This is a genomic window from Paenibacillus alvei DSM 29, from assembly GCF_000293805.1.
In the GTDB taxonomy this organism is placed as follows: domain Bacteria; phylum Bacillota; class Bacilli; order Paenibacillales; family Paenibacillaceae; genus Paenibacillus_B; species Paenibacillus_B alvei.
Genome location: NZ_AMBZ01000011.1, coordinates 52,513 through 106,431, shown reverse-complemented (window position 1 = coordinate 106,431; position 53,919 = coordinate 52,513). Strand labels below are relative to the sequence as shown.

Below are 53,919 nucleotides of genomic sequence, written 5' to 3'. Positions count from 1 at the left end.
TGACACCTTGTAATCCAATTGTTCAAATTAATGAATTGTACATTCTTGGGGTATTTGATGAAGAAGGTAACTTGTATACCTTTGCTTCCAGCGGGAGACCTTCGACGATCCGAGTATACAATAGTTTGAAAGAATGTAGAAATGGCCTTAGAGCGCTGAAAAGGAGTTATTCTGGTACATTGAAGCCGATTCGATTGAAAGACGGCACGGTGATTGTGGACGATAATGCATAGCATTTGTGATACAGAGTAACATGGGCACTTCTGTGCCTTGAACACCAAAATTATTGGTCATAGAACCAAAATAATAGGAGGATCACTATGAATACAACTGCGATTATCGAAAAGGTACAGGAGCAATTGAGAATTATGGAACAAACATTTACGGATATGAGAACGGCATGGGCTGAAATGGGCAAGCATTTGGAAGAAGCTGCAACGATTGAATCCGAGCCATTGAAACGTGAACAGGTGATTGAGAAGGCGAAGGAGTTTGTGAAGAGTTTGGGCAAACCGCATCATTGGTATCCAGAAGAGACGGTTTTCACACGTGGAATATTCTTGCATAAAGCAGAATTCAAAATAAATCGAAAGTTGCGAACCGTCGTTTGTCTGCTTCGAGAATTTGGAGACAAGAAAGTTTCGTGTCGAGGAATCGCCAAATGCATGCAAGGAGACGCGTTCAATGTCCACATCGGCATGGCAATTGCGTTGGCAAAGGCGTTGGGCAAGGAGGTTCCAACGGAGTTCGTTAATGCGCCGCAACCGGATGCGCCGCAAGTAAGGGATGTTGTAGAGGTTATAACCGGATGTATCAAAGGTCAGCAAATGACATTGATCGGTAAAGCACCAAAGTATGACACGTACGTGAACGGCACTGCATTTAGACACACATATGACAGTGGTTGGCTTGGATCAAAGCAGATCAAAGTAATTGACGATTCCCGCGACGGACGTTACAACGACGGAATGTATACGGTGGGCGCTTAATGCGCCCCTAGGGAGGGAACGGGATGAGCAAGCAACTTACAGTCGAAGAACGGCAGCACATTCGCAAGAGATTCACGACTTACACGAAGTACAACATGCCTATCTTTGATGCACAGGTTGAACGAGTGCTTGGAGCTGAGTTTTCAGCGTGGAAAGAGGTTGAACGCTTGAAAAAAGTAATCAAAGGCACGATTGATGAACTTGAAGCAATCATTACACACACGGATTCATTCTATATAGAAGATATAGCGCGGGCGGCAATTTTGGACATCGAGAACGCATTGGAGGGGATGGAATGAATGAGCGTCAGGAATGGCTTGATTCATTGCAAGAAGGTGATGAGGTAGTTGTTTCAAGCTCCTACCGAAAGTACATCGCCAAGATAGATCGTATTACCCCAACAAGGCGCTTCAAAATTGGAAATACAACTTTTAAACCAACCGGAACAGAAACAGGCCAAAGTTGGAATTTGAGTTCGATTTGGGAAGCTACACCGGAACGAAGAGACGAAATCAATAGAGGTTGTATGATCGGCAAATTGACCAACGTCAAATGGCATTCATGCACAACGGATCAGTTGAAAGCAATCATCAATATTCTGGGGGGATCAGGGGATGAGTAAACAATTGGACATGAACAATGTTAATCACCAACTTATCATGGCTGCACTCACGGGCATGGTTGATGAAGGATTATCGCCTCATGAAGTATTCGAAGTGCTTGAAGATATAAAGCGGAAGACATTCCATGCATTGTTGGAAATCTCTCAAGGGAGGGCATAGGTGATGAGTAGACCAATCAAGTTCCGTGGGAAGAAAGAAAACGGTGAATGGATTTGCGGTGAATCATATCGGAAGGTCAAAAATTTGTTTGCTGAAGGATATCTCATCTTTATTAATGGATCGATTGTCGATCCTGAAACAGTAGGTCAATACACAGGCCTTCCAGACCGGAATGGCAAAGAGATCTATGATAACGCTGTAGTCTTAATTACTGGAGAACAAGAACTAGATTATGGCTACACATTCCGATGGAACGAAAAAGCAATAGTTAAATGGGACGATGTGGAGTGTGGATTTTATTTAGATGTAATTAACAAGCGTGAAGTTAAATTGTGTGAGGATGGATGCTTTACAGTTGATAGATTCCCATTACGCAAATGGACTGATGAAGAATGGTGGATTGAGTACGAAGTCATACACGAACACCATAACCTTCAGGAAGGAGATAGCAATGATGCCTGATGATTTGAAAGAAAAACGTGCAGCAGTAGAAAAGGTATTCTCGCGCTATCGCCTGTTTAAGCGGTTGGAACGTATGGGGAGCGTTACGCCAGAGACAAAGATCACGCCTTCATATGAACCGCGATTCCACGGGAATACGAACGCTATTAGTAAGCCAGTCGAAGATGCGGTCATTCGTGAGATGGAGATCACGGAGCAACGTAGAATGATGATAGCTACGGTAGAGCAAGCGGTTGAGTTGTTGGACGAGCGTGAAAGTGAAATTATACAGATGCGTTATATGGAAAAGGATTACATTTGCGATTATCATGTACGGGATCAACTGGGGATAGGCCACCCCACATATCGACGGCGCAGAGATGCAGCACTGGAAAAATTGTACGTGCTTCTGGAAGTCGTCATAATGGACGAGCGTTGTCGAGTATGAATGTAGCAGGAGGGGAGGAGATGCGCGAACCTGTCGTATTAGAGGGCGATTATGGTCCTATTATTATCAGTTTCGGCAACGAAGACCCGCAGAAGGTTATGGAAGACCTCCACGCTGCTTGCGCTGCTGCATTATTAGACTCATTTGAGAACAAACAGGATAAGGAACAAGCAAAGGCCGCTGTTTAGCGGCCTATTTTTTATGCTCGTTTAATTGATTGTTTAAGCAGCATTAACCGTTTGAAGCGGTTCGCCTTAGGTTTGGGATTCTTCCCCTTTACCGCACCGATGCTGGCAGTTGAGTATTGATTGGCTTTCTTCATATAATACGCGACGCGCTTTACCGTCTTGTCCATCTGATTCACTCCTTTAAATTATAGGTATGATCGTTGACATCAAGTATGCGAATGACACAAAAGTCTTTTGCAGCAAGGAATTTAATTTGGTAATATCATAGAACAGTAGATGAACTCATTATCGCACACACGAATGAGGCCGAGTATAAAGGTTTTATCGCCAATAAGAAAAATGAGGCGCTGCAATCTCGTATGATTGTCATGCCGATTCCGTATAACTTGAAGGTATCGCAGGAAGAGCGTATCTATTCCAAGCTGATCGGTCAGAGCGACATGGGGCATGTTCATATAGCACCTCATGCCTTGAAGGCAGCCGCCATTTTCTCTATTTTGACCCGTTTGAAGGAAAGCAAGAAGCAGGGTATGGATTTGGTGAAGAAGATGCGAATGTACGACGGTGAAGAGGTGGAAGGCTATAAGGAAAATGATCTGAAGGAAATGCAAAGTGAATTCACCGAAGAAGGAATGTCAGGCGTAGATCCTCGGTATGTCATTAATCGGATATCGAGTGCGCTTATTAAGCAGAACCTTCAATGCATTAACGCATTAGATGTATTGCGTGCCCTAAAGGATGGATTGGATCAGCATGCTTCAATTACCAAGGAAGAGCGGGAACGCTACCTCAACTACATCTCGATTGCTCGCAAAGAATATGACAGTCTTGCGAAGAAGGAAGTGCAGAAGGCATTCGTCTATTCGTTCGAGGAGTCGGCGAAAACACTGTTCGAGAATTATTTGGACAATATTGAGGCGTTCTGCAATTGGAAGAAGTTACGTGATCCGCTTACAGACGAGGAGCTGGATCCGGATGAGCGGCTGATGCGTTCCATCGAGGAGCAGATTGGCGTATCGGAAAATGCAAAAAAAGCGTTCCGTGAGGAAATTCTCATACGGTTGTCCTCATACTCTCGCAAAGGACGCAAGTTCGACTATAACAGTCATGACCGGCTGCGCGAAGCCGTGGAGAAGAAGCTATTCTCTGATCTGAAGGACATTGTCAAAATTACGACGTCCACGAAAACGCCGGATGAAACGCAGCTGAAACGCATTAATGAGGTCTCGGCCAGACTGATGGAGGAGCACGGCTACTGCCCGGTCTGTGCAAATGAATTGCTTCGTTATGTGGGGAGCTTGCTTAATCGCTAATTTAATGAATAACTGTAACTTTAACCTGCAGCTTAATGCTTGCAGGTTTTTTATGAGTTCGACTGAGGCAAGAACTGTAAGGCAATGACGAGTGAGGGATGCCGAATTGCACTGTAAATCGAATCTACGAATTGAATAAAACGGTAAAAGTAGTGTGAAAGGCGAAATTACACTTCTTTCGACATGAATAGACATCTTATTTGTTGTACTTTGTAGAATAATGTTGAAAAATGTTCACAAATATCCTCTTTCATTTCTCTTATTTTCGCGTAAAAAATAAGTAGAAGGAGTGGAGAGATATGGAAGAGAGAGAAACTAGAGCAGCATTGCAATGGAAGAGGCGGAGACACCGCGCACGATTAAGAAAGCCAAGCGATGCCCCATTGCTCAGTGTGTATACGGATTGTTCCGCACCATTTTATGTAACAGAAATTGAGCCGTGGGAGCGGGAAGAACGGTGTCAGATTACACCGGATGAGTGCATTATGGACGATGAATATTACTATATACACAGCTGATTGACCGTCCCGTTCCGCAATGGAAGAGGGCAAGTGAGTTGGGACGTATGGGTTCAAATTGAGCCGGAGCATGCGCAGCATTCTTCGTCCAGCAAGGTGCGCCATGTGAAGGGCCGCTTATCTTCCGCAATTCCTGGTTACCCAGACACGCTGACCTTGCCTGTGCAATTGACATTCCAAGGCTCATCGAACCTGCCAGAGGCGCATCTTGGCGAGACCGAGCATCCGCTCTATGATGAGCAGCGGGATGGTCTATCGTTCCAACGCTGGCTGGAATTGCGTCCGCTGCATAGCCAGTATCATCAACTGTCAGATGCCCGTTAGAGGAGCAGCACAACAAGTAGAATGTCACTTACCTAACTGAAAACCTATACCGTGCATTCATACAACAAGGCACCTGATCTTTTGCTTTTGCAAATAAGATAAGGTGCCTTGCTGTCGTTTATTTATAACAATTTGTTCGAAGCCAGCTTTATTGTTGTGGCTGCTGCTTTCCTAACACGTAAGCTGCAATAAATCCGAGTATCATCGTAATAACGCTCACAGCCAACGTTCCAAGCGAGCCATTAAGCCCAGGATAGACCACGACTAACGAGCCGACCACCATCCCAATAATAATGGCATACATAATAGACGGGAATTTAGCAAGCAAGAACCGGATGAACTTGGTGCTGACAACAAATCCGACTATGACACCCGCACCAATAATGGCAATGAGCGGCAAGTTCAGCGTAGACAAGGCGTGAATAGCCGTCGGATATGCGCCAAGCAGAAGCAATACGAACGATCCGCTTACACCAGGCAGTATCATCGCCATGCTGCCAAGCCATCCAGCGAAAAATAGAAATATACCAGACGATGCAGTAAGCTCGATAATTGTGTTGTGATCGTCTGGTTTGAAAAATGCAGTACCCGCCACGGCCGCAGCTGCAATAAGCAGTAAAATATAGTGGATAGGCTTAAAGTTACGGGATCCATTAGCTTCTCTCCATAAAAACGGCAATATACCAACGATTAGTCCAAGGAAAAAGAAGAAGGTTGGCTGAGGATGTTCCGCCAAAAGCCATTTCATCACTTTGCTAAGCAGCAAAATAGCTGAACCAACACCGATACCAAGCGGGATAAGGAAGCCAAGATGCTTCTTCCATTCCCGGCTGAAGAACCCGCTGATCGAGGCGATCAGTTTCTCATAAAATCCGAGTACAACCGCAATTGTACCACCGCTTACTCCGGGAATTAGGTCACTTGCCCCTATTAGAATCCCGCGAATAATATTTTTCCACTCAAACACGTATCTATCTCCTTTTCTAGTACTTATCACTCCATTGTACATAAAAAGGACGCCGAGTCCAAACGAAGGGTGACTCCTATTAGAAAACTTTACTTGAGTTAATTTAAATACTTAGGTATATTTATTCTATTGCCGGCAAGAAAGGATTGAACTACCCGATGGGGATGACGAATATCCCGCTGAGAGAGCGGAAAAAAGCGAAAATTAAAGTTGCTCTATATGAAGCTTGTTTAGATATGAGCATAGAGCAATCATTTCGCGACATGAAGGTGGAAGAAATTTGCGCTCGAGCAGAAGTGTCGAAGGTTACCTTTTTTAAATGTTTTCCGAAAAAGGAAGATGTGCTTGTTTATTACATGTGTGTCTGGTTGACGAAGCGTTGGCTGGAAATTGATGAGCAAGGTCTTCAAGGATGGGAAGCAGCGAAGCATTTATTCGCCTGCGTAGCAGAAGATGACCGTCAAAGGCCAGGTATTATGCTTCGCTTAGTTGGACTGCTCGCTGAAGAGAAAATGCATCCATCTATGCCCCTTTTGTCGGATGCAGAGATATCTCTGCTTTTTCCGGAAAAAGAACAGCAGGCCCGGGAGATAGATCCGAATTTATATATTCTCATGAAGCGGATTGCGGAGGAGGCGATTTCAAAAGGAGAAGCCACGGAACGTTACAGTATCAAGCAGATGACGGAAATGTTGTTTACGATTTTTTATGGAGGGTATTTAACAGCCCATCTCATGATGAGGAGTCATGAGATTATGGCTTGTTATATGGAGCATTTAGAGGTTCTTGTTAAATAGGGGGGGAGAGAATATGGGGATTCATGTAGGTCGTTTTGCTGCAAGGATGGAAGGATCGTTCGTCGTATTCATTATTGGAATGCGGGTCAACCGCTGGTTTGCCATTCATAAATGGCTTCCGGTCATGCAAGCAATGCCGCGCATGATGAAGGAGCTGTATCAGGATAAGGAGCACGGATTTTTGCATGCTGAATATTTTATAGGTCGAAATGGTCCGATGCTGGTGCAGTACTGGCGATCCTTCGATCACTTGGAGCAGTATGCCAAAAAGGGATTCCATAAGGAAACATGGCGCAAATTCCATCAGACAGGCAAGGGTGGGAAGGTCGGTATTTTTCATGAAACCTATCGCATTGAACCTGGGCAGTACGAAGCGGTATACAATCATATGCCAGCATTTGGGCTAGGAAAGGCAGGCCAGCTTATACCAGCGGATGGGGAATATCATGGAGCTCGCCAGCGTATGAGCCAACCACGCGAAAAGAAATAAGTGCGTAAGAAAGACGCCGTATAAAATTTAGTATGAAATACATAATTGTTCCTCCTGTTCACATACTAACATCGTGCGCCGTGAAGATGAGAACGGCATGCGGATAAGATGAGAACGTATAGGAGGAATAGGCAAATGTCGAACGAATACTACTTGCGTCAGCCAGGTCAACAGCAATTTCGGGATTTGGAGCAGCAAGTGAACGCAAGAACGTCCAACCCGGTATCTTATACAAGCGATAGCAGCAACAGCTATGGTACGGGAACTACTTCGGGTTACGGAATGAGCAACTATGCGGGGACAGGAAACTATGGAACGTTAAGTGGTGGCGTGGCTAGAAATAGCTCACAACAGTCGACTGGATATGTACATAGTTATACTGCGCAAGATTCGCAACAAAGCGTAGTTCCAAATAATTTTCAAACAAGTGGTTATGTTGGCAGCATTACAGCGCAAACGCATGGGGCGCATCAAGATGTAGTGCCGAACAGCTTCCAGCCAACAGGCCAAGTGCAAAGCATTACAGCGCAAACGCATGGAGCGCATCAAAATGTAGTGCCGAACAGCTTCCAGCCAACAGGTCAAGTGCAAAGCATTACAGCGCAAACGCATGGAGCGCATCAAAATGTAGTGCCGAAACAGCTTCCAGCCAACAGGTCAAGTGCAAAGATTACAGCACAAACGCATGGAGCGCATCAAAATGTAGTGCCGAACAGCTTCCAGCCAACAGGTCAAGTACAAAGTATTACAGCACAAACGCATGGAGCGCATCAAAATGTAGTGCCAAACAGCTTCCAGCCAACAGGTCAAGTGCAAAGCATTACAGCGCAAACACATGGAGCGCATCAAAATGTAGTGCCGAATAGCTTCCAGCCAACAGGCCAAGTGCAAAGCATTACAGCGCAAACGCATGGAGCACAACAAAACGTGGTTCCGACTCAATACCAATCCAGAGGCCCAGTAGGCAGCATTACAGCTTCCACTCAGGAAGCTGCGAATGAGTATAGCTCATCGAGCATTGTCCAAAGCGTTTCCGATCAATCGTACACTTCGTAATAAGCAAGAAAGACGGTTCAGAAATGAGCCGTCTTTCTTTATGTAAATGTATGTATATGAAGTTATTTATATATAACTATTTACATTGACTGAGATGTTGTTATAATAGTTGTTATGACAAATTATTAGTTGTTGTAACAACTAATTCAAACGCAAGTGAATGGTTAGGAGGAACATAACATCATGATATTTCATTTGGAACGTAGGGTAGGGTATATGCTCGGTCAAACCCACAGAAGGCTATGTGCAGAGTTAGGGGCACGATTCCGTCCATATGATATGACGATTGAGCAGTGGGGAGTGCTGATCCGACTCATTGAAGAGGAAGGCATTACGCAAAAGAAATTAGCAGAACGATGCGGCAAAGATCAGCCGACTTTAACGCGAATTATACAGTTATTGATGCGCAAAGGCTGGGTAGAACGAGCGATCTGTAAGCAGGATCGACGTGCATATCGATTAGCAGCTACCCCTGCTGGCCGAAGTGTTGTGGAGCAGCTTGTGCCGATCGAGCAGGAATGCATCGCACAAGTAATGGCGGGGTTCACAAGTGAAGAGGAGCAGCGATTGCTGGAGTCTCTGCAGCGAATCCAGAATAACGCAGCATTGGCGGAGAAGGAACGCTTGACCGCTTCCAGTAACGAAAGCGGTGAGGATAGATGAGGGCAAATATTGAAAAATGTAATCCCCAGAGCGAGGAAAGGCAGCCCTTATGGACAAAGTCCTTTATTGTGTTAGCCGGATCGAATTTTCTAGTGTCGTTGAATCTGCTGATGATTACCCCAGCTCTTCCAGCTTATGTGAAGGAAGCTTATCAAGCAGACAGCATGACCGTAAGCTTCGTCGTGAGCTTATTTGCGTTATCGGCTATCGTAACCCGCTTGTTCGCAGGGCGATTTTTGATCGATTCCAAGCAATGAGCATATTGATTGCTGGCCTGCTCATTTATGCGTTGTCGACGGGTGCCTATGCATTTGTTCCGTCCTTAGCCTTGTTCATGTTAGTTCGCATGATTTACGGCGCTGGATTTGGCATTGCGAGCACCGCACTAGGAACGCTGGCCACTCGCATTATTCCGCCACGCCGAATGGGTGAAGGAATGGGTTACTATGGCCTGTCCAATAGCCTATCGATGGCAATTGCTCCAATTATCGGCTTGTGGCTGCTGCAAAGCTTCGGGTATGAGTACTTAATTGGAACGACTTTTGTACTAATCATTATTATTTTTCCAATGCTGCCCTTGTTGAAGAACAGAAAAACAGCAAAGAGCCATGCAACGGTTCGAGCGACAGGTTCATGGATTGACCGAAGGGCATTGCTGCCGTGTATTCTTAACTTTCTAGTCACAATAACATACGGAGGCATATTGTCATTCATCACGATGTTCGGTCAAGAGAAGGGGATTGGCCATGTGAGTCTTTTCTTCTTATTCAATGCTATTTCGATATTGGTTGTTCGTACGTTTGCTGGCAAACTGTATGACAGTAAGGGCCATATTGCAGTGGTACCTGCGGGAGGAATTGTTTTGGCTGTCTCGCTAGTCGTTCTAGCTTACAGTACATCCACTTGGATGCTCTGTGCTGCCGCTATCCTATATGGACTTGGTTATGGAAGCCTTCAGCCGGCATTTCAAGCATGGGCTGTTCAGCGAGTGCCTGCCGATCGACATGCTGCTGCTACAGGGATGTTCTATAACTCCATCGACCTAGGTGTTGCGATTGGCTCATTAGCGCTCGGGGCAATTGCTTCTGTAACGACGTATAGCAACACATATCTGGTGTCTTCCATGTCCGCTGTAATCTTGCTTCTTATTTATATGTCCGTAGTGATACGTGATCGGGCTTCACAGTTTAGTGGAGAGGAAAGCACTGATGGTACCTCCATAAGTGCAGCAAAATAACAATTAAAGATTCTCAAATGGTTCATTGCTTTGGTCGTGAAAATAAATTTAACTCATTTACTTGACAAAAGTAAGTATGGAGTTTATTATACTTACATAAAGTAAGTAAATGTTATTAAATAGGCGGACAATGCTGAGTCAACATCAACAATTTGCCGCATGCTATGAGTTGTCCTATCGGAATGAGCATGTATCCGTAAGTTAACGAAACAAATTCATTTTTGAGGTGAACTGATGAAAAAGGTACTTGTTATTAACTCCAATCCAAAACCAACTGAATTGTCTTTCGGTCTTCGTCTTGGTGAGCACTATTTGGCTGCTCTTCAAGCAGAAGCTAATGTTCAAGTCGAACGCGTAAATTTGTATGAAGAAAACATTCCATTGATCGACGGCACAGTATTGGATGCTTGGGGTAAAGCTGGAGCAGGCGAAGCTTTGTCTGCTGAACAAACAAACACATTGGGCCGCATGAATGAGATTTTGGAGCAATTTATTGCAGCAGATGTTGTTGTATTCATTACTCCAATGTGGAACTTGAGCTATCCGCCGCTTCTTAAAGCATATATCGATAACGTGATTATCGCTGGCCGTACATTCAAGTACACAGCAGAAGGCCCACAAGGCTTGCTCGGAGGGAAGAAAGTGGTACACATCGAAGCGCGCGGCGGCGTATACTCCGAAGGTCCTACAGCTGGTCTTCGCTTCGCAGACACTTATCTGCAAGCGATTATGGGCTTCATCGGCATTAGCGATTACGAAAATATCGTTGTAGAAGGCATGGCTGCGACACCTGATCGTGCAGAAGAAATTCTTGCTTCCGCGAAGCAACGTGCTGAGCAAAGCGCTAAAAGCTTGGCAGCATCTATGAAATAAATAAATTGTAACAAATGATGAAAGTTCGCACTTCACTATAAGTCGGCTCCAATTGGAGCCGGCTTATTTTTCGTTGTCACCAAATGGGCTCTTGCACATATGATGGTATCGAGTGACAGGAGGAAGGAGGTTGCAGATGGCGGTCATTAAGGTGAATTCAGAAGATGTCAGGCTCCTTGCACGCTTATGCGGGCTGAAGCAGAAGATGAGGGGGAGCCTGGCATGCTCACGGTAGGCAATGTCGGGTAAACCGAATCCGTGGGGACTGCTTAGATTTCCAGGATATTCGCTCAATGAGGGATATGGTATCAAAATCCAGGGGATTGAGGCGGCGCAGAAGGGTTATTCCGATCAGCGTGCCCGTGATGCCGATATTCGGTTGGCGCAGCGAGCGATTAATGGAAACGCACCTGGCCTGCTTCATAATGCACTATGTTCTTCAGACCAGTTGGAGATTGCCCGGATACGTGGTTCAATCAACAAAATTCAGGTCGCTATAGGGCACATAGTTTCTTTTCTCCATCTGGAGACGACTGTCCAGAAGTATACAGTGGGTAATGGTTAGTCATTATAAAATCAGTCCATGTAGAGACTGTAAAGGAGAGAGTGTTGCATGAATTACATGAGTTATGGTAATCCAACTCCAAACCAATCCGATTTTCATTCGATTTCTCCAATGAGCATGTCAAAAGGCGGGTCTTGCTGCGGCTCAACAGCTCCGACTAGCCCAACACCGACACCATATCCTGCTCCGTGGACGCAAGGTGTAACGATGCAGCATATGGCAATGCACCACCCTACTGCAAATCAGCCTATGGCGATGCAGCCGATGGGAATGCAGCCCATGTCAATGCAGCCTATGGCCATGCAACAGCCTATGTCAATGCAGCAGCCTATGTCAATGCAGCAGCCTATGGCGATGCAACAGCCTACGACAATGCAACAACCAATTGCTATGCAGCAAGCTACACCGCCTATGGTTTCCAGCGGAGATTTGATGACACCTTCCGGCACAATTACGGGGCTTCCTCAAGAGCAATCTTTCATCGAAAATATTTTACGTTTGAACATTGGCAAGGTCGGGACGTTCTATATGACATATGAGAACAACTCGGAATGGAACGCTAAGATATTCCGTGGAAAAATTGAGGCTGCTGGCCGTGACCATCTCATTATTAGCGATCCAAGAACAGGTCAGCGCATTATGCTGTTGATGGTTAACTTCGATTATGCCACATTTGATGAGCCTCTTAACTATCAGTATCCTTTCCGTGAGACTGAATCCACAGAAGAGCAATAATCAATGAATAGAAGGTAAATCCGCCAGCAAGCCGCCGCCTCTCAGAGGGACTGGGCGGCTCTTTGCTTTCTATTCACAAAACATCCAACTTCCGTTAAATCTCTGATGAGGATGAAGCGTTATAATCCGAAGGAAAGGAGAGAAAAATAAAATATCCGAAGGAAAGGAGGAAAAATAAAGAATGCAGAATGCTGCTTACAAGATCATGATCTTAACGTCCCGATTCGGGGAGGGGCATTGGATGGTTACACACGCACTCAAAGGTCAGTTGGAAAGGCTGGGGGCGCAGGTTATCGTTGTAGATTTAATGGCAGAGGCGCATCCGATGATGGATGCGATGTTTCGTTTTTTATTTGTGCAAAGTCAGACGTTGTCGCAATACGGCATTCATTATTATGGATGGAGCTACTATTCAACCCGTCGAATAGAACGAACACATCCTCTTGTACGAACTGGCTTTACGCTAGGCAAGCGAAAACTCAAGCAGCTTCTGGTGGAGCATCGGCCAGATGGCATTATTAGTACTTTTCCCTATTTTGATGTATCCTCTGTTGTCCGCAAAATGAACAAGCATATCCCTACGTTTACAGTAATAACTGATTATGATCTGCATCATCGCTGGATATTGTCCACAACGGATCGGTACTACGTCGCTACGGACGATCTAGCTGAACAAATGATTCTCTCAGGCATCTCTCCAGAGCTTGTGCATGTAAGTGGGATTCCCATTCGCGATGAATTTGAGATGCAGCCAGCAGCCTCGAACAAGCAGCATTTTCTTTGTTCTAGCCATTTGAAATCAGAAGCTATGTACCGTAAATATGGATTAAATTCGAATCTTCGCACCACTTTAATCATGTCAGGTGGACTCGGAACTCAGGCGTTATCGAATCGATTTCTTCGCTTGCTTGAAAGAATACCGAATCATCAGACTGCGATCGTATGCGGCAGAAATGAACGCCGGGAATCAGAGCTTCGGGCGAAGTTTATCTATGCTGGGAATGTCCATATATTCGGCTATGTGACAGCAATTCACGAGCTTATGTCTTGCGCCGATGCGATGGTGACGAAGGCAGGAGGCGTTACGTTGACCGAAGCACTTGCCCTGCAGGTTCCGCTATTTATTGCACGTCCCCAACCGGGTCAAGAGCGAGAGAATGCTCGATATTTCGCCCGACATGGGGCAGCCCTTGTTGCGCGGCAAGATATAGAGCTGGCGATAAGATTGTGCGATGCGTACAATCAGCCTTCACTGCTAGAAACGATGAAACGCAGTATGGCGAGTCTAACGCACCCGCATGCTGCACAGCGGATCGCAGTTGACATCCTGGATACGATTACGACGGAAAGGCCGTACTCATTCTTGTTTGCGGGCAAGCCAATGCTTAGCCGCAATGGTCAATAAAGCTACACATACAAGCAGCGAAGAAACGGCGAACGCGGCAGAAAATTGATATTCGTTATATAGAATTTCAATATGGAGCGGCATCGTGTTCGTCTCGCCTCGTATATGACCCGATACGACGGATACTGCTCCAAATTCCCCCATTGCCCTTGCATTGCAAATGATTATACCGTACAACAGCCCCCATTTTATGTTCGGCAACGTTACGCGCCAGAACATGCGCCATCCACTAGCTCCTAAGGTTGCGGCTGCCTCTTCTTCCTGTATGCCCTGCGTCTGCATAAGCGGGATGAGTTCTCTTGCCACGAAGGGAAATGTAACAAATAGAGTAGCTAGCACAATGCCAGGCAGCGCAAATACGATCCGAATGTTATGATCATCCAGCCATTCACCGAACCACCCGTTAGCGCCAAAGATCAGAATAAATAAAAAACCTGCAATGACAGGCGATATAGAGAAGGGGAGATCCATTAAGGTAATAAGCCATTGTTTGCCGCGAAAGGAGAACTTGGTTATGCACCAAGCTGCAGCTAGACCGAATAGGGCATTCAAGGGCACAGTAATTGCCGCAGTGAACAGCGTAAGCTGGATAGCTTGCAAGGCATCCGGATCAAGAAGTGCTGCCAAATAGACATCCGCACCTCGCTTGAAGGCTTGCACGAATACGGCCGCTAATGGGAGCAGCAGGACGAGACTAATAAAACCAAGTGCAATCACAATAAGTGTATATCGGACGACGGGTGATTCCGTGGTGCAGTTGTTAGCTTGAGAGGCTGACGGTGGGCGATGATTGCGATGCGACTCCAATTCCTGCAGGAGTTTGGGCTGAGACTTGGAATGGCCGTGCAGCAAGGGAATATGCGTCATTCAGATGTTCTCCTCCTTAGGAAATAGATTTATGAAATAAGACAGATCTGGGTAATTTGTTCTAGCTGAAAGTTCGAGCGCTCATCCGCCATTGAATCAGATTGATCAGGAAGAGGAGGATGAAGGAAATGACCAGTAAAATAAGCGCGATTGCAGTGGCTGCGGCATAGTCGTATTGTTCCAGCTTCGTCATAATGAGCAGCGGAGCAATCTCGGTCTTATACGGCATATTGCCGGATATGAATACGACAGAACCATATTCGCCAATTCCTCGCGCGAAGGCGAGCGCAAAGCCTGTCAGCAGCGGTGGAACCAACTCGGGAAGAATAATTTTCATAAATACGGAGGAGCGCTTGGCGCCTAATGTGGCAGCTGCTTCTTCGACTTCTGTACCCCATTGTTCCAGAACAGGCTGAACCGTGCGAACGACGAAGGGAAATCCAATAAAGGTAAGTGCTATCATAATGCCAAGCAGTGAATAAGCGCTGTGAATGCCGAGTGGGTACAGCAGTTGGCCAACCCAACCGTTCTCCGCGTAAATGGATGTAAGAGCAATGCCTGCTACTGCGGTAGGCAGCGCGAACGGCAGGTCAATCAGTCCGTCGATCCACCGTTTTCCGGGAAATGAATAGCGGACAAGCACCCAAGCGACGATGAGCCCAAATCCAACATTCAAGAGCCCCGCGGCAAAGGAAACGATAAAGCTGATTCGATAAGCAGCGATGACGCGCTCATCAAGAATCGTGTTCCAAAACTCATTCCAGCTCAGTTCCGATGTTTTCAAGACAATCGCTGATAATGGGATAAGCACAATAAGGGACATATACAGTAAAGTATAACCCAATGTAAAACGGAAGCCGGGAAGCACGGAGTAGGGGCGCTTCCGCGGCGGTTCTGGAGAGCGGCTCAGGGCGGTGGAGTGTGAGGTCATGATTACCGTGCTCCCTTCTACTTTTTATAGATTTGATCGAATAATGCTCCATCCGCGAAGTGCTTTTGATGTGCCTCTTCCCAACCGCCAAAGTCATCTTGCATGGTCAACAGCTTCAACTCTGGGAACTGAGACGTATGCTTGGCAGCAACAGCCTCAAGCCGTGGGCGATAATAATGCTTCGCAGCGATCTCTTGTCCTTCCTCTGAATAGAGATACGTTAAGTATGCCTCTGCAACTTTACGTGTTCCTCGCTTATCGACGGTTTTGTCGACGACAGATACAGGCGGCTCTGCCAACACACTCAGCTTCGGCACCACGATTTCGAATTTGTCCTGCCCCAGCTCGTTCGTGGCCAGAAATGCTTCGTTTTCCCATGAGATGAGAACATCGCCAATCCCTCGTTCGACGAAGGTGGTTGTTGCCCCGCGCGCTCCCGAATCCAATACAGGGACATTGGCATATAGAGCTGAGAGAAATTGCTTCGCCTTTTTTTCATCCTGATTGTTCTCTGACAACGCATAGCCCCATGCAGCAAGATAGTTCCAACGTGCTCCTCCGGAAGTCTTGGGGTTCGGCGTGATTACTTGAATACCGGGCTTGATTAAATCATCCCAATCATGAATTTCCTTCGGATTGCCCTTACGCACCAGAAATACAATCGTGGAGTAATACGGGGCGCTATTATGCCTAAATTGGGACTGCCAGCCGTCCTGGATTAGGCCAGCCTTGCGAATTGCATCGATATCGTACGCGAGCGCCAAGGTTACGACATCGGCCTTTAAGCCGTCGATGACAGCACGAGCCTGCTTGCCGCTGCCGCCATGAGATTGCTTTATGACGACATTTTGTCCAGCGACCTCCTTCCAATGTGCAGCAAAAGCTTTATTGAAGTCTGCGTACAACTCGCGAGTCGGATCGTAGGATACGTTCTGCAGTTCAACCGTCTCCTCGGAGGCAGGCTGCTTGGCGCCTTCCGCTGCTTCCGGCTTGCCTGCTTCTGTTCGGCCGCAGGAGGCGAGAAAGGCTAGCGTCAATACGGACAGCATGATTACGAAGCGCACCGGCAATCGTTGTGTCTTCATCGAGAATGCCTCCTTCCCTTCGTACTTTCCAGCTCGAAGCGGGTGCGTTCTGTACGTTCCATTTGTACAATGTGGCCGTCATGAATCGTAATGGTCAGTGATCCGTAGTTCAAGCCTTTCAATTGTTCTGCGATGCGATCCAGCCATTTCGGATGGATGCTGTTCAATTCAAGCTGCGATGGTTGACTGTTCATGCATGTTCCTCCCTTATCGTTGTAATAAATACAAAAAACCGAAGACACCCCTAATCATGCAGTTAGGTATGCGTCTCCGGTGATCCGGTCGACTGAAATCATAAGTCGTCGTTGTTGGGTTGATTAATTATTATATTTCCTATAAGATAACTGAGATATTGGTGTTATGGCAGTATGTTATCAGCATCCGATTGGGAAGTCAATGCAGTAGTCTACTTATTTCCAAAGTTATATTAAGTTCTTCAGATGTGCCGGGTGCAACGATGTTGTACGCATTTGCCATATCTTTGTAAGGAGATCCGACATGATGGTTTGCACCAGACTGCGGTTTAATACTATACTAAAATGGATGAATCAATCTGCTTGGCGGTGCCTAGAGCGATTCAAGAAGATGGAGCGGATAGGTCGGATTAATGACCGAGTTCGTTACAGGGATGAAGGAGGCAATGAACATGCAAATTACGTTGAATAATGGCTTGAGCATGCCGCAGCTAGGACTTGGGGTATGGCGCGTAGAGGAAGGACAGCAGGTGAAGGATGCGGTGAAGACTGCATTGCAAACAGGCTATCGCTTGATTGATACGGCCGCTATCTACAAGAATGAAGCAGGCGTTGGCGAAGCGATTCAAGAGTCAGGCGTGAAGCGCGAAGATATATTCTTGACAACGAAGGTATGGAATTCTGATCAAGGATACGATGCTACCCTGAAGGCATTTGAAGAGAGCTTACATAAGTTGGGGACAGACTATCTTGATTTGTATTTGATTCATTGGCCAGTACCTTCTCAAGATTTGTATGTAGATACGTACAAAGCGTTGGAGAAGCTGTATGCAGACGGTCGCGTACGTTCGATCGGTGTATCCAACTTCCATGTTCCGCATTTGGAACGCCTCATGCAGGAGTGCAGCGTGAAGCCGGTTGTGAACCAGGTGGAATGCCATCCTCGCTTGGCTCAGAACGAACTCCGTGAATTTTGCCAACGCCATGATATCTATTTGGAGGCTTGGAGCCCTCTTATGCAGGGCGGAGACATTTTGCAGAACGAAAAAATCACAGCAATTGCTGCCGCACACGGCAAAACACCAGCTCAAGTCGTGATACGCTGGCACTTGCAGCACGGACATGTCGTGATTCCAAAATCGATTACACCGTCGCGCATCCGCGAGAACTTCGACGTATTTGATTTTGAGTTAAGCAGCACGGAGCTGAGCAGCATTGATGCACTGAATGAGGACAAGCGAGTGGGCCCGAATCCGGATGAGTTTGCTGTTTTGTAAAAGCTAAAAGCAATCACACTGAGACGGAATCATAGATATAACATTTAAATAAAACACGGTTTGCCCCATATGTTGGGACAAACCGTGTTTTATTTGTCTTCTTCGTCCTTATTCCAATTGGCAAGCGCTGCGAAAGGATTGTCTCGCTCTTCGTCGCCTGTATCGTCCCGGTATACGACATTGCTTTCATAGCTTGGATGCTCCTGAACATCATTGCGAGTCAGTTGTATGTGTTCCTGCATGCGGATATATATGAGTGCCGTGTTGTAGGCATCATCCAGCGCCCGATGCTGATTACCGACGAACGGGACGTCCAATGCCTCCAGCGCAGACTTGAGTCCAATTTGCTGGTTATGCTCACGCTTCATAGCGGTCGATACTTGCTTCTGCAAATTGTTATGGTTGCGCAGCCAGTGCAAAGGAATCTTCTTCTGGCGGCATTCTTTAAGAAATTGTGTTTTGTCATCAGGGCCCCAGGAGCAGAGTGCATAGTCATCTGTATCGATCCATGCGATGAATTGATCCAGTACATCCTGCAGGGTTGATGCGTTTGTAATATCCTCTTGTGTAATACCTGTAAAATTAACCGTATCTTCCGTCAACTTTGGGGAAAGAGTCGGTTTGACGAAGGCTTGAAACGTATCGGCAATGACGAATTTATCGTCGCTCTCCGTTACCTTAACCGCTCCAATTTCAATGATTTCGGCAAACGCCCCTTTTTTACGCTTCACGGTCATTTCCAAATCATAAATAATTGCTAACATGATGCCGCTCCTATCCTTTTTGACAGCGTATGATGGTTCTATTGTAACACAAGTTGCGCCGGTCGTTGGAGGAACTACTTGGATTCCACTGTCGCCCGGAGGGGAAGCAATTGATTGACATCGTGAACGATGCTTACTACAATGGAGTTGCATAAATAGAACGGTATGCACCAAACTCTGTTCGCAGCCCCGGCAGCGGAGAGAGAGGCGAAATTTTGCAAAGGCGTGTGAATGGCCGCGTTCTCAGGTATAACGTACTGACTCGTAATGCCATAGCCCGATCCCTTTGGTTTCGTTCGCCCCCTGCCAATAGCGCAGGGGGCTTTTTTGCGTGCATATAGTGAGAGGAGCCTAACATCATTATGAAATTGCTTCAGTATGCACTTCTTGTATTCCTTGGTGCTTGCAGCTATGGAACCTTATCATCGATCATGAAGCTGGGAATCAGAGAAGGATTTACTGTTCCGGAAATTGTAGGGGGACAATATTTCTTTGGATGGCTAATGCTAGTTGGAATGGCATTACTTTTCTCACGGTATAAGCTTCGTTGGAAGCAAGCAGCGGTTTTGCTGGCTTGTGGTTTGTCTGTTAGCTGCACATCAATTACGTACGGTCTTGCCGTCGGGGAATTGCCAGCATCTATCGCTGTTGTATTTCTATTTCAATTTACATGGATTGGTGTATTGCTTGAGTCTATTGTTACGCGGACACGCCCTGAGCGCATGAAGGTCATTTCGGTTGTCATTTTGCTTGTGGGAACTGTCTTCGCGGGAGGTTTGGCTGATCATGGACTGTCTGGGCTGAGCTGGAAAGGGGCGATATTCGGAATGATTTCCGCGATCTCCTTTGCCGTTTATATTTTCGCAAGTGGAAGGGTTGCAACCGATGTACCAATTTTAACGAAAAGCCTGTCGATGATTACTGGAGCGATGCTGGTTGTATTCGTTATGTTTCCTCCAGCCTTCATTTTTGACGGCACCCTGAGCAGTGGCCTGTGGAAGTTCGGCCTGCCAATGGGCTTGCTCGGCATTATTATTCCCGTCATCTTTTTCGGAATCGGAGTTCCGAAGATTGGATCTGGACTAGGAACCATATTGGGAGCGGCTGAACTGCCTGCGGCGGTAATTATGTCTGTACTTGTTCTTAGGGAGCAGGTAACCGTATTGCAGTGGGCAGGGATCGTGCTTATTTTTGCAGGTATTTGTTTGCCGCAGTTGACGCTATTCCAACAGAAAAGATTGAATACTGAAGACGTGACAGAATGTGCAGGCGCATAATTAGGAAGTATATGGCATAACTTCGCAGCAATGTCAAGTGGAGTGAGAAGGGGAATGGGGACACGCTGTCGAAATGAAAGCTAAGTAACTGAACAACATGTGGAAAAGGGAGAAATGCGAACATGCATCATGTGGTGTATCGGAAACAAAAAGCAGTTGCCCAATTGTTCATTGCACTTATTTGTATTCTATTTTCGGCAGTCCTTCTTACTCTGGCCATTCTCGATTTCAAATTGACGCTCAGCTTGCGGATTGCTCTTGCAGCTGCTGCATGCATTGGGTTTGCCTATTGCGGCAGCAATCTTGTTGTATCATTACGGGCATTGACTGCACGAAACAATAAGATATTGTCCTACGATGACGAGACTATATGGAATGAATATGGGCTTCGTGCCGCGTGGACTGATGTAGCAGATATTCGTATAGAGCAAGGACGTGTAGGAATTTTGTTCATACCCGTATTTCCTAAGTTCGTCGTCCTTTTCAAGGACGGTTCAAGCAAGAAAGTAGATACCTTCCACACATTGTCTGACCAAGAGATGAACGAATGGAGAATGCACATGAAGCGGCATCAAAAGTCGATTCAGGACAATTTGTAGACGGGGAGTCTTCTTGGAAAATGAAACGAGAGAAGATTAATGCAATTAATTAACTATATATCTAATGTTGGAACGTTAAAGAGGCTGGTGCATTCCTTACGAGCAGGAGAGCAGCAGCCTTTTTATTTGTCCATTATTTTTTGTTACAAGAGCAGATGTCTTAGCTTATCATTCTGTTTCGAGCCATAGCTCTACAGGGCGTTTCACTTCTGCATGGAACGGCAGCTCGATCTTGCGGCCTAATCTGGCGGATGCATAAGCCGCATAGATGATTTCGAGTACGGCTCGCCCGTCCTCTCCTGTCACGCAAGGCTCCAAATCATTTTGCACGCATGCAATGAAATGCTTCAGCTCCTGTGGATATCCTTGATTAAATGCTTCTTCATAGATCGTAAATGACCACCCCTGCGTGGAGCCAGCCTTCTCCATCGCATAGTCATATCCATGCTCACTGTAGGTCAGCGCAGAGTTGCCTTGAAACAAGTCTGCATAGCTAACCCCTTTCGTACCATATACCTCTATGTTGTCCGTCATGCCGCCAGGTTTCGCCCAGCTATCCTCCGCTATGGCCGTAACGCCATTCTCGAACTCCACTATCGTGATCGCATTATCTTCTCCCTTCGTTATCGCTCCATGCCGTACCGTAGACATTGTTGCATATACGCTTTTCACTTTGGCTCCGCCCAGCATCCAGCGGAACCACTGCAGTGCATGGCAGCCCAGATCCATGAGTACGCCGCCGCCTGATTGCTCGATATCATAGAACCAGTCGCTGTGCGGCCCCGAATGCTTTTCTGTTTGCTTCAGCATATAAACATCACCAACAGCGCCCAACTCAACCAGCTTGCGTACCCGCTCGAATTTCGGCGCGAAGCACAGTTCCTCCGCATACATAAGCTTTACCCCAGCGCTTCGGCAGGCATCGATCATATCATCGGCTTCTTCCAGGGTGACGCAGAGCGGCTTCTCCACAATGACATGCTTGCCGGCCTTTGCGGCTGAAATGCATGCGCGATGGTGAAGGGAATTCGGCAGACAAATATCGACCACATCACATTCGGAATGCGATAACAGTTCAGTTATAGCTGTATACACCTGCGGAATTCCATGCCGAGCTGCGAAGGCCTCTCCTTTTTCACGATTTCGGGCATATACAGCAACAACCTCTGCTTCTGGAACGAATCGAGCATAGGATTCCATATGTATATCTGCCACGAAGCCCGCTCCGAAAATCGCTACTTTTACTTTTGTACGATTCATTTTGTTCCTCTCCTTTCTAATGTAGCACCTTGCTGATGTGCAGCAGGTGCTGCTTCTTTCGACTTGAATAGCAGCAAGAACAACAGCGCTACGACGAGCGCAGCTCCAGCTGGATACAACCAGAATCCCTTCCATTGCTCGAGCGCCGCCGCTCCGTTGGTCGTCACGGTCTGATTGAACAGGCTTCCGGCAATGAGCGAACCGAAGTAGATTCCGATGCCCTGGGTGAAGAGGAGCAACAAGCTTTGCGCTTGGCCTTTTACTTTGTCGCCTGCTTGCTGCTCTGCATAAATAAAACCGGTTACAAAGAAAAAGTCATAACAAATGCCGTGAAGGGCAATGCCTATTATCATGAGCGGTGCAAGCTGATCAGGCGCGCCGAAGGCAAACAGTGCGTATCGGAGTGTCCAAGCAAGCATGCCTACCAAAAGCATCACTTTTATGCCGAAACGGAGAAAAAGAAGGGAATGAGCAGCATGAAGGCGATCTCTGACATTTGGCCAATTGTCATGACAATGCCCACATTGGCGAATCCAGCGGCCTCTAAAAATGGGGAAGCGAATGAATAGTAGGCGGCCAGCGGGATGCAGATCAACATGGAACAGACGATAAAGATACAGTAGCTGCGATCCTTCAGCATATAGAGTGCATCCAGGCAAAGCAGATCGCGGGCAGACAAAGGCTTCCCTTTAGCAGGTGCGGGGGTGTGAGGCAGTGTAAAGCTAAATACGCCCTGAAGCACGGAAGCGATGGCGGAAATATAGAAGATGACGGAGCTGTCCGAATAGCCCAGTTGTCCAATTAAAATGCCTGCGACAATCCAGCCGATTGTGCCGAACACGCGGATCATAGGGAACGTCTTCGCAGCATCCGCAATATGGTGAAAAGCTACATTGTTGCTTAACGCGAGAGTGGGCATATAACACAGCATATACAAAAATAATATCCACAGCAGCGTCGTTCCGCTGCCAGCTTCGACTTGCTTGCCAACTACCCAGAGAAGCAGGCCTCCAACGCAATGAAGGAGCCCCATTACTTGCTCCGAGGCGAAAAAGCGGTCAACAATCATGCCAAGAAAGAATGGAGCAATAATGGATGCAATCGCACCAACGGAGTAAGCGGTTCCAATAATGGACGACAAGCCGTATTTGCTGAGCGCGAGGCCCGCGGTTGCGTACCATGCTCCCCACACAAAAAACTGCATGAACATCATGACGGATAAGCGTGGAATGACGAGCCTTTGCTGCATGTGTATCCTCCTCAACATGGTTTTCAAAGGATGAATGTCTAGGCTGTAACGCTATTAATATTCATATTCAGCATCATTGTCTACTAGGCATGAAACGTATAACTTGGCTTTGTAGGGGAGATAGCTGCAGTGTTGGACGCTGGCAGCAGCTTGTTATGAAGCAAAAAAAGATAAAAAATAAAAATACGAAATTTTAGGAAATTTACGATTGACAATTTGTAAGCGCATACAATAAACTATCTCCAACAAGACTTTGTTAATAATTTTAACTAACTTAGATGGGAGGGGGAGGGCTTTTTGATTGGCAGGGGCCAAACGGGAAACGCAAAATTGGTGAAGCATATTAACCGTGAGGGAATTCTTCATCAATTGCGAGATAACCCTCGAGTATCGCGAGCCGATTTGGCGAAGTTAACGGAATTAAGCCGGCCATGCGTATCCGCACTAGTGGATGAAATGATTATGGAAGGCTTGATCAGCGAAGTCGGCTACGGCGAATCGAAGGGCGGCAGAAAGCCGATTCTTCTGGAATATAACTTCGATGCATATGGTGTCATCGGCGCGGTATTTGAAGGCAGCGCTTTGCAATTGGCGATTGCGAACTTAAAGGGGGAAATGCTCGTTTCGCGCACGACGAACTTACAGCATTCCATGAATGGCGAGACGGCAATTCAGAGCATTCGGCGGGGCCTAGACACACTGCTTGCCGCAAGCGGCTTTCCGAAGGAGCGTCTGCTTGGAATGGGACTTGGTCTGCCGGGAATTACCCAACGTACTGCCGGAACCGTCAGCTACGCCCCCAGTACAGGCTGGATGGGACTTCCGGTGCAGAAGGAGATCGAGGAAGCGCTGGGTCTGCCTGTTGTCATTGAGAATGACGTAAACTTGATGACACTGGGTGAATTTCATAAGGGGATCGGCGTAGGTCATTCCAATCTCATCTACATGTATGCAGGTACGGGAATCGGCGCTGGCATGATTATTGACGGACAGCTATATCGAGGAGCTAATGAGGCAAGCGGCGAGATTGGATACATGATGATCGGGCCCATTGGCAATCAAGTCAAAGGCGAGTATGGCGTGTTCGAGCGCAATTATTCGGTAAGGGCGATCTACGATAAAGCTATTAAGCTTCTCCCTTCTATGGAGACAGGAACAAGCATCATCAAGCAGATTGTTGATTTGTCCAATCAAGGAAACGAAGCAGCCCAATTGTTATTCGATGATGTCTGCCGGCATTGGACATATGGGATTGCGAATGTAACAAGTGTGATGGATCCGGCGCTGCTTATCTTAAGCGGTGAAATGCTGCATATTGGGGACGAAGGCATTCGCAAAATGCAACATTGGCTGAATGAATGGGTTCCTTCTGTTCCGATCATGAAGATGGCATTGCTTGGCGATCAGGCCGGCTTGATCGGGGCTATTCATTGCACGCTGGAGGCTTTCCCCTCTACGGCCAAATTTCAAAGATAAATGATGCGATATTTCCCGCACATATTGCTTTATGACATAGCTGGCTTCAGAATTTGTAAGAATCACACCTATCACATTGACATCAAGTCAACTCTACTTCTATTGCAGAAATCCAACTTAGATGGATGCACTACTCACAAATGCAACTCTCCCTTTTATCAACGTAGAACGACTACTCATTTGATCGATATTCTACTTAGTCACTTTACCACCTTACGCATCTTACATATTTTACACATACACACACTTCGCATTTACTCACACCGACACTCATCATAGAGAAAAAGCAGATCATCCCTGTATTCCTGCAACAGCAAGGCGAATTCAATCGTGATTTTTTAGGGTGAAAAGGGATTGCCCGCATGACGAATAACAAGCACACATGGCTGTTTAGTTGGATAAATTCAGGCTATTGTATTGTGCATTCGCATAGCTTTTATCCATATTGCTTAGATTCATTTCGTCCATTGAAGATGAATTCATTCGATACAGTGCGAAACCAGAATCAAAAAAATGAATGGTAGGGGGAACGTCATGAAACATTCGAAGGGGAACGCAAAAACTTGGTTGATGAGCTCTGTGCTTGTCCTTGCAATGCTGGCACTTACGGCTTGCGGCGGCGGTTCCGGGACTGCATCTGAAGGCGGACAACAAGCGGGAGAAAAAGCATCATCAGGCAAAGAAAAGCTGGTTATCTACACAGCGAGAGACAAAAACGTCGTTGATGAAATTATCCCGAAGTTCGAAGCGAAATACCCGGATATGGAAGTAGAAGTGCTCACGATGGGTGCGCAGCAAATCTTGGAGCGCGTACGTGGGGAAAAGGCGAACCCGCAGGCGGATTTCTGGTGGGGCGGTACGCAATCGGCGCTGATGACCGCAGCAGGTGAAGACCTGCTGGAAAGCGTGAAGCCAAGCTTCGCTGACAGCATTCCTGCTTTGTACAAGGACAGCCAGGATCGCTGGTATGGAGAGATGCTGCTGCCTGAGGTCATTATGTACAATTCCCATGCCTTGAAAAAAGAAGACGCCCCAAAAGACTGGGACGATTTGCTCGATCCAAAATACAAGGACAAAATCATCATTCGCGGGGTGCTTGCCTCCGGCACGATGAGAACGATTTATTCGTCGATGATTTATAAGCAGGATGCCAATGACCCGGCGAAAGGCTTTGACTGGCTGAAAAAGCTGGATGCCAATACGAAGGAGTACGCTCAAGATCCGACTAATCTGTATTTGAAGTTGGCTCGCGAGGAAGGCACCCTGTCACTGTGGAACCTGCAGGACATTATGATTCAGAAGGAATTGCAGAATCAGCCGTTTGATTTTATTTATCCGGCTAGCGGAGCGCCAATTTTGGTTGACGGCGTCGGTGTGGTGAAGGGGGCCAAGAATAAAGAGGCAGCTATGAAGTTCTATGAATTCCTCTTTGACTCTAAATTGCGGGTAGAGCTGGCTGAGAAGTTGTTCCAGATTCCAACGCGTACAGATATCAGCAAGGATACGCTTCCTGCTTGGCTGAAGGGCTTGGAATTGAAGCCGCTTGACATGGATTGGGCGGTAATGGCGCAGAAGGAAAAAGAATGGATGCAGCATTGGGACGAGAACATCAAGGGCAAAGGTTCAAAATAAAGTGTTCAGGCGGAGGATGGGCCCTTCGCCTGACCTTGATCAGTTTACCGACAGGAGGGAGCCAGCTTGATAGAGGTTGCACTAGAGCATGTAAGTAAGCAATTCGGGAACGTTAAGGGAGTTACGGACGTGAATATCCGAATTCAGCCGGGGGAATTTTTTACTTTCCTCGGACCGAGCGGCTGTGGCAAAACGACAACACTGCGCATGATTGCAGGATTTTATTTTCCGAGCGAGGGGCGAATCGCATTTGGCAATCAGGATGTGACAACGGTTCCGCCGAATAAGCGCAATACAGGAATGGTATTTCAAAATTACGCTTTATTTCCGCACATGACTGTGTTTGAAAATATTGCATTTGGCCTTCAGGTGCGAAAGGTTCCAAAATCAGAAGTCGTGGAGCGCGTGGAACGCGCGCAGCGGCAGGTTCATTTGGAGGGCTACGGCAATCGCCGCATCGACCAATTGTCCGGTGGACAGCAGCAGCGTGTTGCCTTGGCGCGAGCGCTGGTCATAGAACCGCAAATTTTGCTTCTTGATGAGCCGCTGTCCAATCTGGATGCGAAGCTCCGTGAAGAAACGAGAATCGAAATTAAGAGACTGCAATTAGAATTGGGGATCACGACTATCTACGTCACTCATGATCAGGCCGAGGCAATGGCAATGTCTGATCGCATTATGGTGATGCAGGGCGGGGTTGTGCAGCAGATAGGCAGTCCTGAAGAAATATATAATCGGCCTGTTAACCGATTCGTTGCCTCCTTTATTGGGGAGTCCAATCTGTGGGAAGGTACGGTAGAGCAGATTGAAAATGATGAGGCGGTCGTTCGCGTAGCACCCGGGCTGAGCTTGAGAGGGCTCGCAGCGAATGTATCTCCAGACTGCACGTTGGAAGCAGGCAGGAAGGTGACATTGTCGATTCGCCCAGAATCGATCCGCGAGGCGCGGCAAGATGACATCGGCGACAACATCGTAACGGGCAATGTGGTTATATCTGAATTCACTGGTGTTAGCGTGAACTATGTATCGCAGGTGGCGGATCAGCAGCTGAAGGCGATGTTCGTCAATCAAGGGCATCGGGTTCGCGGGCGTGGCGAAGCCATCTCCCTGCTCATTCCGAAAGAAAGCATTTACTTCTTAGGATAGAGAGGGGATGAATGATGATAACGAACACACCTAACGCGCCTCGTCCATCCAAGCCAAGAGTGGGCGTACTCCGCCGATCGGGCCCGATTACGCAATCGCCGTATTTTGTATATGTACTCGTAGCGCCGCTCTTTCTTGTTCTCTTGGCATATGTCGTCTATCCGCTATTTCAAACATTTGTACAAAGTATTCAAGTCGAGGACGCATTTTCGCTGGCGAACTACACGAGATTTTTCAGTCTGGAGCATACGTCTAATTTGGAAGCATTGTGGACCAGCATTTATATTTCGGTGTTAAGTGTGATTACGTGCGCGATTGTGGGTGTATCGATGGCATTTTTGCTGGAGCGGTATGAGTTTCCCGGCAGGAAGGTGCTGGCTGTGCTTGTGCTCGTTCCGATGGCGCTGCCGCCGCTTGTCGGCGTATTGTCATTTACGTTCTTATATGGGGAGAGCGGGATCATTCCGCGAGCACTTAAGGAACTGCTGCATCTCGACCAAGTTCCTTTCTATTTGAAAGGGATTTGGGGCGTGCTGGTGGTACATACGTTTACAATGTACACCTATTTTTACATGACGGCTTCATCTGCAATTCGAGGGCTCGATCCTTCGCTCGAAGAAGCGGCAGCAAGTCTTGGCGCTGGGAGATTGTATATTTGGCGGCGAGTAATCCTGCCGATGCTCACGCCGGCACTCGTTGCGTCATCGCTCCTTGTGTTCATGATCGCTATGGCATCATATACAGCGCCGCTCATTTTCGGCATTGAACGAACGATGACGATGCAGATTTATTTGTCCCGAACGAACGGCAATTTGGATATGGCTGCTGCGCAATCGACGATTCTTTCCGTTGTTTCCATCGTATTTCTGCTTGTCATGCGTTGGTATCAAGGATTGCGCAACTACCAGAACATGAGCAAGGGCATCAGTGTTCACCGTACTGAGGTGAAGAGTGCATTCGGCAAGTACATGGCGATGATTTTATCGATTATTGGTGTCATCATTTTGCTGCTTCCGATCTTTGTGCTGGTGCTGATCTCTTTATCAACGAATGGCACATGGACGACGCAAATATTACCGCCAGAATACACATTTGAGCATTATATGAAGCTGTTCACGGACAGTAAAACATGGAGACCAATAGCGAACAGCTTCCAGATGAGCTTCGTGGCGACGATCGGAAACGTCATTTTTGGCGTCGCGGCTGCATATGCGATGGTTCGCTTAAGGTTTAAAGGAAAGACGCTGCTGGATGTCTTGATTATGCTGCCATGGGCACTGCCGGGTACCGTCGTCGCGGTCAACCTGATTGCGGCCTTTAGCGAGCCTACTGTATTCAGCTTTAATCAAGTCCTGATCGGAAGCTTCTGGATTTTGCCGCTGGCGTATTTCGTGCGTCACTTGCCGCTTGTGTTCCGTTCGACTTCGGCAATCTTGGTGCAAATGGATGCATCTGTCGAGGAAGCGGCGCGCAATTTGGGCGCATCGTGGTGGTACAGCTTCCGGAGAGTCGTGTTCCCAATGGCATTAAGCGGCATCTTGGCGGGAACGCTGCTCGCTTTCGTTCAGGGGATTGGGGAATTCGTTTCTTCCATCTTGCTCTTTACTGCCAAGAGCACGCCGCTTTCGGTCGAAATTTTCCAACGGATGTATTCATTCGAATTTGGCACGGCTTGTGCCTATGGTGTTCTGCAAATTACATTGATCATCATTGTGCTGTTCGTATCCCGCAAAATAACGGGCGACAACACGGCTATATAATCGATGGTCATTGCGTGGGAACCGCCTAGGGGTTCACTTTCCACGTTATGATATACAGCTGGGAAATGGCCATTTCCAGCAGAATAACTATTCCACCATTCGAGGAGGGATTTGATGATCAAAGGTAAGTCGGCCTCAACGTTCTGTTCCATCGTATTAAGCGTTGTATTGGGAAGCAGTGTGCTGCTGTCCACGCAAGCCGAGACCGTATCAGCGGATCGGGGGATTGTTGATTTATGGAAGTCGATCAAGCCGCTGACGACGATCGCAAGTGCGATGAACACGGGAGCTCACCCTGATGATGAGCACAGCGCGACCTTGGCGTACCTTTCCCTGGGAAGAGGAATCAATACGTCAAGTGTGATCGCTGTCAGAGGGGAAGGGGGACAGAACGAGATTGGAAGTGAGCTTGGACAGGGTCTTGGGGTTATACGAACTCGGGAACTGCAGGAGGCATCCAAGATCACGAATGTGACATTGGGAATGCTCGGCGAGCAACTGAATGATCCAATCTTCGACTTCGGGTTCTCGAAGAGTGTAGAGGAAACGCTGGAGAAATGGGGGGAATCAGTTGCGTACGAGCGCTTAATTCGCAAAATACGCGAGCTTCGCCCAGATGTCATCATTCCTGCATTCTTGAATGAAAACTCTACGCATGGTCATCATCGGACGATTAACGTGCTTACGGTGCGTGCGTTCAAGGATGCAGCAAATCCTGACGTATATCCTGAGCATCTGAAGCAGGGGCTTCAGCCGTGGCAGATCAAGAAGCTGTATTTGCCTGCTAACGACAAGGATTATACCGTAAGAGCGCCAATTGGGGAGTACAACAACATCTATGGGGCCTCTTACCTGCAGCTCGGGGAAGAGTCGCGCTTCATGCACAAGAGCCAAGGAATGGGAAGGGTGTATGACGAGGGGGCCTCTCAAGGGGATAGCTACTATAAGCTCGATTTGAGCACGGTGAAGACGAAGGAAAAGGAGCAAGATTTCTTCGACGGCATCGCATTTACCTTTGCAGATTTGGCGAAGGAAATTAGCGTGAAGAGCAAGGACAATCAAATTGCGAAGGATTTGCAAGCTCTACAGCAGGATGCAGACAGGATTGTGGCGGCTTACCCAAGCTTCGCCAACGTCTTGAAGGAAGTCCACGGCATGAAGGCAGACGTGCAGACTGCGCTTGCTGATGTCAAGAAATCAAGCTTGGATGCAGTGACGAAGGAGGATTTGCTCCACCGCCTTCATGTGAAGGAAGAGCAGTTGAACAAGGCGAGTATGGAAGCGGCATCTGTTGTGGTGAAGGTTAAGCCAGATGCCAACGAACTTGTAGCTGGCCAGACGACGAAGGTCGTCGTCACAGCATTTAATGGCGGTTCTACCCAGTTGAACAGCTTAAAGCTCAGTTTGAACGTGCCCGCAGGCTGGACAGCAACGCCAGTCGGAACGACCAGCGCAGGGAAGCTTGGCTATAATGAGACAGCTTCAGCTGTATTCGAGGTCAAGGTTCCGGCAGATGCTCCATTATTCAAATCATACGAGGCTTCAGTGTTCCAAGGGAAGGTTGATTATGAAGCGTATAAGACGGCAACAACCTTGCAGGCAACACCGCAAAATGCAGTTGCGGTGCTGCCTCCATACTCAATGACACTCAGCCCAAGTGCTACGATTCTGAATACGCTGAAGCCGGGAGAGCCGATTCCTGTGAAAGTTACGGTACGCAATTATACGCCGGGTGCATCTAAGGCGACTGTCTCTCTAAATGTTCCAGCAGGCTGGACATCCGAGCCTGCCGCTGAGGAGCTAAGCTTTGCAGCGAAGGGAGAGACGAAGTCTGTTGCTTTCTCTGTTAAGGCAGCGTCGAATGTAAGACCAGGCAAGTTCACGGTTACAGCAACTGCAAAGAACGGCAATGTGCAGAGCACGCAAGGCACGCAGGTCATTCAATATCCGCATATCGGCAAGACCTATCTCGTGCAGCCCGCAGAGCTCCAAATTCAAGCCTTCGATTTGAAAACACCGGAGAAGTGGAAGGTAGGCTATGTATCCAGCGGCTTTGATAATATTGATCAATATTTGCGTCAAGTAGGCGTCAATGTGGTCAATTTGGATGCGAAGGATATTGAGTCGGGCGATCTCTCTCCATACAATGCGATTGTGCTTGGCATTCGCGCCTATGCCTTCCGTCCAGAGCTGATTCCGAGCAATCAGCGCTTATTGAATTATGTGAAAAATGGCGGAAATCTGGTCGTGCAATATCATAAGCCGGAGGATAAGTGGTCGCCGGATCTTGCACCGTACCCAATCAAGATCGGTTCGCCGCTCATTCAATGGCGGGTGACGGACGAGAATTCCAAGGTTACAACGCTTGCTTCGGAACATCCAATGTTCAGCGCTCCGAACAAAATCTCAGATCAGGATTGGAACAACTGGATTCAAGATCGCTCGGCCTATAATCCGTCGGAGTGGGGCAAGGAATACACGGAGCTTATATCCAATGGCGATCCGGGCGAGAAGGAATTTACAGGTACATTTCTGACCGCGAACTATGGCAAAGGTGTATATACGTACAGTTCACTCGTGTGGTATCGCGAGATTCCGGCACTGGTTCCGGGCTCTATTCGAATGTTCGTGAACATGATTAGTCAGCACCAGTAATCGTGGTTCTTCACGGATCACTGGAATCGTATAGTAAATTGTCTCATTGAGCTTTATCCATCAGGATATCGGCAGGGAGATCCCATGGGCCGGGGCTACACACGTACTACAATGGCTGGTACAACGGGAAGCGAAGCCGAGGCAGGGTTTCTCCCTGCACGATGCAGACCTCAGAGGAGGAAGGAGCATATGGATGTAATATCGGAGTTCATGGGCCCATCACGAACGGTTGCAGAATCAGCAACTGGAGCCTATCCCGATGCCAGCTTCCTTCTGATCAACTAGTAGCAGATGGAAATTGTCGAATATACGCAGCGATGCGGACTGTTCAAAGGCCCGGCAGGAAGAGGACATGGCGGGCCGTATGAAATGTCTGCCGTGAAGGCGCTGCATCCGGAGAAGGTAACCGTGAAGGAGTCGGACTTGGAATTAGATTCATGTCCTCCTTTATCTTCACTGCCTTATGTGTTGGTAAAAGGAACCCCTCAAGGCTGGGATGGATATACCAGAAATATACATCAATGCTCTTTAGAGTCAGGCCAGCTTATTGCAGAAGAGGCTAACCGAAATATGAACCTGCTCATACGAGAGTGGCTCGATAGGAGAACTATGTTACAGATGAACAAGGAGGCTTATTAAGCGATGGGATACCGTGAGACATGGATGGAAACAGAAGGGACTGCTTTCCCGGGGAAAACATATACCGAGGTTGTGCTTGAACCAGCTTTTAATGAAGCGAAAGCTCACCTGCTTGATCCCATGATGGCGATCAATAAGGCGCATCTGATCATGCTGGAGAAGCAGCAGCTTATTACGCATGAGGAAGCGGAAGCCATTGCTCGGGCCATTCAGTCGATTGACCTCAAGGCGCTCCAGCAGACCAGCTATACGGGACAATTCGAGGATCTATTTTTTCAGGTAGAGCATCAATTGCTTGAACATGCAGGCGATATCGCGGGCAACCTGCATTTGGCTCGCAGCCGCAATGATATGGGAATTGCAATTTATCGAATGGTGTTGCGCGAGAAGCTGATCGTCACATTATCTTCCGCGCTGCAGCTTAATGAACAGCTTCTTTTGTTTGCTAAGGAGCATCAGGATACGCTCATGATCGGCTATACGCATACACAGCAGGCGCAGCCAACGACGCTTGCTCACTATTTCATGGCTGTTGTCGATTCGCTCAATCGCGACATTCGACGAATGATTGCGGCATACAAGAATTGCAACCGAAGCAGTATGGGAGCGGCGGCGCTTACGACATCAGGCTTTGCGATCAGCAGAGAGCAGATGATGGAGTTGCTCGCCTTCGATGAGCTCATCGATAATTCATACGATGCGATCGGAGGCGCCGACTATTTGGGTGAAGTAGCGACTAGTGTTCAACTGGCAGCGATTAATTTAGGCCGTGTCGTTCAAGATATGCTGCTGTGGTGTACGCAGGAGTTCAGTGCGCTGAAGGTGGCTGCCCCTTACGTACAGATCAGCTCCATTATGCCGCAGAAGCGCAACCCGGTGTCGTTCGAGCATATGCGCGCATTGCTGTCAAGCTGCGTAGGGAATGCGAATACGGTGCTGACGATGATTCACAATACCCCGTTCGGAGACATCGTCGATACGGAAGACGATATGCAGCCTTATGTGTGGAGAAGCCTGGCGATTATGGATAAAATGTACCGGCTATTCGCTGCTGTTATCGGCACGATGGATGTGAATAAAGAGGTGCTGCGCGAACGGACACGGGGCAGCTTCGCAACGGTAACAGAGCTGGCGGATACGCTAGTTCGGACTGATGGATTGTCCTTCCGCAAGGCTCATCATATCGTGAGTGATGTCGTTCAGCATTCCGTGGCGCAGGGCTTGGCAGCCAATGAAATTACATTGTCGATGGTCAATGAAAGTGCTCGTCATCATATCGGACGGGATACTGCACTAACGGATAAGACACTGCGCGAAGCACTCGATCCAGATCATTTTGTAAATATACGCTCCTTGCCAGGCGGGCCGAGTCCGAAAGAGATCAGCCGTATGATCGAGCTTCGATGGAAGGATCATAGCGGTTATGCGAATTGGCTCGGTCAAGCGGAAGGAAGCATACAAGCAGCAATGATCCATCTGGATCAAGTCATCATGGAGTGGAGTGGTTCTTGATGGAGACATACCGCATTCCTCTGCTGGCGGTAGATGGCGGAGGAACGAAATGTCTGGTGAGGCTGCTGGATCGAGAAGGGACTGTTCTTGGACAGGGCAAGGGAGGATCCTCGAACTATCAGGGAGTTGGCGGGGACGAAGTCATTCGCGCGTTGTCTCATGGTATTGAAGCAGCACTGCATGATTACTGCCGCAGGCATGAATACAGAATGTCGTACGAGGCTGTTGCGATCGATTGTGCCGTATTCGCCCTAGCTGGTCTGGACACTGAGCATGATCGCCAAATCATAACAGGCCTTGTGCAGAGCGTATTGAATAAGCTGTCCCTTGAAGCGGATCACGTTATTGTGGAGAATGACGGCTATGCAGCTCTTCTTGGCGCGACAGGCGGTGAGCCCGGTGTATTGGTCATTGCCGGGACAGGCTCGATTATTTTTGGCGTCAATGACGATGGGCAGACCGCTAGGGCAGGCGGCTGGGGTCATCGCGTCGGAGACGAGGGAAGCGGATATTGGATCGGCAAGGAAGCGATACGAACCATTTTGAAATCGTATGACGGTAGAGAAACAAGCACAGGGCTCGGAGAATGGATTCTTTTGCATTTGGGGGTGAACAACGAGGAGGAGCTGTTTAATTGGACGTACAGCAAGGAATATTCCGTTAACAAGGTAAGTGAACTAGCGGAAATTGTGAACCGAGCTGCGATTGCAGGCAATCGGGAGGCATCACAAATCCTTGTAGCGGCAGCAGATGAGCTATTTCAAGGTGCAGCAGCGGTAATAAACCACTTGTCCTTGTTGAATACTCGGTTTACAATGATTTTACAGGGCGGCGTCCTTCGACATGAAGGACACGTTCGCAATCGACTCATGCATAAGATAGAAGCATATGCGCCGAAGGTATCCTTTCACGAAGCAAGCAGGGAGCCCATTGATGGCGTAACAGCCATGGGAATTTCCTATTTGCAGAAGAAGATGCCTGCTCGGTCATAAGGAAGATAAGAACAGCAAGGGGCTGAAGGAACATGAAGAAAAGATGGCTATTCGTTTTCGCCCATCCCGACGATGAGACCTTCGCAGCGGGTGGGACGATTGCCAAGCTTAGCAGTACAGGGCATGAAGTATATTTGGCATGTGCCACATCGGGATGTAAGGGGAAATCAGGCGAATTCCATTTTTCTTCCCGTGAAGAGCTCGCCCGATTTCGAGAACAAGAGATGCGCAGTGCCTGCTCGATTTTAGGCGTGGCCGATATTGCACTGTATCGTTATCCTGACGGCGAATTACAGTCTCTCGATATAAATGAATTGGCGCAGCGCATCACATCGACGATTATCGAGCTGCAGCCGGATGCGATTGTGACCTTCCCGCCAGATGGAGTGACCGGACATCTCGATCATATAGCAATTTCCAAAGCAACGGTGATGGCAGCACAGTTGGCGGAGGCCCATTTTCCGCAAAATAAGCAGCCGTCGCTATATTACACGTCAATCCCGCATTATTATGATTACTGCAAAGAATCGGGCCCGAAGGATAAGTGTCCAATCACGGCCAGAATCGATATTAGCGATTATCGCGAGCATAAGGGTAAGGCGCTTCAAGCATATCGAAGCCAGATTTACTCCGTGAATCGCGCCTACCCAGGCGTCATGGAGAACGATTATTCCGTCATTTGCAATTATGAATTTTATACGTTAGTCCGTGCGAACGGTCAGCCTAGACAGGAAAAGACAGCACTTCCGCTGGATGAGCTGCCGATGCTGGATTTGATGGACTAAAACTAGAAATACGCGAAGAATTTGATGTCCCGTTACATTACCGTTCCGCAATAGATTACAAAATGAAAGAAGCTGGCGCCCTTGAGGTAGGGAAAGCCAGCTTTTTTACTGGGCTAAATAAACTTCCGTGACACCTTCTTGCCATCGTAGGTGAATACAACATGCTTGTCATCGACGGTCGTTTCTACGTGTACTGGCTTGCCCCACAGGGTAAACACATAAGGCAGCGTCCGCTCTACGTATTTCAAATCCAGCTCAACGCCTTCATATTGATGCATGAGATACAGCTCGCCGGAACGCTGGTAGTCTCCATCCTCAACTGTAATGTAGGGGAATCCCCCGTTGACGCGTGAATAGACGAGCTGATCACGAATATTTTCCCAGGACTTATCGGTTATTTTCCACTCTGGCCCCTTTTTCTCAAAGATGTACAGATCCAGTTCCTCGGTCAGCTTCTTCGACAAATAATTGCGAAGGAACGATTGATCGGATTCGAGCTCACGCACCTCGAAGATTTTGGCGCGGCCTTGGCCGGGCTGACGGCCATACCGTTCCCGTTCTTCCTTGGTAGGATTATCCCAGCGCTTCTCTATATCCTCGAACAGCTTGATTCCCAAATAATAAGGGTTCAGGCTATGGCGCGACGGCTGTACGACGGAGCTGTTCAGCTTTGCATACTCAATCGTTTCTTCGCTGCTTAAATCAAGTTCGCGGATAATACGCTGATGCCAATACGAAGCCCAGCCTTCGTTCATGATCTTTGTCTCGATTTGCGGCCAGAAGTAGAGCATTTCATCGCGCAGCATGGACATCATATCGCGCTGCCAATCCTCCAGAACGGGCGAGAACTGCTGGATGAACCAGATGATGTCCTTCTCCGGCTCTGGAGGGAAAGGGCGGTTCGCAAACTCATGGAGATTTGACTTGGATGATTTAGCAGCAGAGCCTCCATTGTCCAGCTCCCACAAGTCATCGTATCGGCCAGGCTTGCTTGGCTGTGCTTCCCGCAGCTCGCGCTGCTTCAGCTCCATATAACGCTCCTTATCGAGATTGCGCGGCTTGACGACATTCGGATCGATATGCTCCTGTATGCCGAGCACTGCGTCGATGAAGCTTTCCACCGCTTGCGTGCCATACTCCATCTCATATTGATTGATACGTTCAGCCGTAACGGACATGCTCTCTACCATATTACGGTTTGTATTCGAGAAGCGGGCGTTATTTTTGAAAAAATCGCAGTGAGCGAGCACATGCGCCACAATCAACTTGTTTTGGATGAGTGAATTGCCTTCTAGCAGGAAGGCGTAACACGGATTAGAATTAATGACGAGCTCGTAGATTTTGCTTAGCCCGAAGTCATATTGTATCTTCATTTTATGGAAGGATTTAGCGAAACATAATAAATATGAAAAATAACTTATAGAAAATTCAGTTCAACAATCGGATCATCTTCCTTTTGTAAGGTAACTGATTTAATGACTTTTCGTATGATGGTTTTTTGTTCATCTTCTGTAAGGTAATCCCATGCCATGCCGACATTTTTAAGAATGTCGAACAAATCCTCATTACTGCTATTTACGGGCTTTGAATCAATTATATCCTCAATACTGTTTTCAATAGCTTCTCTCTGTTCTTCAAGTGTCCTTATTCTACTGCTCACTGACGACGCTTTTAGATCTCCTTCTTGAATAGCCTCATAAAGATTATCCAGGCTTGATGTGATTTTTTTAATTTTCTTCAAGTGATAACAGTGCTGACTCCGTACTGTCTTCGACCTTTAGAGCTTGTTGAGCTTCTTTGATTTTCTCAGGAAAAAGCGATAACGCTTTTAATCGATCAGTCACAAATTTTTCTATATTTTCTCTCCTGTGGTATCCTAATGAGCAGTTATTGTTTCTGTCTTTTCTCCTTACATGCTGATTTTTACAAGCATACAAGTGATATTCATATACTTTCCCATACCTTCTAGTTATTCTTTTTACGTGAACGACGTTTTCACCACATACCCCGCATTTCAGCAAACCAGTAAGTAGATATTCGCCTTTTGGAGAAGAACCTTCTTCACGGTTATGTATCTCCTTTTGAACTGCTTGCCATGTTTTTAAATCGATAATGGGTTCATGGTTACCCTTTATCCAAGTTCCACAATCGTTTAATTCGCCTATATATATTCTTCTGGATAGAATATCCCTAACAACTCCGTGATCTATTACTCGGCTTTTACAACGAGACTGTGCCCATTCAGCTATAGAAAGACGTGATTCACCATCTTTGTATTTATCAAAGATTGCCTTAATTAGCATTGCCTCATCAGGTATAATAATCAACTTTTCTTTTTCTCTGTCCCAATAATATCCTAACGGTTGTCTGCCCCCATACCATTTTCCTTGACGTATTCGTTGTCTCCTCCCGGTTGTGGTTCTTTCTACAATCATATCTCGTTCTAACTGCGCGAACACTGCTAAAATCCCGATCATTGCTTTTCCAAATGGTGTTGTTGTTTCGAATGGTTCGGTTGCTGATTTGAAACCAGTATCATGTTTTTCAAATACTTCTTCCAGAAGATACAATACGTCCCGTTGTTTTCTGCTTAGTCGGTCTAGTTTATATACAACAACAAGATTGATTTTTTGATTTTCTACATGTCGGATTAGCCTATTTAGAGCTGGCCTATCCATATTTGTGCCTGTATACCCGTCATCTATGTATAATTTAAAGTCCGGCCATCCTTGAGATTTACAATAAGCTATCATTTTCTCCTTTTGCGCATCAATTGAGAATCCGTGCTGAGCTTGTTCTTCAGTGGATACGCGAATGTAAATACCTACAACCATTTAATCCACCTCTACATATCAATTAGAATTTTCTTTAGCTTTCCGATAATCTTAAAGGAACAAGATTCGTCATTACCGAAGATGGGGCTGTAGTTAGGATTTTCAGAATGAAGTACCACGATACCTCCATTTTTGAAGATACGTTTTAATACAATTTCCCCATTTAAAAGAACAGCAGCAATTTCTCCTTCTTCAACATCGTCTTGGGCTTGTATTAATAGTAAATCACCATCAAAAATTCGAGCATTTACCATGCTATCTCCATTTGCTTTAATGTAATAGTATTCTCCACTTGATACCCATGTAAGCGGTGTCGCTTCAAACTTCTCGACATTTTCAAGGGACACGACATCTTCATTTGCTAGGACATTCTTAATTACAGGAACCATTGCAACTTCTGAGACCCCCATATAACTCCGACCATTTTCTTCTTCAAAGAGTTTGCTTTTGGGAATGTTGAAATGAGAAGAGATGTTTTCAATTACTCCTGCTCGGGGTAACTTTTTAGCCTTTTCCCAATCTGATACAGTCGATACTCCGACGCCTAATAATTCAGCAAGATCACCTTGCGTCATGTTCCTCTGTTTTCTCAAAGTATGTAAGTTTTTAGCGAATATTTCCTTAAGTTTGCTATCAGTCACAATCCGCACCTCGTTTTTTTATTTACTTATTATTATACCGCTTTAAACGAAATATACAACACTAAAAATGTAAAAAAATTCGCTTAAAACGAAAATATGTGCTTGCAATTCCGCTTTAAGCGTAATACAATGTGAATCAAGGAGGTGATACGAACATGAGTGCTATTCCCGAACGGATGAAAGACACTTTACGATCATTACGAATCAAGTTCGGTTACTCGCAGGAAGAGGCAGCGACACTTTTGAATATAAGCAAAAGAACCTTGCAGCTATGGGAAAAAGATTCTGGGAACATCTCTTATAGCAAGGTTGAGATGATCGAGAAAGTGTATCGAACACCGAGAGACCATATTTTTTTTGGCAAGGAATCCGCTTTTAGCGAAATCATGAAGAGACGAGCAATTTAGAGGGTCGTCCCATCTTCCTAGCATCATAACTATATTTCAGGGAGGGGTGATCATGGATAGAAAACTTTTTCCGCCCGATGTTGAAGAGTATTTGCATAGTATTTGCCTAAATGCAATACTCCGGGCAATTGAAAACGGGACTTATAAACCGCCAGATGATAATGCTGAAATTGAATTATTAGAAGCGAGCAGCTCGTAAGAGTTGCTTTGAGGGACAAGCCCATATAGAAAGGGGAAAGCAGAATGAACAGAGACCGATTCGAATCAACAATACAAGGATGGATGGATAATCAAAAAGAACAAGAGATTGCCATTTATCCAGTAGAGCACAAGGCAGTTTCATTTAATGGAGCCGAGTTGCTTGGGATTAAAGCGAATAACGGAAAAGTCTATGTTGGCGTTCGCTGGGTATGTGATGGATTAGGATTACGTGAGGGGCAGCGAAACAATCAATTATCTAAAATCCAATCAGATATAGTTCTGAAACAAGGGGTACGAAAATTCATACTCCCCACTAAAAGCGGTGAACAAGAGGTACTTGTTTTAGAACTAGATTTCTTACCGATATGGTTAGCCAAAATCAGTCCAAACACATTGGAAGGGGAAGCGAAGGAGAATTTAGTCCAGTATCAATTGAAAGCAAAAGATGTATTGGCAGCAGCCTTCTTGTCGAATGTTTTTAAACCGGAGGATCTAAGTCCTGAGATAAGAGCAATTTTTATACACGATGAAAAGCTTCAGGTTATGGATGGCCGCATTGGAAAGCTTGAAAACACCATGACTATTGACTATGGGCAGCAGCGGTCGTTGCGAAAGCTTGGCAATACAGTAGTAATGGATTTAGTTGGTGGTAAAAACAGCGTCGCATATAAGAAGTTCGCTTCAAAAGCCTTCAATGAGTTATGGAAGCACTATAAGAATACCTTCAACATAGAAAGTTATTGCGACACTCCATCTATAGAGTTCGAGCGTGGCAAGGAAGTTTTGAGGGCTTGGAAGCCTAGTGAAGAATTGCGTTATGCGATTCTAGGGGCTAATACAGAACAATTGGTAAGCAACTAAAACTAATTAACCAAGGAGGATTTGAAATGAAAGCAACTGGTATTGTTCGTAAGATCGATGAATTAGGACGTGTAGTTATTCCAGCGGAGCTTCGCCGCACGATGGGAATCGAAGAAAAGGCCTCGTTGGAGATATTCACGGACGGCAGCCGCATTGTTTTTCAAAAGTATGAACCAGGCTGTACGTTCTGTGGTTGTTCCGATGCCTTGGAAGCATTTAGGGACAAGCCTATTTGCAAGCGGTGCATTCAAGAGTTAGCCAATTAAGAAAGGGGAAATGAACATGAATAGATTATCAGTGAAAGTGGAAATCGAAGGTTTGGAAAGATTGAAGAAGGCTATCGAATCACTTGAATCGGCAGTTAAAGAATATGAAGAAGCTGTAGCGCAAGTTGGAGTAAGAAAAGAAGCTACCACAGTTACGGTAGTAGCTCCAAGAATCTTGAATTATGGAGATATCAGCGATGTTCAATCTCAACTTCTCCAAACGATAGTCCAACAACTTGATCAGTATAAACCGCTAAATAGTGGTAGTTGAATTTGTTTGCAGGATTTGCCAACGGCATAACAACTGCGTTTCTTAAATGAATCACCTTGTGAACGTTGGAGAATGAGATAGGTTTCTCGGTATGTGTTTTCTCGTGCTCAATGATCGCTTCATTAAACGTATTTCTAGTAGCAGTTGCGATTGATTTTGCAGATGTAAATGCAAAAGAAAACTCATCATCTTCACTATCTTCATCATCAAGGTGAAATACATCTCCAGTAATTTGTGTGGAGTGAGTTAACAATACTACTTTTGAATTTCGATACTGATCGAATTTTTCGGAAGTTTTTAAGAACTCGATTGCATTAGAGAATCTTTCAACATGGTTGCCTTTACAGTCAATCAAATAGTCGAACGATTTTGGGATTTTAAGTTCACTCATATCGATTCCTCCTAGAAAAAGTAGATACGACTCTATTGTATAGGGAAATAGAACCATATTAAAGCCAAATATAGGAAAGGGTGATTGTAAATGCACATGTATGAATCTTACACCAAGGATAAGTTAACAATCTGCGGAGTAGTGTTTGTTGAGCTTGAGAAAAAGAAAGTGTACTGGGTTACGGTGAAAGAAACTGTCAAGCATCAGTGGTACAAGCAGTTCAAACGTATGAACAAGCGTTATACAACCGGCAGACGCTGCCGCGGAGATGTGGGGGTGATCGTGTGATTATCAAGGGGAAATCATGGCGTTCGCTTAACAAAGGTGAAAGAGAATCAGCAATTGACTTGATGGTGCAAATTACAGCAGATTGGCGAGAGAAGATGATTGGTCGCGCAATCAAAGAGTATATGCCAGTATACCGGATGTATCTCGATGCAAAGAACAGTGTAGAAGCTGCACAGTATCAGGCGCAGATGAAGCAGATTGAACGCAAATATGGTATACCGGCAGGGTTTACGATATGAGGCCAACTTGTGGATGCGGAAAGCTTGCAGATTGTGTGGTGTACGAAGATAAAATGGAACCACATTGTAAAGATTGTGCATTTATTGCCGCTGAGACAGTTGGCGGAGTCATGGTATACGTGCCAGTAGATTGGAGGGAATGGGAGAATGAGAATGCCAATTCGAATATCGTACAGCGCTGATAAATTCGATCACTGGCGGTTGTCACAGGTTGGTGGAAGAATTGCTAACCATCGAGGGAAAGAGATGTTTGTTTTCGATAGTGAGATGCAGTGGCAGCGGTACAGGGATTTAAACAAGCGAAGAGGTGAGGAACTTGCAAGCCATTCGATTGATTAGCACAAAGGATATGCCGCATGACGAGTGGTTGGAGTGGAGAAAAAAGGGATAGGCGGTTCAGACGTTGCAGCGATCTGTGGAATGAGCAGATACAGATCACCGGTAGAAGTTTACTTAGACAAACTAGGGGATATTCCGCCAATCGAAGATAATCCCAAGATGGCAGCAGGTAGAAGGCTTGAACCTTTCATAGCTGACTGGTTCGCAGAAGATACAGGTTATAAGGTTTGGCGGCAGAATTACATCTTCCAACATCCAGAACATGAGTTTATGTTTGCAAATATAGACCGCTGGCTACCAGGCATGAATGCAGGCTTAGAAATAAAAAACACGTCCGAATATGGACGCGATGATTGGTCAGGCACTCAAGCGCCGACCGAATACATTTTACAATGCAATCATTACATGGCCGTTACTGGCGCTGATAGATGGTTCATAGCGGTATTAATTGGAGGATGGGACTTTCAATGGAGAGTCATCGAAAGAGATGATGACTTAATAAGCAACTTGGTTACAGTTGAACGTGAGTTTTGGCAGAACCACGTTCTGGCGAAAGTCCCTCCAGCTTTCTCGCATCAAGACACGGCACGTCTGAGCGAGATGTACCCGACTTCACAGCCGGTATCCATCAACTTGGCAGAAGATGTTTACCCGATTATACAACAACTGTATGAAGCGCGTAAAGCAAAAGTGAATGCTACTGAACAAGAAGTGACGGCCAAGAATCAAATCAAAGCTATTATGGGCGAGGCAGAGTGTGCATACTGGCAAGGTGATTTGGCATTTACTTGGAAGTCAAACGCAAAAGGAACAAGGGTGTTCAATGTGATTGGAGGTAACGATTAATGGCGAACAAAACTGTGGATCAATCAAATATAGCAAGTCAATTGGCAGCGAAGACGAATACCAAGTTTGAAAATTTCAATTTGATAATTAAGAAGGAACTAGCAGACAACTTCCCTGCTATCAAGTCATTGGTTCCTAAACATATGACACCAGAACGGCTCGCCAGAATTACATTAACAGCGATTAGCCGTACTCCAAAACTAACAGAATGTACGCCGCCATCCATCGTGGGGGCTGTGATGAATTGTGCAACGTTGGGGCTAGAACCTAATTTAATAGGCCACGCCTACCTGGTTCCATTCTATAACAACAAAACTGGCACGATGGAATGTCAGTTCCAAATTGGATACAAAGGACAAATAGATTTGATTCGGCGGACTGGTGATGTGGCGAAAATATACGCTGAGACGGTGTATGAAAATGATTTGTTTGTGTACATCAAGGGAGAAGATAAACGGCTTGTACATGTTCCATTCGATATGCTTCATCTATTAGACAACTTTGTACCAGATCAAAATGGTAGCTTCATGGATTTGATGATTGCAGAAGCCATAAACGAGATTAAGAGCAGAAATCCAAAGGATCAGGGGAAGACGGTGCGGCATTATGCTGCGTATCGGCTAAAGGATGGTTCATTTGATTTCACGACAATGACGATTGAACAAAGTCTACAGCATGCCAATAAGTTCTCCAAATCCAAATATAACGGGAAGCTAACAGGGCCGTGGGTGGACCATTTTGACAGCATGTGCAAAAAGACATGCATCAAAGAAATGGCAAAATATATGCCAATCAGCATCGAAGTGCAAGAGAAATTGGCGCTTGACGAGGCAGTTCTTAAGCCTAAAAAAGACAATGGAATTGAGTCTGACAATATCTTTGATGTGGATTATAAAGTTTTTGAGGATGAGCAGGTGAGTGGTGATGAATCTACCGTTCAATCCGCAGTCGAAGAGTAAGGCGACAAAGAGCACACGTATAAAGCAAACGCAGAAGCAGATGGGTGATATAAGCCCGTCTGTGGATGCGGAATTGAAAGATAGATCGCAGGGCATCTGTGAGTTGTGCGGCAAGAAAAGGGCAATAGAACGAGCGCATCTCACGGGCCGAAAGCATTTGGAATGGAAGACAAAAGTTACGGACTTGCTCCACCTTTGCACAGATTGTCATGACTGGATGGACGAGAAGCCCGAGGGCATACGCTTCCGACGAATGGTTGCAAGAGTGATAAACACAGCATTAAAAAGCAAGTAGGTGGTGGTATGGAAGGCTGGATCAAACTGCATCGTAAAACGCTAGAGAATCCAGTGGTATGTAAGGATAGCGACTATATCGCCGTGTGGATGTATCTGCTCCTAAATGCGACTCATAAAGAATATCAGACGATGTTCTCAGGAGAGCGAATTACATTACAACCTGGGCAGCTAATAACGGGGCGAAAAACGATAGCTGAAAAATTCAACATTCACGAAAGTAAGGTGCAACGTATTCTGAAATCGTTCGAAATCGAACAACAAATTGAACAACAAAACAGCAACAAAAACCGCTTAATATCAATACTTTCATGGTCTGAGTACCAAGGAAGTGAACAACAGATTGAACAACAAGTGAACAACAACCGAACAACAACTGAACAACAAGTGAACACAAACAAGAATGTAAAGAATAAAGAGAATGAAAAGAATGATGAGAAAGATAGTCGTCCTGACTCTATCGAAACCATTCTTGGACTGAATGTGAAACAGGATGCCATTCCTAATAATTCAGATGCTGACTCTGAACGAAAGATATCAGTCCAAGAATATCGATCACAAATTACGGCTAAGTATCTTCAACGTCGAGGTAAAGGACTTGTCATCTCAAATACTGACGAAGAGGAGATAGACAAATATATTTCTGATCGCATACCACTTCGAACTGTATTAAGTGGAATCGATCAGTCCTTTGATACATTCAAGCCGAAACATGGACGTGATGAAATTAGGTCACTAAAACGCTGCTCACCAATTATATTCGATCTTCACGCCAAGCAAGGCACTGTTCCCACTGCGGAGGCGTCGGGTTCTGTCCCGGAGGCGGATACCGTTCCGCCCGAAGAGAAAGGCAATGATAACGTCATAGATTTGCTAGAGCAGCTTAAAAGAATGCGAGGTGATACCGGTTGAAAGATATGGGGAAAGCCATCCGAGAGGCGAAGGTCATGCCGCCCAACTTTTTGGAACGGCTTGAGAGGATGAACGCAGCTCTCGAGCAGCACCCGGATATAGTTGCACTCAAGGAAGAATACCCTGACAGGGATCTTAAAAAGAGCAAGAAAAGTGAGTTATACAATTACACACTTCATTGCACCAACTGTAAGAGTTGTCCAGGGCTAGAAGGATGCCAGAATGAATTCCCTGGTCATAGGTTAGTTCCTGAGCCAGATCCGTTATTTCATGATTTGCTGAACTTCCGATTGCTTCCATGTCAATTGCAGCAGGCGGTCATGAAGCAGCAGAAAATTAAACAGATGATTAAGAGCCATCATATGCCTGCATCAATAGCGGAATCATCCTTCGATAATTTGGACGTTGATGCGCAGCGCCAAGCTGCTATCACAGAATGCGTGAAGTTCTGTCTTGATTTCAACCAGGACGATACAGTGAAAGGGTTATACCTATACGGAAACATGGGTGTAGGGAAATCAAGGATCGTTGGGGCAATTGCTCACGAGCTGGCACAGCGAGGTGTTGCAGTTGCATTGGTATACGTACCTGACTTTATGGAAGAGGTAAAGGACTCAATCTCTACCAACTCAGTGAGCGCCAAACTAGATGCTATCCGCGATGTGGATGTACTCATTTTGGATGACATCGGGGCCGAACCGCTCACGACTTGGACAAGGGATGAAGTATTGGGGCCGGTACTACAGCGGAGAATGGAACGGAAAGTCACGCTGTATACATCGAATCTGAGCATGTCCGAACTCGAGCGTCACCTCACAAATGTGAAGGACTTCGACAAGATGGAACCAGCACAGCACAAGAAGAAGGCAGCACGGATTATGGAAAGGATCGAACCATGGGTAAAGCTTGTACATGTGAACGGGCGGAACAGGAGACGGGGCCAATGAAGCAATGTGAAGTATGCGAAGGAACCGGAGTAATGTATTGGTTAGTTAAAGGCGGTATAAAAACTGGTCCATGTCCATGCTGCAGTCAGGAGGCGGCGGAGGACGACCATCCGGGGGCGAGATAAATGGATTATAAAAGCAGTGGAGTAAGAGCAGTGCCGCGGCGTGATCTGGCAGCAGAAGATGCAGGCCGAAAGCCAAGCAACGTAACGGTGAGGCAAATGACAGAAGAAGAACGCGAACGGATGGAGAATATAGGGCCGTACCGGACATATGACGGGAAAAAATCAAAAACAATCATACCGGGGTGGCAGCCAAAATGAACTTTAAAGCAGCGTCTATTTTTCAACTTTGCGCTGTAATTCTCGACGATATGGCAACTGCAAGCGATATCGAACAAGCAGGTAATGAACTATATAAGCGGCTTCGGGAGGGGAAAGGACATGAAATGCAAGGTTGATGGATGCGACAAAGCTGCAAACAGAACATGGGCATTAGTTCCAGTGTGTAGGGAATGTAGGGAAGAAATCAGCCATGAATTCAAACTCTACTATGCCAAGCAAATCATTTCATGTGAACGAGTGATATATTTCAAAATCAAACACTTAACGCCTTGGAGACGGAAAAATTGATCATCTAACGAACGGAACAACGCCAAATTCACGTCTGACAGATTCGGGAGACCAATGGGAAGGGTTGAACATATGAACGCCTTAGAAACGAAAATAGGAGGGGAAACGAATGTCATATGCAAATAGAGGGATGGCTTTTGAGAGCATGCTAGATTTCACGAATGAGCTTTACGAAAAAAAAGGGACAGGACTGATTAATAAGCGCCCGACACCGATAAAGGTTACTCGCTCGAGTGGTAACAAGGTGACATCAGGGTTCTTCCAAAAAACATCTACTGTTGACTATGACGGCGTTGCAAACGGCATGGCAATAGCATTCGAAGCTAAGTCAGTGGAAAGCCTAATGCGTTTCGATCTAAGCAATATGGAAGATCATCAATATGAGTATTTGGAAAAGTATCACCGTCAAGGTGGGGTGGCTTTTCTACTGGTTCACTTTACGAAATTGCACAAAACATACTTAATGCAATTTGAAACACTGCGATCATATTGGATGCGGAGCAAGGAACCGAAAGGCAGAAAGAGCATTCCAATTGACGATTTCGAAATGCATGCCTATGAAGTACCTACTACAACGGTTCCTGTCGATTACCTGAGCGTTGTTGAAAGGGTGTATGCAGCATGAACTTACGGCAGCATCATCCAGCGTTAGGGGATTTAGAAACGTTCGTCAAAAACAACAAGAAGCTAGTATTAAAGTCAGCAGCGAGATATGCAAGATTGACTGGTGTGGAATATGAAGACTTGGTGGCTGAAGGAACTATCGGGCTTATGGTAGCCTTTGATCGATTCGATGAGAAGAAAGGATTTTCGTTTTCATCCTTTGGTGTACGTTACATTAACGGATACATCTTGGTATATATCCGAGAAAACGGTAGGCAAATACGGGTTCCAACCCATATATTCGATGCAGCAAACAAGACCTTTAAACGGAAAATGATGGATGAAAGCCCTGAGGAAATAGCTAAGAAACTTAATATACCGGTTGGGCGGGCTAAAGAGGCATTGGCGCATGCAAGCCAAAAACGATTAACATCACTTAGCTGCCCTGTTGATGATAGCGACTTCACAATAGGGGATTTAATAAAAATTGGATCTGACTTTACTGGGTGTGATGTATCAGAGTTCATAAGCGGCCTTACTGCAAAAGAACAAGAGGTAACTGAACTTCTAAATCTAGGATTCACCAGAAAAGAAATTGCAAAGATGTTAGGCGTAAGTTGCCAAGCAATTCATAAGCGAATCGAAGGTGTTAAAAGAAAAGCAAAAGTACACTTTTCATTGATGTAACAAAACACGATGCAAAAGTGCGGGGATTTGCATGCACAAAACCGAACATATGTACTGTTTTGTGGTGAGGCGGATGCCCTTACGGGGTGGATACAGGCAGTCCGGGATAAACAAATTCAGGGAGGAACTAACCAATGAAAACAATTAACGAATTAGTCAAGGAATCACACATGAACGCAGTATCAAAGGGCTGGTGGGAAGAAGAACGGAGCTTCGGTGAAATTATCGCATTGATTCATTCGGAAGCGTCTGAGGCGCTGGAGGATTACCGGAACAGAAAGAAACCAACTGAGGCATGGTACGAGAAGGAAGTAGACGGCGAAAAGATCGTTGCGGATCGCCAAAGAACACCAGAGTGGAAGCCTTGCGGTATACCATCGGAATTCGCGGACGTTGTTATTAGGGTCTTTGATGCTTGCGGGCGGTACGGCATCGACTTGGAACGAGCAATAGCAGAAAAGATGGCATACAACGCCACTCGTCCACATCGTCACGGCGGGAAAGTGCTATAAGGGAGGGAATAGAGTGAACAAGCTGAGCCTATTCTCAGGTATTGGCGGGATCGATTTGGCTGCGGAATGGGCAGGAATGACAACAGTCGCATTCTGCGAAAGGGAGCCGTTCCCGCAGCGCGTATTACGCAAACACTGGCCTAATGTCCAAATATACGACGATGTATGTGAACTAACTAGGGAGGTACTAGAACGGGATGGAATCATCACAAATGATCGAACAATTGACATTGTTTCCGCTGGCTTCCCATGTCAGCCATTCAGCCTTGCAGGGAAGAGAGACGGAACAGAAGATGAGCGTTACCTCTGGCCGGAAGTTGTCCGAATTCTGCAAGAAATCAAGCCCACTTGGTTTATTGGTGAAAATGTGCCTGGAATCATCAGTATGGCAAACACAGATGGGAAGCCTCAAGTGGAAGGCAGAACCATACTCCACGATGAGGAAGAAGACATATACGAAGCGCTATATACACAACAAGAAGAATTGTTATTCGGTCGTATCTGTAAAGACCTTGAAGACATTGGATACGAAGTCCAACCGTTTATTATACCGGCTGCGGCTATTGGCGCCTCGCACCGAAGAGACAGAGTGTTCATATTGGGCTACACCAACAGCTCAAGACAGCAAGAATGCAACACTACCTCCAAGTCAGATAAAAAGAGACACGTTGCCAGGGGCGATATTGAGAGAGGCGAGGCTTCGGCCAACACCAACTGCAAGCCAAGACTGGAAACCGATCAGGCCTCTAGCTCCATCCGAAGCGAATGGTACACACGGGACAATGTTGGTAGGTGCCGTAGGGCATCAACATCCGGAGCAGGTAGGTGGACAACTGAATCCAGATTGGGTGGAATGTCTTATGAATTTTCCGATTGGTTGGACGGATGTGGAGCCAACCCATTAGATTCCATAGCGAAATGGATGGAAGAGTATCTACAGCCTGCATTTATGGGACATCCTCAAAATGATTGGGAACCACCTCGTGTAGTGAAAGGAATCAATAGCAAGGAAGGTCGGTTGAAGGCACTAGGAAACGCGGTCGATCCTGTACAGATATTACCTATGATGTACGGAATTAAAGCAATAGATGACTATATGGGCAGGGAGGGGAGAGCATGAGCATACCACGGATATTGCATTATCCAGGTTCGAAGTGGAGTATGACGGATTGGATCGTAAATAACATGCCACGGCATGCAACATACTTGGAACCGTTCCTCGGATCCGGAGCGATATTTTTCAACAAACCACCGTCACCACTGGAAACAATAAACGACCTGGATGGGGATGTAGTGAACTTATTCAGAGTCATACGTGACCGGCCAGAGGAATTATCACGACTCATTCACTGGACACCATACAGCCGCGAAGAGTATTACACATCTTACGAGACGGTAGAAGATGAATTGGAGCGTGCTAGGCGCTTCTTGATTAGATGTTGGATGGCTCGAGGCGCTAAGACATCAGATCGGACAGGTTGGCGCCATATAATCGACCATAATGGGCCACGGCCAGTGCGTCAATGGAATGAAATGCCGGAGAAAATCTTGGCGGTCACCGACAGGTTGAAAGGTGTTCAGCTCGAGCAACAACCAGCAGTGAAATTAATAGAACGACACAACAGGGATGATGTATTGATATACGCAGATCCACCGTACATTCTATCAACTCGCAACAATAGAATGTATCGGCATGAGATGAACGAAGACGATCACCTCGAGCTGCTAGAAGTTTTAGATGCTCATACCGGCTCTGTGTTGTTAAGCGGATATGACCATCCAATGTATAACGAACGACTGAAGCACTGGAAGCGAGAGACACGCACAGCACAGGCAGAAGGCGGGCGAACAAGAACCGAAGTTCTTTGGATTAACCCTGTAGCAGCGGCGCAGGTTGGTCAACTAGTTTTAAATTTCTAATATGGGCAAAGCCCAAGGGGAGAGAACATGAACCAAATAGCGGCATTGGAACGGAAATTGGTTTCAGCGGAGAAACGAACGGAGAAGGCAGCGGAGGCACGTCGGTCACTTGGGTTAGGTGCTTCCCGGGCACGGATCACAACAGCTAACGCTAGATGGTCAGCCGCTGCCGAGGAACGGGATAGAGTTATGGAGCAGTTACAAAAGGCGAGGGAGAGTGTAGAACGATGATCAAACAAGCTTTACAAGAGTGGAGAGAGGAAGCAAAACAACGCTTCGGTGAAGATGGGAGCAAGTGGAGGTTTAAATGCTCATCGTGCGGACATGTACAGTGCGGACAAGACTTTATAGACAAGTGTGGGATGGAACTAGCAAAAGCAAAAAGCTCAGTTTACCAGGAGTGTATTGGACGGCATGCAGATGGTGCTGGTTGTAATTGGGCAGCATACGGATTCTTGGGGACGGCTGGAAAAGGACGTGTTGTCATTACGCCAAATGGTGACGAAGTAGAAGTTTTCGACTTTGCAGATTAAGGGCCTTCGGGCCCTCTAAGGGGAGAGATAGAAATGACTGATAGCGAGTTGAAGATGCTGAAGGCGGACATAACAGCAGAAGTCATCAAGGAACTGACAGGTAAGGATCTGAGAACGGCACAAGACACTTCCCGACCTTTAGCTCAAGTGTATGCCAGATATAAAGATTCGCTCTATAAGAAGTTTGGTATCGTCACTTACGCGCAAGCTTGGGACAGCATTAGGAAGTTGGCGACATTCAGGGCAGGGCATAGATACGTGCGTGATTTGCTACCGAGTGAGGAAGCAGAAGCAGCCGAGTTCGCGGAAAGTATCATTCTGCAATTGGGTATTGAAGAACAATCTTGATGGCTACGGCCCTCTATGGGAGGTAAAGGGATGAATACAGGGTTGATAAACATAACGGCGATGATAAAAGACGGAGGCCACCGGAACCTAATGATTAAACCGGACATGCTCGGAAAGTTGGCAGAATCTATTCACAACAAAGGATTCGAATATCTTCAACTCCTTGCTGAAGATATTGTGGTGGTCGGATTCATGGTGACCGGTTCACAGACAGGCGAACGGATAATCATACTTGGGGATGGTGAACAGAATGAATAAGCGGCTATCAGAAGAGACCAGAGAAGCATGGGGATTAAATCTCTACTTATTGCAAGCAAGTTGCGGAAATGCAGAAGTAACGGCGGATTCGGATAATTTATGTGCCCTGATCGAATCTGAAAAGGCAGGCTGGGAAGAAGTAGAACGTCTGAAAGAAGAGTACGCAGCAGAGAGAGCTTCGCATAACGAGCATGTGGCAGAGTTACTAAAAGTCGAATGTCTGCTCAAAGATGCACTAAACACGTTGCAATGGTACGTTGACAGCTCATGGTCAGAGTACGTGGTTGACGCTAGCAAAAAGGCTAAGGAAGCCATACAACGCATACAGGAGGGGAGAGTGAACATGAATAAGCGTGACTTAAAGAAAGATTTTGGGATACTCGAATCTATCACGAGAAATACGAGCGAGATAGAAGACATGGTGTATGAAGTAGTTGCGCCACACGCTATACGGCGTGCAATTGCAGCGGAGGAAGAAGTGGAACGGCTAAACCAGCGGCTCCAAGACGCACTAAAAACAATGATAATCGTGAGGGATGAACTGAAAATAAACGAGAAAATGGGACTCTTCAAGTGTACAAGGTGCGACTACACAAATGATATCAATCTACTTTCATATACCATACAACGCATACAGGAGGAGGGGAAGCAGTCATGAAAGTAGATATGTTATCAGGTGTTGAAGAAGCTTGGGTAACCGACTGGTACGAATGCCCTAGCTGTGGAAGTGAATCAATCGAACGTAGTTTTTTGTACTGTCCATATTGCCAAGTGATGCTGGAATGGGAAGACGAGGAGGAAGCAGAGTCATGACATATACAAGAGAGCAATTGCTGAGATTTAAAGAATACTTCGATGAACTGTATGGTCAAGGGCTGGAAGTTGCCAATTGGCACATGAACGGGAAAACAGAACCCTTTGATTCTTTTTATGATTCTGCAATTGAGGAAATGGAGCAGTCAGGAGGTACAGGGGAATGATCGAGTGGATAAAGTATGACAAGGAAAACCCACCATCGACCAAGGTGAAATTCTTGGTTACTAACGGCAAGTCGGTGACCAGTGCATATTTAGATCATAGAGAAGTAACAGGACTTGCATGGTGGACTACATCAGATGCTCTTCTTATGGGCGTCACACATTACGCCATAATTAACCTACCAGGAGGTACAGGGGATGAGTAAACAGCCTGATTTCAAGAAAGGCGAAAGCGTAAAGCATATATCAAAGAAGTTAAGTGAAGCAAGCTTCTATGGGTGGTCAAAGTCTGGAAAAAGAATCGGCGTGAAGCACAACGAGCTTGCTCCCTACGGTGTAGGCTTCGTAATTGACTGGTATGCACCAGAAAACATTGTGAAAGCTGGGGAGGGCATAGGGGATGAGTAGACCAATCAAGTATCGCGGCAGAGAAAAGAAACAGGAGTGGATCATCAAATACACAGAATCAAAGTATGTTCCTGGTGAATTAGTATATGGAAGCCTGCTGGATTTAGGCGGGGATGATATTTACATTGTATCGACAAATAGTTATGACGAGGGTCGGACATATGATGAGGCGTACAAAGAAGCAGTGTACACAAAGGTTTACCGGGAAACAGTAGGTAAATACACAGGCCTTCCAGACCGGAATGGCAAGGAGATCTATGATAACGCCGTAGTCTTAATCACTGGAGAACAAGAGTTAGATTATGGATACACATTCCGTTGGAACGAAAAAGCAATAGTTAAATGGGACGATGTGGAGTGTGGATTTTATTTAGATGTAATTAACAAACGTGAAGTTAAATTGTGTGAGGATGGATGCTTTACAGTTGATAGATTCCCATTGCGAAAATGGACA

At 46.3% G+C, this 53,919-nt stretch carries 73 protein-coding genes and 4 pseudogenes (2 of these 77 cut by a window edge); 63 read left to right on the top strand and 14 right to left on the bottom strand.

Features of this window, described 5'->3' with window-relative positions; genetic code table 11:
- The 8 genes from PAV_RS27450 to PAV_RS34985 all read left to right on the top strand — a co-directional run.
- Positions 1-233 carry the 3' portion of a TFIIB-type zinc ribbon-containing protein gene (locus PAV_RS27450; RefSeq protein ID WP_005551482.1) on the top strand. The gene continues 91 nt to the left of window position 1, outside the view, so only the last 233 of its 324 coding nucleotides appear in the window; its start codon lies off the left edge, out of view; the stop codon is at positions 231-233.
- Positions 234-320: 87 nt separating this feature from the next.
- Complete coding sequence (locus PAV_RS27445; protein WP_005551481.1) at positions 321-989, top strand: hypothetical protein; 669 nt, start codon at positions 321-323, stop codon at positions 987-989.
- A gap of 23 nt (positions 990-1,012) precedes the next feature.
- Positions 1,013-1,288, top strand: a complete 276-nt coding sequence (locus PAV_RS27440; RefSeq protein WP_005551480.1) for a hypothetical protein — start codon at positions 1,013-1,015, stop codon at positions 1,286-1,288.
- Positions 1,285-1,611 carry a hypothetical protein gene (locus tag PAV_RS27435; protein ID WP_005551478.1) on the top strand — a complete coding sequence of 109 codons (327 nt, stop codon included), beginning with the start codon at positions 1,285-1,287 and terminating at the stop codon, positions 1,609-1,611. The genes PAV_RS27440 and PAV_RS27435 overlap by 4 nt, the downstream gene beginning before the upstream one ends.
- The gene (locus tag PAV_RS35390) at positions 1,604-1,771 is read left to right on the top strand and encodes a hypothetical protein (protein ID WP_005551476.1); all 168 of its coding nucleotides are present in this window, start codon (positions 1,604-1,606) and stop codon (positions 1,769-1,771) included. Before PAV_RS27435 ends, PAV_RS35390 begins: the two co-directional genes overlap by 8 nt.
- Positions 1,772-1,774: 3 nt before the next feature.
- Positions 1,775-2,233, top strand: coding sequence for a YopX family protein (locus PAV_RS32805; RefSeq protein ID WP_005551474.1), 459 nt, complete (start codon positions 1,775-1,777; stop codon positions 2,231-2,233).
- Positions 2,223-2,660 carry an ArpU family phage packaging/lysis transcriptional regulator gene (locus PAV_RS27425; RefSeq protein WP_157267322.1) on the top strand — a complete coding sequence of 146 codons (438 nt, stop codon included), beginning with the start codon at positions 2,223-2,225 and terminating at the stop codon, positions 2,658-2,660. The genes PAV_RS32805 and PAV_RS27425 overlap by 11 nt, the downstream gene beginning before the upstream one ends.
- Before the next feature lie 20 nt (positions 2,661-2,680).
- On the top strand, positions 2,681-2,848 hold the full coding sequence (locus PAV_RS34985; protein WP_157267320.1) for a hypothetical protein: 168 nt from the start codon (positions 2,681-2,683) through the stop codon (positions 2,846-2,848).
- A gap of 11 nt (positions 2,849-2,859) precedes the next feature.
- Here PAV_RS34985 and PAV_RS34980 read toward each other — a convergent pair whose 3' ends face one another.
- Complete coding sequence (locus PAV_RS34980; protein ID WP_005551470.1) at positions 2,860-3,015, bottom strand: hypothetical protein; 156 nt, start codon at positions 3,013-3,015, stop codon at positions 2,860-2,862.
- 102 nt (positions 3,016-3,117) lie between these two features.
- Here PAV_RS34980 and PAV_RS27420 point away from each other — a divergent pair.
- The 3 genes and pseudogenes from PAV_RS27420 to PAV_RS36620 all read left to right on the top strand — a co-directional run.
- A pseudogene (locus tag PAV_RS27420) lies at positions 3,118-4,161 on the top strand (protein prkA); the annotation flags it as partial.
- A gap of 299 nt (positions 4,162-4,460) precedes the next feature.
- Positions 4,461-4,679 carry a hypothetical protein gene (locus PAV_RS36625; protein ID WP_005551468.1) on the top strand — a complete coding sequence of 73 codons (219 nt, stop codon included), beginning with the start codon at positions 4,461-4,463 and terminating at the stop codon, positions 4,677-4,679.
- Positions 4,680-5,003 (top strand): DUF2199 domain-containing protein, encoded by a 324-nt coding sequence (locus PAV_RS36620; RefSeq protein WP_262866882.1) that lies wholly within the window; start codon positions 4,680-4,682, stop codon positions 5,001-5,003.
- Positions 5,004-5,151: 148 nt separating this feature from the next.
- Here PAV_RS36620 and PAV_RS27410 read toward each other — a convergent pair whose 3' ends face one another.
- Positions 5,152-6,012, bottom strand: coding sequence for a DUF368 domain-containing protein (locus PAV_RS27410; protein WP_051135238.1), 861 nt, complete (start codon positions 6,010-6,012; stop codon positions 5,152-5,154).
- 116 nt (positions 6,013-6,128) lie between these two features.
- Here PAV_RS27410 and PAV_RS27405 point away from each other — a divergent pair, with 116 nt between their 5' ends.
- The 9 genes and pseudogenes from PAV_RS27405 (at position 6,129) to PAV_RS27365 (ending at position 13,791) form a co-directional block, all read left to right on the top strand.
- Complete coding sequence (locus PAV_RS27405) at positions 6,129-6,767, top strand: TetR/AcrR family transcriptional regulator (protein ID WP_005551465.1); 639 nt, start codon at positions 6,129-6,131, stop codon at positions 6,765-6,767.
- 13 nt (positions 6,768-6,780) lie between these two features.
- Positions 6,781-7,257 (top strand): DUF4188 domain-containing protein, encoded by a 477-nt coding sequence (locus PAV_RS27400; RefSeq protein WP_005551464.1) that lies wholly within the window; start codon positions 6,781-6,783, stop codon positions 7,255-7,257.
- Between the two features lie 135 nt (positions 7,258-7,392).
- Positions 7,393-8,313, top strand: a complete 921-nt coding sequence (locus PAV_RS27395; protein ID WP_005551463.1) for a hypothetical protein — start codon at positions 7,393-7,395, stop codon at positions 8,311-8,313.
- 183 nt (positions 8,314-8,496) lie between these two features.
- Positions 8,497-8,976, top strand: a complete 480-nt coding sequence (locus PAV_RS27390; RefSeq protein ID WP_005551462.1) for a MarR family winged helix-turn-helix transcriptional regulator — start codon at positions 8,497-8,499, stop codon at positions 8,974-8,976.
- A 49-nt stretch (positions 8,977-9,025) separates the two neighbouring features.
- Complete coding sequence (locus PAV_RS27385; protein WP_005551461.1) at positions 9,026-10,213, top strand: MFS transporter; 1,188 nt, start codon at positions 9,026-9,028, stop codon at positions 10,211-10,213.
- A 234-nt stretch (positions 10,214-10,447) separates the two neighbouring features.
- Positions 10,448-11,086 carry an FMN-dependent NADH-azoreductase gene (locus PAV_RS27380; RefSeq protein WP_005551460.1) on the top strand — a complete coding sequence of 213 codons (639 nt, stop codon included), beginning with the start codon at positions 10,448-10,450 and terminating at the stop codon, positions 11,084-11,086.
- Between the two features lie 136 nt (positions 11,087-11,222).
- Positions 11,223-11,644, top strand: a pseudogene (locus tag PAV_RS27375) (cell wall hydrolase).
- Between the two features lie 301 nt (positions 11,645-11,945).
- Positions 11,946-12,386: a spore coat protein GerQ gene (gene gerQ, locus PAV_RS27370; RefSeq protein WP_409347772.1), complete on the top strand. Its 441-nt coding sequence runs from the start codon at positions 11,946-11,948 to the stop codon at positions 12,384-12,386.
- 181 nt (positions 12,387-12,567) lie between these two features.
- Complete coding sequence (locus PAV_RS27365; RefSeq protein WP_005551453.1) at positions 12,568-13,791, top strand: MGDG synthase family glycosyltransferase; 1,224 nt, start codon at positions 12,568-12,570, stop codon at positions 13,789-13,791.
- Here PAV_RS27365 and cysW read toward each other — a convergent pair.
- The 4 genes from cysW to PAV_RS27345 form a co-directional block, all read right to left on the bottom strand.
- Positions 13,744-14,658 (bottom strand): sulfate ABC transporter permease subunit CysW, encoded by a 915-nt coding sequence (cysW, locus tag PAV_RS27360; protein ID WP_005551451.1) that lies wholly within the window; start codon positions 14,656-14,658, stop codon positions 13,744-13,746. The two genes, PAV_RS27365 and cysW, sit on opposite strands and share 48 nt — an antisense overlap.
- A 61-nt stretch (positions 14,659-14,719) precedes the next feature.
- Entirely contained in the window at positions 14,720-15,589 is an 870-nt protein-coding gene (gene cysT / locus PAV_RS27355) for a sulfate ABC transporter permease subunit CysT (protein WP_005551450.1), read from the bottom strand.
- Positions 15,590-15,606: 17 nt separating this feature from the next.
- Positions 15,607-16,674, bottom strand: a complete 1,068-nt coding sequence (locus PAV_RS27350; RefSeq protein WP_005551448.1) for a sulfate ABC transporter substrate-binding protein — start codon at positions 16,672-16,674, stop codon at positions 15,607-15,609.
- The gene (locus tag PAV_RS27345; protein WP_005551446.1) at positions 16,671-16,868 is read right to left on the bottom strand and encodes a YezD family protein; all 198 of its coding nucleotides are present in this window, start codon (positions 16,866-16,868) and stop codon (positions 16,671-16,673) included. The genes PAV_RS27350 and PAV_RS27345 overlap by 4 nt, the downstream gene beginning before the upstream one ends.
- Positions 16,869-17,320: 452 nt before the next feature.
- Between PAV_RS27345 and PAV_RS27340 the strand changes: the two genes are divergently transcribed.
- Positions 17,321-18,145 carry an aldo/keto reductase gene (locus tag PAV_RS27340; RefSeq protein WP_005551442.1) on the top strand — a complete coding sequence of 275 codons (825 nt, stop codon included), beginning with the start codon at positions 17,321-17,323 and terminating at the stop codon, positions 18,143-18,145.
- Positions 18,146-18,234: 89 nt separating this feature from the next.
- Here PAV_RS27340 and PAV_RS27335 read toward each other — a convergent pair whose 3' ends face one another.
- The gene (locus tag PAV_RS27335) at positions 18,235-18,909 is read right to left on the bottom strand and encodes a 3'-5' exonuclease (protein WP_005551441.1); all 675 of its coding nucleotides are present in this window, start codon (positions 18,907-18,909) and stop codon (positions 18,235-18,237) included.
- A gap of 362 nt (positions 18,910-19,271) precedes the next feature.
- Here PAV_RS27335 and PAV_RS27330 point away from each other — a divergent pair, with 362 nt between their 5' ends.
- Entirely contained in the window at positions 19,272-20,186 is a 915-nt protein-coding gene (locus PAV_RS27330) for an EamA family transporter (protein WP_005551440.1), read from the top strand.
- Between the two features lie 122 nt (positions 20,187-20,308).
- Positions 20,309-20,785, top strand: a complete 477-nt coding sequence (locus PAV_RS27325) for a hypothetical protein (protein ID WP_005551439.1) — start codon at positions 20,309-20,311, stop codon at positions 20,783-20,785.
- 168 nt (positions 20,786-20,953) lie between these two features.
- On the opposite strand, the gene PAV_RS27320 is transcribed toward PAV_RS27325, so the two are convergent.
- The gene (locus PAV_RS27320) at positions 20,954-22,045 is read right to left on the bottom strand and encodes a Gfo/Idh/MocA family protein (protein ID WP_005551438.1); all 1,092 of its coding nucleotides are present in this window, start codon (positions 22,043-22,045) and stop codon (positions 20,954-20,956) included.
- Positions 22,042-23,249: pseudogene (locus tag PAV_RS36615) on the bottom strand (MFS transporter). The gene PAV_RS27320 and the pseudogene PAV_RS36615 overlap by 4 nt, the downstream one beginning before the upstream one ends.
- A gap of 342 nt (positions 23,250-23,591) precedes the next feature.
- Between PAV_RS36615 and PAV_RS27310 the strand changes: the two are divergent.
- The 9 genes from PAV_RS27310 (at position 23,592) to PAV_RS27270 (ending at position 35,891) form a co-directional block, all read left to right on the top strand.
- Positions 23,592-24,770, top strand: a complete 1,179-nt coding sequence (locus PAV_RS27310; protein WP_005551431.1) for an ROK family transcriptional regulator — start codon at positions 23,592-23,594, stop codon at positions 24,768-24,770.
- A gap of 534 nt (positions 24,771-25,304) precedes the next feature.
- On the top strand, positions 25,305-26,402 hold the full coding sequence (locus PAV_RS27305) for an extracellular solute-binding protein (RefSeq protein WP_005551430.1): 1,098 nt from the start codon (positions 25,305-25,307) through the stop codon (positions 26,400-26,402).
- 66 nt (positions 26,403-26,468) lie between these two features.
- On the top strand, positions 26,469-27,548 hold the full coding sequence (locus PAV_RS27300) for an ABC transporter ATP-binding protein (RefSeq protein ID WP_005551429.1): 1,080 nt from the start codon (positions 26,469-26,471) through the stop codon (positions 27,546-27,548).
- Positions 27,549-27,562: 14 nt separating this feature from the next.
- A complete protein-coding gene (locus PAV_RS27295) occupies positions 27,563-29,308 on the top strand; it encodes an ABC transporter permease (RefSeq protein WP_051135237.1) in 1,746 nt (581 codons plus the stop codon).
- A gap of 114 nt (positions 29,309-29,422) precedes the next feature.
- The gene (locus PAV_RS27290) at positions 29,423-31,963 is read left to right on the top strand and encodes an NEW3 domain-containing protein (protein ID WP_005551427.1); all 2,541 of its coding nucleotides are present in this window, start codon (positions 29,423-29,425) and stop codon (positions 31,961-31,963) included.
- Positions 31,964-32,254: 291 nt separating this feature from the next.
- Positions 32,255-32,602 (top strand): hypothetical protein, encoded by a 348-nt coding sequence (locus tag PAV_RS27285; protein WP_238555934.1) that lies wholly within the window; start codon positions 32,255-32,257, stop codon positions 32,600-32,602.
- Positions 32,603-32,605: 3 nt separating this feature from the next.
- A complete protein-coding gene (gene argH / locus PAV_RS27280) occupies positions 32,606-34,114 on the top strand; it encodes an argininosuccinate lyase (protein ID WP_005551423.1) in 1,509 nt (502 codons plus the stop codon).
- Positions 34,114-35,106: an N-acetylglucosamine kinase gene (locus tag PAV_RS27275; protein WP_005551422.1), complete on the top strand. Its 993-nt coding sequence runs from the start codon at positions 34,114-34,116 to the stop codon at positions 35,104-35,106. Before argH ends, PAV_RS27275 begins: the two co-directional genes overlap by 1 nt.
- Before the next feature lie 32 nt (positions 35,107-35,138).
- A complete protein-coding gene (locus PAV_RS27270; RefSeq protein ID WP_005551421.1) occupies positions 35,139-35,891 on the top strand; it encodes a PIG-L deacetylase family protein in 753 nt (250 codons plus the stop codon).
- 113 nt (positions 35,892-36,004) lie between these two features.
- On the opposite strand, the pseudogene PAV_RS27265 reads toward PAV_RS27270, so the two are convergent.
- The 4 genes and pseudogenes from PAV_RS27265 to PAV_RS27250 form a co-directional block, all read right to left on the bottom strand.
- Positions 36,005-37,285: pseudogene (locus PAV_RS27265) on the bottom strand (SpoVR family protein); the annotation flags it as partial.
- Between the two features lie 23 nt (positions 37,286-37,308).
- Positions 37,309-37,632: a hypothetical protein gene (locus PAV_RS27260; RefSeq protein ID WP_005551419.1), complete on the bottom strand. Its 324-nt coding sequence runs from the start codon at positions 37,630-37,632 to the stop codon at positions 37,309-37,311.
- Positions 37,619-38,725: a recombinase family protein gene (locus PAV_RS27255; RefSeq protein WP_005551415.1), complete on the bottom strand. Its 1,107-nt coding sequence runs from the start codon at positions 38,723-38,725 to the stop codon at positions 37,619-37,621. Before PAV_RS27255 ends, PAV_RS27260 begins: the two co-directional genes overlap by 14 nt.
- An 11-nt stretch (positions 38,726-38,736) precedes the next feature.
- Positions 38,737-39,366 carry a LexA family protein gene (locus PAV_RS27250; RefSeq protein WP_005551414.1) on the bottom strand — a complete coding sequence of 210 codons (630 nt, stop codon included), beginning with the start codon at positions 39,364-39,366 and terminating at the stop codon, positions 38,737-38,739.
- Between the two features lie 155 nt (positions 39,367-39,521).
- Here PAV_RS27250 and PAV_RS27245 point away from each other — a divergent pair, with 155 nt between their 5' ends.
- From PAV_RS27245 to PAV_RS27230, 4 genes are read left to right on the top strand one after another with little or no spacing between them, the layout of a single operon-like run.
- Positions 39,522-39,773 carry a helix-turn-helix domain-containing protein gene (locus PAV_RS27245; protein ID WP_005551413.1) on the top strand — a complete coding sequence of 84 codons (252 nt, stop codon included), beginning with the start codon at positions 39,522-39,524 and terminating at the stop codon, positions 39,771-39,773.
- Positions 39,774-39,825: 52 nt separating this feature from the next.
- The gene (locus PAV_RS35385) at positions 39,826-39,972 is read left to right on the top strand and encodes a hypothetical protein (RefSeq protein ID WP_005551411.1); all 147 of its coding nucleotides are present in this window, start codon (positions 39,826-39,828) and stop codon (positions 39,970-39,972) included.
- A 44-nt stretch (positions 39,973-40,016) separates the two neighbouring features.
- On the top strand, positions 40,017-40,835 hold the full coding sequence (locus tag PAV_RS32800) for an ORF6C domain-containing protein (RefSeq protein WP_005551410.1): 819 nt from the start codon (positions 40,017-40,019) through the stop codon (positions 40,833-40,835).
- Positions 40,836-40,861: 26 nt separating this feature from the next.
- A complete protein-coding gene (locus tag PAV_RS27230) occupies positions 40,862-41,101 on the top strand; it encodes an AbrB/MazE/SpoVT family DNA-binding domain-containing protein (protein ID WP_005551409.1) in 240 nt (79 codons plus the stop codon).
- A gap of 191 nt (positions 41,102-41,292) precedes the next feature.
- Here the strand turns inward: PAV_RS27230 and PAV_RS27225 are convergent, their stop codons facing one another.
- Positions 41,293-41,763 (bottom strand): hypothetical protein, encoded by a 471-nt coding sequence (locus PAV_RS27225; protein WP_005551407.1) that lies wholly within the window; start codon positions 41,761-41,763, stop codon positions 41,293-41,295.
- A gap of 90 nt (positions 41,764-41,853) precedes the next feature.
- On the opposite strand from PAV_RS27225, the gene PAV_RS27220 reads away from it, so the two are divergent.
- The 27 genes from PAV_RS27220 to PAV_RS27105 all read left to right on the top strand — a co-directional run.
- Positions 41,854-42,051, top strand: a complete 198-nt coding sequence (locus tag PAV_RS27220; protein ID WP_005551406.1) for a hypothetical protein — start codon at positions 41,854-41,856, stop codon at positions 42,049-42,051.
- Positions 42,048-42,290: a hypothetical protein gene (locus PAV_RS27215; protein WP_005551405.1), complete on the top strand. Its 243-nt coding sequence runs from the start codon at positions 42,048-42,050 to the stop codon at positions 42,288-42,290. Before PAV_RS27220 ends, PAV_RS27215 begins: the two co-directional genes overlap by 4 nt.
- Positions 42,287-42,472: a hypothetical protein gene (locus PAV_RS33905; RefSeq protein ID WP_005551403.1), complete on the top strand. Its 186-nt coding sequence runs from the start codon at positions 42,287-42,289 to the stop codon at positions 42,470-42,472. Before PAV_RS27215 ends, PAV_RS33905 begins: the two co-directional genes overlap by 4 nt.
- Complete coding sequence (locus PAV_RS35380) at positions 42,438-42,629, top strand: hypothetical protein (protein ID WP_005551401.1); 192 nt, start codon at positions 42,438-42,440, stop codon at positions 42,627-42,629. Before PAV_RS33905 ends, PAV_RS35380 begins: the two co-directional genes overlap by 35 nt.
- A 33-nt stretch (positions 42,630-42,662) precedes the next feature.
- Positions 42,663-43,475 (top strand): YqaJ viral recombinase family nuclease, encoded by an 813-nt coding sequence (locus tag PAV_RS27205; protein WP_005551400.1) that lies wholly within the window; start codon positions 42,663-42,665, stop codon positions 43,473-43,475.
- A complete protein-coding gene (locus PAV_RS27200; protein ID WP_005551399.1) occupies positions 43,475-44,434 on the top strand; it encodes a recombinase RecT in 960 nt (319 codons plus the stop codon). The genes PAV_RS27205 and PAV_RS27200 overlap by 1 nt, the downstream gene beginning before the upstream one ends.
- The gene (locus PAV_RS27195) at positions 44,400-44,729 is read left to right on the top strand and encodes a hypothetical protein (protein WP_005551398.1); all 330 of its coding nucleotides are present in this window, start codon (positions 44,400-44,402) and stop codon (positions 44,727-44,729) included. The genes PAV_RS27200 and PAV_RS27195 overlap by 35 nt, the downstream gene beginning before the upstream one ends.
- Before the next feature lie 8 nt (positions 44,730-44,737).
- A complete protein-coding gene (locus PAV_RS32795) occupies positions 44,738-45,640 on the top strand; it encodes a hypothetical protein (protein ID WP_005551397.1) in 903 nt (300 codons plus the stop codon).
- A gap of 5 nt (positions 45,641-45,645) precedes the next feature.
- Positions 45,646-46,587, top strand: coding sequence for a primosomal protein DnaI (gene dnaI / locus PAV_RS27180; RefSeq protein WP_238555936.1), 942 nt, complete (start codon positions 45,646-45,648; stop codon positions 46,585-46,587).
- Positions 46,584-46,712, top strand: coding sequence for a hypothetical protein (locus tag PAV_RS37065; RefSeq protein WP_262866879.1), 129 nt, complete (start codon positions 46,584-46,586; stop codon positions 46,710-46,712). Before dnaI ends, PAV_RS37065 begins: the two co-directional genes overlap by 4 nt.
- Positions 46,713-46,910 carry a hypothetical protein gene (locus PAV_RS27175; protein WP_005551393.1) on the top strand — a complete coding sequence of 66 codons (198 nt, stop codon included), beginning with the start codon at positions 46,713-46,715 and terminating at the stop codon, positions 46,908-46,910. It begins immediately after the preceding gene.
- The gene (locus PAV_RS34975) at positions 46,907-47,047 is read left to right on the top strand and encodes a hypothetical protein (protein ID WP_005551392.1); all 141 of its coding nucleotides are present in this window, start codon (positions 46,907-46,909) and stop codon (positions 47,045-47,047) included. Before PAV_RS27175 ends, PAV_RS34975 begins: the two co-directional genes overlap by 4 nt.
- Before the next feature lie 281 nt (positions 47,048-47,328).
- Positions 47,329-47,844 (top strand): Holliday junction resolvase RecU, encoded by a 516-nt coding sequence (locus PAV_RS27165; protein ID WP_005551390.1) that lies wholly within the window; start codon positions 47,329-47,331, stop codon positions 47,842-47,844.
- The gene (locus PAV_RS27160; protein WP_005551389.1) at positions 47,841-48,509 is read left to right on the top strand and encodes a sigma-70 family RNA polymerase sigma factor; all 669 of its coding nucleotides are present in this window, start codon (positions 47,841-47,843) and stop codon (positions 48,507-48,509) included. The genes PAV_RS27165 and PAV_RS27160 overlap by 4 nt, the downstream gene beginning before the upstream one ends.
- 134 nt (positions 48,510-48,643) lie before the next feature.
- Positions 48,644-49,021, top strand: a complete 378-nt coding sequence (locus PAV_RS27155) for a nucleoside triphosphate pyrophosphohydrolase family protein (protein ID WP_005551388.1) — start codon at positions 48,644-48,646, stop codon at positions 49,019-49,021.
- A 13-nt stretch (positions 49,022-49,034) separates the two neighbouring features.
- Positions 49,035-50,141: a DNA cytosine methyltransferase gene (locus tag PAV_RS32790; protein ID WP_005551387.1), complete on the top strand. Its 1,107-nt coding sequence runs from the start codon at positions 49,035-49,037 to the stop codon at positions 50,139-50,141.
- Positions 50,138-50,941, top strand: coding sequence for a DNA adenine methylase (locus tag PAV_RS27145; RefSeq protein ID WP_005551386.1), 804 nt, complete (start codon positions 50,138-50,140; stop codon positions 50,939-50,941). Before PAV_RS32790 ends, PAV_RS27145 begins: the two co-directional genes overlap by 4 nt.
- 27 nt (positions 50,942-50,968) lie before the next feature.
- Positions 50,969-51,172 carry a hypothetical protein gene (locus PAV_RS27140; RefSeq protein ID WP_005551384.1) on the top strand — a complete coding sequence of 68 codons (204 nt, stop codon included), beginning with the start codon at positions 50,969-50,971 and terminating at the stop codon, positions 51,170-51,172.
- Positions 51,169-51,474: a VVA0879 family protein gene (locus PAV_RS27135; protein WP_005551383.1), complete on the top strand. Its 306-nt coding sequence runs from the start codon at positions 51,169-51,171 to the stop codon at positions 51,472-51,474. Before PAV_RS27140 ends, PAV_RS27135 begins: the two co-directional genes overlap by 4 nt.
- A gap of 33 nt (positions 51,475-51,507) precedes the next feature.
- Complete coding sequence (locus PAV_RS27130) at positions 51,508-51,822, top strand: hypothetical protein (RefSeq protein ID WP_005551380.1); 315 nt, start codon at positions 51,508-51,510, stop codon at positions 51,820-51,822.
- 30 nt (positions 51,823-51,852) lie between these two features.
- On the top strand, positions 51,853-52,080 hold the full coding sequence (locus PAV_RS27125; protein WP_005551378.1) for a hypothetical protein: 228 nt from the start codon (positions 51,853-51,855) through the stop codon (positions 52,078-52,080).
- On the top strand, positions 52,073-52,738 hold the full coding sequence (locus tag PAV_RS27120) for a hypothetical protein (protein WP_005551376.1): 666 nt from the start codon (positions 52,073-52,075) through the stop codon (positions 52,736-52,738). Before PAV_RS27125 ends, PAV_RS27120 begins: the two co-directional genes overlap by 8 nt.
- Positions 52,735-52,893: a hypothetical protein gene (locus PAV_RS34970; RefSeq protein WP_005551375.1), complete on the top strand. Its 159-nt coding sequence runs from the start codon at positions 52,735-52,737 to the stop codon at positions 52,891-52,893. The genes PAV_RS27120 and PAV_RS34970 overlap by 4 nt, the downstream gene beginning before the upstream one ends.
- Complete coding sequence (locus tag PAV_RS34965; protein ID WP_005551373.1) at positions 52,890-53,060, top strand: hypothetical protein; 171 nt, start codon at positions 52,890-52,892, stop codon at positions 53,058-53,060. Before PAV_RS34970 ends, PAV_RS34965 begins: the two co-directional genes overlap by 4 nt.
- The gene (locus PAV_RS27115) at positions 53,057-53,263 is read left to right on the top strand and encodes a hypothetical protein (protein WP_005551371.1); all 207 of its coding nucleotides are present in this window, start codon (positions 53,057-53,059) and stop codon (positions 53,261-53,263) included. The genes PAV_RS34965 and PAV_RS27115 overlap by 4 nt, the downstream gene beginning before the upstream one ends.
- Positions 53,256-53,465, top strand: coding sequence for a hypothetical protein (locus tag PAV_RS27110; protein WP_005551370.1), 210 nt, complete (start codon positions 53,256-53,258; stop codon positions 53,463-53,465). The genes PAV_RS27115 and PAV_RS27110 overlap by 8 nt, the downstream gene beginning before the upstream one ends.
- Positions 53,458-53,919, top strand: the 5' portion of a protein-coding gene (locus PAV_RS27105) for a YopX family protein (protein WP_005551368.1). It continues 78 nt past the right edge of the window; only the first 462 of its 540 coding nucleotides appear in the window; its start codon is at positions 53,458-53,460; its stop codon lies off the right edge, out of view. The genes PAV_RS27110 and PAV_RS27105 overlap by 8 nt, the downstream gene beginning before the upstream one ends.

What these genes read in the sequence shown, in the direction of transcription:
- PAV_RS27410 (WP_051135238.1), bottom strand. Translation starts at nt 6,012, where the DNA reads ATGTACAATGGAGTGATAAGTACTAGAAAAGGAGATAGATACGTGTTT.
- PAV_RS27225 (WP_005551407.1), bottom strand. Translation starts at nt 41,763, where the DNA reads ATGAGTGAACTTAAAATCCCAAAATCGTTCGACTATTTGATTGACTGT.
- PAV_RS35390 (WP_005551476.1), top strand. Translation starts at nt 1,604, where the DNA reads ATGAGTAAACAATTGGACATGAACAATGTTAATCACCAACTTATCATG.
- PAV_RS27255 (WP_005551415.1), bottom strand. Translation starts at nt 38,725, where the DNA reads ATGGTTGTAGGTATTTACATTCGCGTATCCACTGAAGAACAAGCTCAG.
- PAV_RS27140 (WP_005551384.1), top strand. Translation starts at nt 50,969, where the DNA reads ATGAACCAAATAGCGGCATTGGAACGGAAATTGGTTTCAGCGGAGAAA.
- PAV_RS37065 (WP_262866879.1), top strand. Translation starts at nt 46,584, where the DNA reads ATGAAGCAATGTGAAGTATGCGAAGGAACCGGAGTAATGTATTGGTTA.
- PAV_RS32805 (WP_005551474.1), top strand. Translation starts at nt 1,775, where the DNA reads ATGAGTAGACCAATCAAGTTCCGTGGGAAGAAAGAAAACGGTGAATGG.
- PAV_RS27340 (WP_005551442.1), top strand. Translation starts at nt 17,321, where the DNA reads ATGCAAATTACGTTGAATAATGGCTTGAGCATGCCGCAGCTAGGACTT.
- PAV_RS27220 (WP_005551406.1), top strand. Translation starts at nt 41,854, where the DNA reads ATGCACATGTATGAATCTTACACCAAGGATAAGTTAACAATCTGCGGA.
- PAV_RS27175 (WP_005551393.1), top strand. Translation starts at nt 46,713, where the DNA reads ATGGATTATAAAAGCAGTGGAGTAAGAGCAGTGCCGCGGCGTGATCTG.
- cysT (WP_005551450.1), bottom strand. Translation starts at nt 15,589, where the DNA reads ATGACCTCACACTCCACCGCCCTGAGCCGCTCTCCAGAACCGCCGCGG.
- PAV_RS27390 (WP_005551462.1), top strand. Translation starts at nt 8,497, where the DNA reads ATGATATTTCATTTGGAACGTAGGGTAGGGTATATGCTCGGTCAAACC.
- argH (WP_005551423.1), top strand. Translation starts at nt 32,606, where the DNA reads ATGGGATACCGTGAGACATGGATGGAAACAGAAGGGACTGCTTTCCCG.
- PAV_RS27245 (WP_005551413.1), top strand. Translation starts at nt 39,522, where the DNA reads ATGAGTGCTATTCCCGAACGGATGAAAGACACTTTACGATCATTACGA.
- cysW (WP_005551451.1), bottom strand. Translation starts at nt 14,658, where the DNA reads ATGACGCATATTCCCTTGCTGCACGGCCATTCCAAGTCTCAGCCCAAA.
- PAV_RS27200 (WP_005551399.1), top strand. Translation starts at nt 43,475, where the DNA reads ATGGCGAACAAAACTGTGGATCAATCAAATATAGCAAGTCAATTGGCA.
- PAV_RS27195 (WP_005551398.1), top strand. Translation starts at nt 44,400, where the DNA reads ATGAATCTACCGTTCAATCCGCAGTCGAAGAGTAAGGCGACAAAGAGC.
- PAV_RS27125 (WP_005551378.1), top strand. Translation starts at nt 51,853, where the DNA reads ATGAATACAGGGTTGATAAACATAACGGCGATGATAAAAGACGGAGGC.
- PAV_RS27380 (WP_005551460.1), top strand. Translation starts at nt 10,448, where the DNA reads ATGAAAAAGGTACTTGTTATTAACTCCAATCCAAAACCAACTGAATTG.
- PAV_RS34985 (WP_157267320.1), top strand. Translation starts at nt 2,681, where the DNA reads ATGCGCGAACCTGTCGTATTAGAGGGCGATTATGGTCCTATTATTATC.
- PAV_RS34965 (WP_005551373.1), top strand. Translation starts at nt 52,890, where the DNA reads ATGACATATACAAGAGAGCAATTGCTGAGATTTAAAGAATACTTCGAT.
- PAV_RS27345 (WP_005551446.1), bottom strand. Translation starts at nt 16,868, where the DNA reads ATGAACAGTCAACCATCGCAGCTTGAATTGAACAGCATCCATCCGAAA.
- PAV_RS27320 (WP_005551438.1), bottom strand. Translation starts at nt 22,045, where the DNA reads ATGAATCGTACAAAAGTAAAAGTAGCGATTTTCGGAGCGGGCTTCGTG.
- PAV_RS27305 (WP_005551430.1), top strand. Translation starts at nt 25,305, where the DNA reads ATGAAACATTCGAAGGGGAACGCAAAAACTTGGTTGATGAGCTCTGTG.
- PAV_RS27435 (WP_005551478.1), top strand. Translation starts at nt 1,285, where the DNA reads ATGAATGAGCGTCAGGAATGGCTTGATTCATTGCAAGAAGGTGATGAG.
- PAV_RS36625 (WP_005551468.1), top strand. Translation starts at nt 4,461, where the DNA reads ATGGAAGAGAGAGAAACTAGAGCAGCATTGCAATGGAAGAGGCGGAGA.
- PAV_RS27115 (WP_005551371.1), top strand. Translation starts at nt 53,057, where the DNA reads ATGATCGAGTGGATAAAGTATGACAAGGAAAACCCACCATCGACCAAG.
- PAV_RS27395 (WP_005551463.1), top strand. Translation starts at nt 7,393, where the DNA reads ATGTCGAACGAATACTACTTGCGTCAGCCAGGTCAACAGCAATTTCGG.
- PAV_RS27130 (WP_005551380.1), top strand. Translation starts at nt 51,508, where the DNA reads ATGACTGATAGCGAGTTGAAGATGCTGAAGGCGGACATAACAGCAGAA.
- PAV_RS27335 (WP_005551441.1), bottom strand. Translation starts at nt 18,909, where the DNA reads ATGTTAGCAATTATTTATGATTTGGAAATGACCGTGAAGCGTAAAAAA.
- PAV_RS27385 (WP_005551461.1), top strand. Translation starts at nt 9,026, where the DNA reads ATGGACAAAGTCCTTTATTGTGTTAGCCGGATCGAATTTTCTAGTGTC.
- PAV_RS27155 (WP_005551388.1), top strand. Translation starts at nt 48,644, where the DNA reads ATGAAAACAATTAACGAATTAGTCAAGGAATCACACATGAACGCAGTA.
- PAV_RS34980 (WP_005551470.1), bottom strand. Translation starts at nt 3,015, where the DNA reads ATGGACAAGACGGTAAAGCGCGTCGCGTATTATATGAAGAAAGCCAAT.
- PAV_RS27290 (WP_005551427.1), top strand. Translation starts at nt 29,423, where the DNA reads ATGATCAAAGGTAAGTCGGCCTCAACGTTCTGTTCCATCGTATTAAGC.
- PAV_RS35380 (WP_005551401.1), top strand. Translation starts at nt 42,438, where the DNA reads ATGAGAATGCCAATTCGAATATCGTACAGCGCTGATAAATTCGATCAC.
- PAV_RS27405 (WP_005551465.1), top strand. Translation starts at nt 6,129, where the DNA reads ATGGGGATGACGAATATCCCGCTGAGAGAGCGGAAAAAAGCGAAAATT.
- PAV_RS27330 (WP_005551440.1), top strand. Translation starts at nt 19,272, where the DNA reads ATGAAATTGCTTCAGTATGCACTTCTTGTATTCCTTGGTGCTTGCAGC.
- PAV_RS27230 (WP_005551409.1), top strand. Translation starts at nt 40,862, where the DNA reads ATGAAAGCAACTGGTATTGTTCGTAAGATCGATGAATTAGGACGTGTA.
- PAV_RS27365 (WP_005551453.1), top strand. Translation starts at nt 12,568, where the DNA reads ATGCAGAATGCTGCTTACAAGATCATGATCTTAACGTCCCGATTCGGG.
- PAV_RS27425 (WP_157267322.1), top strand. Translation starts at nt 2,223, where the DNA reads ATGATGCCTGATGATTTGAAAGAAAAACGTGCAGCAGTAGAAAAGGTA.
- PAV_RS27445 (WP_005551481.1), top strand. Translation starts at nt 321, where the DNA reads ATGAATACAACTGCGATTATCGAAAAGGTACAGGAGCAATTGAGAATT.
- PAV_RS27120 (WP_005551376.1), top strand. Translation starts at nt 52,073, where the DNA reads ATGAATAAGCGGCTATCAGAAGAGACCAGAGAAGCATGGGGATTAAAT.
- dnaI (WP_238555936.1), top strand. Translation starts at nt 45,646, where the DNA reads ATGGGGAAAGCCATCCGAGAGGCGAAGGTCATGCCGCCCAACTTTTTG.
- PAV_RS35385 (WP_005551411.1), top strand. Translation starts at nt 39,826, where the DNA reads ATGGATAGAAAACTTTTTCCGCCCGATGTTGAAGAGTATTTGCATAGT.
- PAV_RS27135 (WP_005551383.1), top strand. Translation starts at nt 51,169, where the DNA reads ATGATCAAACAAGCTTTACAAGAGTGGAGAGAGGAAGCAAAACAACGC.
- PAV_RS27350 (WP_005551448.1), bottom strand. Translation starts at nt 16,674, where the DNA reads ATGAAGACACAACGATTGCCGGTGCGCTTCGTAATCATGCTGTCCGTA.
- PAV_RS32795 (WP_005551397.1), top strand. Translation starts at nt 44,738, where the DNA reads ATGGAAGGCTGGATCAAACTGCATCGTAAAACGCTAGAGAATCCAGTG.
- PAV_RS27145 (WP_005551386.1), top strand. Translation starts at nt 50,138, where the DNA reads ATGAGCATACCACGGATATTGCATTATCCAGGTTCGAAGTGGAGTATG.
- PAV_RS27295 (WP_051135237.1), top strand. Translation starts at nt 27,563, where the DNA reads ATGATAACGAACACACCTAACGCGCCTCGTCCATCCAAGCCAAGAGTG.
- PAV_RS27165 (WP_005551390.1), top strand. Translation starts at nt 47,329, where the DNA reads ATGTCATATGCAAATAGAGGGATGGCTTTTGAGAGCATGCTAGATTTC.
- PAV_RS27160 (WP_005551389.1), top strand. Translation starts at nt 47,841, where the DNA reads ATGAACTTACGGCAGCATCATCCAGCGTTAGGGGATTTAGAAACGTTC.
- PAV_RS34975 (WP_005551392.1), top strand. Translation starts at nt 46,907, where the DNA reads ATGAACTTTAAAGCAGCGTCTATTTTTCAACTTTGCGCTGTAATTCTC.
- PAV_RS33905 (WP_005551403.1), top strand. Translation starts at nt 42,287, where the DNA reads ATGAGGCCAACTTGTGGATGCGGAAAGCTTGCAGATTGTGTGGTGTAC.
- PAV_RS27285 (WP_238555934.1), top strand. Translation starts at nt 32,255, where the DNA reads ATGGAAATTGTCGAATATACGCAGCGATGCGGACTGTTCAAAGGCCCG.
- PAV_RS27325 (WP_005551439.1), top strand. Translation starts at nt 20,309, where the DNA reads ATGCATCATGTGGTGTATCGGAAACAAAAAGCAGTTGCCCAATTGTTC.
- PAV_RS32800 (WP_005551410.1), top strand. Translation starts at nt 40,017, where the DNA reads ATGAACAGAGACCGATTCGAATCAACAATACAAGGATGGATGGATAAT.
- PAV_RS27400 (WP_005551464.1), top strand. Translation starts at nt 6,781, where the DNA reads ATGGGGATTCATGTAGGTCGTTTTGCTGCAAGGATGGAAGGATCGTTC.
- PAV_RS27270 (WP_005551421.1), top strand. Translation starts at nt 35,139, where the DNA reads ATGAAGAAAAGATGGCTATTCGTTTTCGCCCATCCCGACGATGAGACC.
- PAV_RS27440 (WP_005551480.1), top strand. Translation starts at nt 1,013, where the DNA reads ATGAGCAAGCAACTTACAGTCGAAGAACGGCAGCACATTCGCAAGAGA.
- PAV_RS27110 (WP_005551370.1), top strand. Translation starts at nt 53,256, where the DNA reads ATGAGTAAACAGCCTGATTTCAAGAAAGGCGAAAGCGTAAAGCATATA.
- PAV_RS34970 (WP_005551375.1), top strand. Translation starts at nt 52,735, where the DNA reads ATGAAAGTAGATATGTTATCAGGTGTTGAAGAAGCTTGGGTAACCGAC.
- PAV_RS27275 (WP_005551422.1), top strand. Translation starts at nt 34,114, where the DNA reads ATGGAGACATACCGCATTCCTCTGCTGGCGGTAGATGGCGGAGGAACG.
- gerQ (WP_409347772.1), top strand. Translation starts at nt 11,946, where the DNA reads ATGGCCATGCAACAGCCTATGTCAATGCAGCAGCCTATGTCAATGCAG.